This window comes from Enterobacter sp. BIDMC92 (assembly GCF_001030225.1).
Classification (GTDB): domain Bacteria; phylum Pseudomonadota; class Gammaproteobacteria; order Enterobacterales; family Enterobacteriaceae; genus Enterobacter; species Enterobacter sichuanensis.
Genome location: NZ_KQ087598.1, coordinates 3,190,376 through 3,248,046, shown reverse-complemented (window position 1 = coordinate 3,248,046; position 57,671 = coordinate 3,190,376). Strand labels below are relative to the sequence as shown.

General features: G+C 56.1%; 51 protein-coding genes (1 of these 51 cut by a window edge). 30 read left to right on the top strand and 21 right to left on the bottom strand.

Going from position 1 to position 57,671, the window contains the following annotated elements:
• Together SP99_RS15225 and cirA are read left to right on the top strand one after the other, a co-directional pair.
• Positions 1–1,150, top strand: partial view of an amino acid permease gene (locus tag SP99_RS15225; RefSeq protein WP_025756267.1) — the 3' portion only. It extends 320 nt beyond the left edge of the window; the window shows 1,150 of its 1,470 coding nt (coding positions 321–1,470); its start codon lies beyond the left edge, outside the window; its stop codon occupies positions 1,148–1,150.
• 221 nt (positions 1,151–1,371) lie between these two features.
• On the top strand, positions 1,372–3,342 hold the full coding sequence (cirA, locus tag SP99_RS15220; protein WP_047959106.1) for a catecholate siderophore receptor CirA: 1,971 nt from the start codon (positions 1,372–1,374) through the stop codon (positions 3,340–3,342).
• A gap of 103 nt (positions 3,343–3,445) precedes the next feature.
• On the opposite strand, the gene fghA is transcribed toward cirA, so the two are convergent.
• Positions 3,446–4,273, bottom strand: a complete 828-nt coding sequence (fghA, locus tag SP99_RS15215; protein WP_047959105.1) for an S-formylglutathione hydrolase — start codon at positions 4,271–4,273, stop codon at positions 3,446–3,448.
• A 138-nt stretch (positions 4,274–4,411) separates the two neighbouring features.
• Between fghA and SP99_RS15210 the strand changes: the two genes are divergently transcribed.
• The 7 genes from SP99_RS15210 to mglC all read left to right on the top strand — a co-directional run bounded on the left by SP99_RS15210 (position 4,412) and on the right by mglC (position 12,606).
• The gene (locus SP99_RS15210) at positions 4,412–5,560 is read left to right on the top strand and encodes a YbfB/YjiJ family MFS transporter (protein ID WP_047959104.1); all 1,149 of its coding nucleotides are present in this window, start codon (positions 4,412–4,414) and stop codon (positions 5,558–5,560) included.
• Between the two features lie 102 nt (positions 5,561–5,662).
• Positions 5,663–6,331, top strand: a complete 669-nt coding sequence (gene folE / locus SP99_RS15205) for a GTP cyclohydrolase I FolE (RefSeq protein WP_025756263.1) — start codon at positions 5,663–5,665, stop codon at positions 6,329–6,331.
• Positions 6,332–6,350: 19 nt separating this feature from the next.
• Positions 6,351–7,508, top strand: coding sequence for a DUF418 domain-containing protein YeiB (gene yeiB, locus SP99_RS15200; protein WP_047959103.1), 1,158 nt, complete (start codon positions 6,351–6,353; stop codon positions 7,506–7,508).
• 155 nt (positions 7,509–7,663) lie between these two features.
• Positions 7,664–8,686: an HTH-type transcriptional regulator GalS gene (galS, locus tag SP99_RS15195; RefSeq protein WP_047959102.1), complete on the top strand. Its 1,023-nt coding sequence runs from the start codon at positions 7,664–7,666 to the stop codon at positions 8,684–8,686.
• Between the two features lie 295 nt (positions 8,687–8,981).
• On the top strand, positions 8,982–9,980 hold the full coding sequence (gene mglB / locus SP99_RS15190) for a galactose/glucose ABC transporter substrate-binding protein MglB (protein WP_008500923.1): 999 nt from the start codon (positions 8,982–8,984) through the stop codon (positions 9,978–9,980).
• Between the two features lie 79 nt (positions 9,981–10,059).
• Positions 10,060–11,580 (top strand): galactose/methyl galactoside ABC transporter ATP-binding protein MglA, encoded by a 1,521-nt coding sequence (mglA, locus tag SP99_RS15185; protein ID WP_025756261.1) that lies wholly within the window; start codon positions 10,060–10,062, stop codon positions 11,578–11,580.
• 15 nt (positions 11,581–11,595) lie between these two features.
• Complete coding sequence (gene mglC, locus SP99_RS15180) at positions 11,596–12,606, top strand: galactose/methyl galactoside ABC transporter permease MglC (protein WP_045285165.1); 1,011 nt, start codon at positions 11,596–11,598, stop codon at positions 12,604–12,606.
• Positions 12,607–12,655: 49 nt separating this feature from the next.
• Here the strand turns inward: mglC and SP99_RS15175 are convergent, their stop codons facing one another.
• The 5 genes from SP99_RS15175 to SP99_RS15155 form a co-directional block, all read right to left on the bottom strand.
• On the bottom strand, positions 12,656–14,044 hold the full coding sequence (locus SP99_RS15175; protein WP_047959101.1) for a glutamine synthetase family protein: 1,389 nt from the start codon (positions 14,042–14,044) through the stop codon (positions 12,656–12,658).
• 120 nt (positions 14,045–14,164) lie between these two features.
• A complete protein-coding gene (gene sanA / locus SP99_RS15170; protein WP_014884561.1) occupies positions 14,165–14,884 on the bottom strand; it encodes an outer membrane permeability protein SanA in 720 nt (239 codons plus the stop codon).
• A gap of 128 nt (positions 14,885–15,012) precedes the next feature.
• Entirely contained in the window at positions 15,013–15,897 is an 885-nt protein-coding gene (gene cdd / locus SP99_RS15165; protein WP_047959100.1) for a cytidine deaminase, read from the bottom strand.
• Between the two features lie 129 nt (positions 15,898–16,026).
• Positions 16,027–16,722, bottom strand: a complete 696-nt coding sequence (locus tag SP99_RS15160; protein ID WP_025756257.1) for a CidB/LrgB family autolysis modulator — start codon at positions 16,720–16,722, stop codon at positions 16,027–16,029.
• Positions 16,719–17,114 (bottom strand): CidA/LrgA family protein, encoded by a 396-nt coding sequence (locus SP99_RS15155; protein WP_047959099.1) that lies wholly within the window; start codon positions 17,112–17,114, stop codon positions 16,719–16,721. Before SP99_RS15155 ends, SP99_RS15160 begins: the two co-directional genes overlap by 4 nt.
• 167 nt (positions 17,115–17,281) lie before the next feature.
• Between SP99_RS15155 and dusC the strand changes: the two genes are divergently transcribed.
• From dusC to SP99_RS15140, 3 genes are all read left to right on the top strand, one after another.
• The gene (gene dusC, locus SP99_RS15150) at positions 17,282–18,214 is read left to right on the top strand and encodes a tRNA dihydrouridine(16) synthase DusC (RefSeq protein WP_025756256.1); all 933 of its coding nucleotides are present in this window, start codon (positions 17,282–17,284) and stop codon (positions 18,212–18,214) included.
• 128 nt (positions 18,215–18,342) lie between these two features.
• Complete coding sequence (gene mdtQ / locus SP99_RS15145) at positions 18,343–19,761, top strand: multidrug resistance outer membrane protein MdtQ (RefSeq protein WP_047959098.1); 1,419 nt, start codon at positions 18,343–18,345, stop codon at positions 19,759–19,761.
• A gap of 50 nt (positions 19,762–19,811) precedes the next feature.
• Positions 19,812–20,576 carry an SDR family oxidoreductase gene (locus SP99_RS15140; protein WP_080337349.1) on the top strand — a complete coding sequence of 255 codons (765 nt, stop codon included), beginning with the start codon at positions 19,812–19,814 and terminating at the stop codon, positions 20,574–20,576.
• 52 nt (positions 20,577–20,628) lie between these two features.
• Here the strand turns inward: SP99_RS15140 and SP99_RS15135 are convergent, their stop codons facing one another.
• Positions 20,629–21,201 carry a DedA family protein gene (locus SP99_RS15135; RefSeq protein ID WP_047959096.1) on the bottom strand — a complete coding sequence of 191 codons (573 nt, stop codon included), beginning with the start codon at positions 21,199–21,201 and terminating at the stop codon, positions 20,629–20,631.
• Positions 21,202–21,358: 157 nt separating this feature from the next.
• Between SP99_RS15135 and SP99_RS15130 the strand changes: the two genes are divergently transcribed.
• Together SP99_RS15130 and pbpG are read left to right on the top strand one after the other, a co-directional pair.
• On the top strand, positions 21,359–21,946 hold the full coding sequence (locus SP99_RS15130; RefSeq protein WP_013097942.1) for a Yip1 family protein: 588 nt from the start codon (positions 21,359–21,361) through the stop codon (positions 21,944–21,946).
• Between the two features lie 167 nt (positions 21,947–22,113).
• Entirely contained in the window at positions 22,114–23,037 is a 924-nt protein-coding gene (gene pbpG / locus SP99_RS15125) for a D-alanyl-D-alanine endopeptidase (RefSeq protein WP_014884552.1), read from the top strand.
• 95 nt (positions 23,038–23,132) lie between these two features.
• Here pbpG and SP99_RS15120 read toward each other — a convergent pair whose 3' ends face one another.
• Together SP99_RS15120 and dld are read right to left on the bottom strand one after the other, a co-directional pair.
• Positions 23,133–23,687: a GNAT family N-acetyltransferase gene (locus SP99_RS15120; RefSeq protein ID WP_047959095.1), complete on the bottom strand. Its 555-nt coding sequence runs from the start codon at positions 23,685–23,687 to the stop codon at positions 23,133–23,135.
• 112 nt (positions 23,688–23,799) lie between these two features.
• Positions 23,800–25,548, bottom strand: a complete 1,749-nt coding sequence (gene dld, locus SP99_RS15115; RefSeq protein ID WP_047959094.1) for a D-lactate dehydrogenase — start codon at positions 25,546–25,548, stop codon at positions 23,800–23,802.
• A gap of 189 nt (positions 25,549–25,737) precedes the next feature.
• Between dld and bglX the strand changes: the two genes are divergently transcribed.
• The 5 genes from bglX to SP99_RS15090 all read left to right on the top strand — a co-directional run bounded on the left by bglX (position 25,738) and on the right by SP99_RS15090 (position 31,933).
• Entirely contained in the window at positions 25,738–28,035 is a 2,298-nt protein-coding gene (bglX, locus tag SP99_RS15110) for a beta-glucosidase BglX (protein ID WP_047959093.1), read from the top strand.
• Positions 28,036–28,181: 146 nt separating this feature from the next.
• Positions 28,182–29,099 carry a glycine betaine ABC transporter substrate-binding protein OsmF gene (gene osmF / locus SP99_RS15105; protein WP_047959092.1) on the top strand — a complete coding sequence of 306 codons (918 nt, stop codon included), beginning with the start codon at positions 28,182–28,184 and terminating at the stop codon, positions 29,097–29,099.
• Between the two features lie 12 nt (positions 29,100–29,111).
• The gene (locus SP99_RS15100) at positions 29,112–30,269 is read left to right on the top strand and encodes an ABC transporter permease (RefSeq protein ID WP_045285174.1); all 1,158 of its coding nucleotides are present in this window, start codon (positions 29,112–29,114) and stop codon (positions 30,267–30,269) included.
• Positions 30,262–31,212, top strand: a complete 951-nt coding sequence (locus SP99_RS15095; RefSeq protein ID WP_047959091.1) for an ABC transporter ATP-binding protein — start codon at positions 30,262–30,264, stop codon at positions 31,210–31,212. Before SP99_RS15100 ends, SP99_RS15095 begins: the two co-directional genes overlap by 8 nt.
• On the top strand, positions 31,196–31,933 hold the full coding sequence (locus SP99_RS15090) for an ABC transporter permease (RefSeq protein WP_047959090.1): 738 nt from the start codon (positions 31,196–31,198) through the stop codon (positions 31,931–31,933). The genes SP99_RS15095 and SP99_RS15090 overlap by 17 nt, the downstream gene beginning before the upstream one ends.
• Here the strand turns inward: SP99_RS15090 and SP99_RS23890 are convergent.
• Complete coding sequence (locus SP99_RS23890; protein WP_010433613.1) at positions 31,908–32,021, bottom strand: protein YohO; 114 nt, start codon at positions 32,019–32,021, stop codon at positions 31,908–31,910. The two genes, SP99_RS15090 and SP99_RS23890, sit on opposite strands and share 26 nt — an antisense overlap.
• Before the next feature lie 69 nt (positions 32,022–32,090).
• Complete coding sequence (gene mlrA, locus SP99_RS15085) at positions 32,091–32,831, bottom strand: HTH-type transcriptional regulator MlrA (protein WP_047959089.1); 741 nt, start codon at positions 32,829–32,831, stop codon at positions 32,091–32,093.
• Between the two features lie 217 nt (positions 32,832–33,048).
• Here mlrA and SP99_RS15080 point away from each other — a divergent pair, with 217 nt between their 5' ends.
• From SP99_RS15080 to SP99_RS15070, 3 genes are read left to right on the top strand one after another with little or no spacing between them, the layout of a single operon-like run.
• Positions 33,049–34,734, top strand: a complete 1,686-nt coding sequence (locus tag SP99_RS15080) for a sensor histidine kinase (RefSeq protein WP_047959088.1) — start codon at positions 33,049–33,051, stop codon at positions 34,732–34,734.
• Positions 34,728–35,447 (top strand): two-component system response regulator BtsR, encoded by a 720-nt coding sequence (gene btsR, locus SP99_RS15075; protein WP_025760014.1) that lies wholly within the window; start codon positions 34,728–34,730, stop codon positions 35,445–35,447. Before SP99_RS15080 ends, btsR begins: the two co-directional genes overlap by 7 nt.
• A 46-nt stretch (positions 35,448–35,493) precedes the next feature.
• Entirely contained in the window at positions 35,494–35,964 is a 471-nt protein-coding gene (locus SP99_RS15070; protein WP_045285177.1) for a YehS family protein, read from the top strand.
• A gap of 93 nt (positions 35,965–36,057) precedes the next feature.
• On the opposite strand, the gene metG is transcribed toward SP99_RS15070, so the two are convergent.
• Complete coding sequence (gene metG, locus SP99_RS15065) at positions 36,058–38,091, bottom strand: methionine--tRNA ligase (protein ID WP_045285178.1); 2,034 nt, start codon at positions 38,089–38,091, stop codon at positions 36,058–36,060.
• Between the two features lie 137 nt (positions 38,092–38,228).
• Here metG and apbC point away from each other — a divergent pair, with 137 nt between their 5' ends.
• A complete protein-coding gene (gene apbC, locus SP99_RS15060; RefSeq protein WP_025760017.1) occupies positions 38,229–39,338 on the top strand; it encodes an iron-sulfur cluster carrier protein ApbC in 1,110 nt (369 codons plus the stop codon).
• Positions 39,339–39,432: 94 nt separating this feature from the next.
• Here apbC and SP99_RS15055 read toward each other — a convergent pair whose 3' ends face one another.
• Positions 39,433–39,918 carry a GNAT family N-acetyltransferase gene (locus tag SP99_RS15055; RefSeq protein WP_047959087.1) on the bottom strand — a complete coding sequence of 162 codons (486 nt, stop codon included), beginning with the start codon at positions 39,916–39,918 and terminating at the stop codon, positions 39,433–39,435.
• On the bottom strand, positions 39,863–40,195 hold the full coding sequence (locus tag SP99_RS15050) for an RcnB family protein (RefSeq protein WP_025760019.1): 333 nt from the start codon (positions 40,193–40,195) through the stop codon (positions 39,863–39,865). The genes SP99_RS15055 and SP99_RS15050 overlap by 56 nt, the downstream gene beginning before the upstream one ends.
• 444 nt (positions 40,196–40,639) lie before the next feature.
• Between SP99_RS15050 and SP99_RS15045 the strand changes: the two genes are divergently transcribed.
• From SP99_RS15045 to SP99_RS15035, 3 genes are read left to right on the top strand one after another with little or no spacing between them, the layout of a single operon-like run.
• Complete coding sequence (locus tag SP99_RS15045; RefSeq protein WP_047959838.1) at positions 40,640–41,779, top strand: polysaccharide export protein; 1,140 nt, start codon at positions 40,640–40,642, stop codon at positions 41,777–41,779.
• The gene (locus SP99_RS15040) at positions 41,779–42,228 is read left to right on the top strand and encodes an arsenate reductase/protein-tyrosine-phosphatase family protein (protein ID WP_047959086.1); all 450 of its coding nucleotides are present in this window, start codon (positions 41,779–41,781) and stop codon (positions 42,226–42,228) included. The genes SP99_RS15045 and SP99_RS15040 overlap by 1 nt, the downstream gene beginning before the upstream one ends.
• A complete protein-coding gene (locus tag SP99_RS15035) occupies positions 42,228–44,411 on the top strand; it encodes a polysaccharide biosynthesis tyrosine autokinase (protein ID WP_047959085.1) in 2,184 nt (727 codons plus the stop codon). Before SP99_RS15040 ends, SP99_RS15035 begins: the two co-directional genes overlap by 1 nt.
• Here SP99_RS15035 and SP99_RS15030 read toward each other — a convergent pair.
• On the bottom strand, positions 44,408–45,751 hold the full coding sequence (locus tag SP99_RS15030; RefSeq protein WP_047959084.1) for an NCS2 family permease: 1,344 nt from the start codon (positions 45,749–45,751) through the stop codon (positions 44,408–44,410). The genes SP99_RS15035 and SP99_RS15030 overlap by 4 nt on opposite strands.
• A gap of 20 nt (positions 45,752–45,771) precedes the next feature.
• Positions 45,772–47,550 (bottom strand): adenine deaminase, encoded by a 1,779-nt coding sequence (locus SP99_RS15025; protein ID WP_047959083.1) that lies wholly within the window; start codon positions 47,548–47,550, stop codon positions 45,772–45,774.
• A 122-nt stretch (positions 47,551–47,672) separates the two neighbouring features.
• Here SP99_RS15025 and SP99_RS15020 point away from each other — a divergent pair, with 122 nt between their 5' ends.
• Together SP99_RS15020 and SP99_RS15015 are read left to right on the top strand one after the other, a co-directional pair.
• A complete protein-coding gene (locus tag SP99_RS15020) occupies positions 47,673–48,593 on the top strand; it encodes a LysR family transcriptional regulator (RefSeq protein WP_047959082.1) in 921 nt (306 codons plus the stop codon).
• A gap of 70 nt (positions 48,594–48,663) precedes the next feature.
• On the top strand, positions 48,664–49,179 hold the full coding sequence (locus tag SP99_RS15015; protein ID WP_047959081.1) for a protein disulfide oxidoreductase: 516 nt from the start codon (positions 48,664–48,666) through the stop codon (positions 49,177–49,179).
• Positions 49,180–49,215: 36 nt separating this feature from the next.
• On the opposite strand, the gene SP99_RS15010 is transcribed toward SP99_RS15015, so the two are convergent.
• From SP99_RS15010 to SP99_RS15000, 3 genes are all read right to left on the bottom strand, one after another.
• The gene (locus tag SP99_RS15010; protein WP_025759992.1) at positions 49,216–50,682 is read right to left on the bottom strand and encodes a pyridoxal phosphate-dependent decarboxylase family protein; all 1,467 of its coding nucleotides are present in this window, start codon (positions 50,680–50,682) and stop codon (positions 49,216–49,218) included.
• Positions 50,683–50,700: 18 nt separating this feature from the next.
• Entirely contained in the window at positions 50,701–52,077 is a 1,377-nt protein-coding gene (locus SP99_RS15005; protein ID WP_025759990.1) for a diaminobutyrate--2-oxoglutarate transaminase, read from the bottom strand.
• A 320-nt stretch (positions 52,078–52,397) separates the two neighbouring features.
• Positions 52,398–53,405 carry a LacI family DNA-binding transcriptional regulator gene (locus SP99_RS15000; protein ID WP_047959080.1) on the bottom strand — a complete coding sequence of 336 codons (1,008 nt, stop codon included), beginning with the start codon at positions 53,403–53,405 and terminating at the stop codon, positions 52,398–52,400.
• A 238-nt stretch (positions 53,406–53,643) separates the two neighbouring features.
• Here SP99_RS15000 and SP99_RS14995 point away from each other — a divergent pair, with 238 nt between their 5' ends.
• Entirely contained in the window at positions 53,644–54,885 is a 1,242-nt protein-coding gene (locus SP99_RS14995) for an MFS transporter (RefSeq protein ID WP_047959079.1), read from the top strand.
• A 16-nt stretch (positions 54,886–54,901) separates the two neighbouring features.
• Positions 54,902–56,335 carry a glycoside hydrolase family 32 protein gene (locus SP99_RS14990; protein WP_047959078.1) on the top strand — a complete coding sequence of 478 codons (1,434 nt, stop codon included), beginning with the start codon at positions 54,902–54,904 and terminating at the stop codon, positions 56,333–56,335.
• Between the two features lie 101 nt (positions 56,336–56,436).
• Here the strand turns inward: SP99_RS14990 and SP99_RS24725 are convergent, their stop codons facing one another.
• Positions 56,437–56,898: a hypothetical protein gene (locus SP99_RS24725; protein ID WP_094919105.1), complete on the bottom strand. Its 462-nt coding sequence runs from the start codon at positions 56,896–56,898 to the stop codon at positions 56,437–56,439.
• Between the two features lie 68 nt (positions 56,899–56,966).
• Positions 56,967–57,671: YadA-like family protein (locus SP99_RS14980; RefSeq protein WP_053060161.1), on the bottom strand; the 705-nt coding region annotated here is incomplete at its 5' end.

The following is a 57,671-nucleotide window of genomic DNA, read 5'->3' as shown; positions in this document are numbered from 1 at the left end:
GGTCACCATCGCCGTTGACCTCGTCGCTGCACAGTTGGTGATGAACTGGTGGTTCCCGGATACGCCGGGCTGGATCTGGAGCGCACTGTTCCTGACCGTCATCTTCCTGCTGAACTACATCTCCGTGCGCGGTTTCGGCGAAGCAGAATACTGGTTCTCTTTGATCAAAGTGGCAACCGTCATCATCTTTATCGTCGTCGGTGTGGCGATGATCGTTGGTATTTTCAAAGGTGCTGAACCTGCGGGCTGGAGCAACTGGACAACAGGCGATGCGCCGTTTGCCGGTGGTCTTTCGGCAATGATTGGCGTGGCAATGATTGTCGGCTTCTCCTTCCAGGGGACTGAACTGATTGGTATCGCTGCCGGTGAGTCAGAGAACCCGGAAAAAAATATTCCGCGTGCGGTTCGTCAGGTCTTCTGGCGTATCCTGCTGTTCTACGTGTTCGCGATCCTGATTATCAGCCTGATCATTCCATACACCGATCCAAGCCTGCTGCGCAATGACGTCAAAGACATTAGCGTCAGCCCGTTCACGCTGGTCTTCCAGCACGCCGGTCTGCTGTCTGCGGCGGCAGTGATGAACGCCGTGATCCTGACCGCCGTGCTTTCTGCCGGTAACTCCGGGATGTACGCGTCCACCCGTATGCTCTACACCCTGGCCTGCGACGGTAAAGCCCCGCGTATCTTTGCGAAACTGTCCCGCGGCGGTGTTCCACGTAACGCGCTGTACGCAACAACGGTAATCGCCGGTCTGTGCTTCCTGACCTCCATGTTTGGCAACCAGACGGTATACCTGTGGCTGCTGAACACCTCGGGGATGACGGGCTTTATCGCCTGGCTGGGGATTGCCATTAGCCACTACCGTTTCCGCCGTGGCTATGTCAAACAGGGCTATGACATTAACTCGCTGCCGTATCGTTCCGGCTTCTTCCCGCTGGGTCCTATTTTCGCCTTCATTCTGTGTCTGATTATTACGCTGGGACAGAACTATGAAGCGTTCCTGGCGGATACCATTGACTGGGGCGCCGTCACGGCAACCTACATTGGTATTCCGCTGTTCCTCGTCATCTGGTTTGGTTACAAACTGACGAAAGGAACACACTTCGTTCGCTACAGTGAAATGGAATTCCCGGAACGATTTAAACAATAACCGCACTCCCTCTCTTTTAACCCGCTCATTCGAGCGGGTTTTTTTATCCCTGCAGGCTGAAACAAAGATATATTTTTTAACAATTCAATTGATAATAATTATCGTTTGCTTTATCGTTATCAAAAATAAGCGTGTCACCGACCCACCACAGATGTGGGCGGCAAGGAAGACGCTGTGAGTGATGATTTGATGTAGTTGTATTTACCTCATGGAGATATGGAATGTTTAGGTTGAATCCCTTCGTCAGGGGAGGACTTTGTGCGTCCGCAATGTCCCTGGCACTGCCTGTTATCGCAGCAGAATCCGGCGACACAATGGTTGTTACGGCCTCCGCGACCGAGCAAAACCTGAAAGATGCGCCAGCCAGCATCAGCGTGATTACGCAGGAAGATTTGCAGCGCAAACCCGTTAAGAACCTGAAAGATGTGTTACGGGATGTGCCGGGCGTACAACTCACGAGCGAAGGGGACAACCGTAAAGGGGTAAGTATTCGCGGTCTGGACAGCAGCTATACGCTGATCCTGGTCGACGGCAAGCGCGTTAACTCCCGCAACGCGGTGTTCCGCCATAATGATTTCGACCTCAGCTGGGTGCCGGTTGACGCCATCGAACGAATCGAAGTGGTGCGCGGGCCGATGTCCTCGCTTTATGGCTCCGACGCGCTGGGCGGCGTGGTGAACATTATCACCAAAAAAATCGGTCAGAAGTGGACGGGCACCCTGAGCGCCGATTCCACGATTCAGGAACATCGCGACCGTGGAGACACCTACAACGGTCAGTTTTACACCAGCGGTCCGCTGGTGGACGGTCTGCTGGGGCTGAAAGCCTACGGTAGCCTTGCGAAGCGTGAGAAAGACGGCCAGCAGAAATCTTCTACCACGGCGAGCGGTGAAACGCCGCGCATCGAAGGCTTCACGAGCCGCGATGCTAATGTCGAATTCGCCTGGACGCCGTCTGAAAATCACGACTTTACGGCGGGCTATGGTTTCGACCGTCAGGATCGCGACTCGGATTCCTTGGACAAAAACCGCCTTGAGCGTCAGAACTACTCCCTCAGTCACAACGGTCGCTGGGGCATCGGCAACAGTGAGCTGAAGGTATACGGCGAGAAGGTTGACAACAAAAACCCGGGCAACAGTAATCCTATCACCTCCGAGAGCAACGCAGTGGACGGGAAATACGTGCTGCCGCTGGGCGAAATCAATCAGTTCCTGACCTTCGGCGGTGAATGGCGTCACGATAAGCTGAAAGATCCGGTCAACCTGACTGGCGGTTCCAGCAGCAGTACCTCGACAAGCCAGTATGCTCTGTTCCTGGAGGATGAGTGGCGTATCTTTGAACCTCTGGCGCTGACCACCGGTATCCGTATGGATGATCATGACACCTATGGCGATCACTGGAGTCCGCGGGCGTATCTGGTGTATAACGCGACCGATACCGTAACGGTGAAAGGGGGCTGGGCTACCGCGTTTAAAGCGCCGTCACTGCTGCAGCTGAGCCCGGACTGGGTCAGCGGCTCATGCCGTGGTGCCTGTGAGATTGTCGGTAACCCGGACCTGAAACCGGAAACCAGCGAGAGCTTCGAATTCGGTCTCTACTACAGCGGGGAAGAGGGCTGGTTAGAGGGCGTACAGGCCAGCATTACCACCTTCCAGAATAATGTGGATGACCGTATCAGCATTAGCCGTACGGCCAATGTGAAGCAGGCCCAGAGCTACCCTAACTATGTTGGCCTGAATGCGGACGGTGAACCGATTTTCCGCTATTACAACGTTAACAAGGCGCGTATCCGCGGGGTGGAGACGGAGCTGAAATTCCCGCTGGCGGAAGAGTGGAAAGTGACGCTGAATTACACCTATAACGATGGTCGTGATATCAGTAACGGCGGCAACAAACCGCTGTCCGATCTGCCATTCCACACGGCCAACGGTACCGTTGACTGGCAGGCGACCCAGGACTGGTCGTTCTACGTTCAGGGCAACTACACCGGCGAGAAACGCGCGTTGACCAGCAGTGCCCCTACGCCGGGTGGCTATGTCATCTGGAATACCGGTGCGGCGTGGCAGGCAACGAAAAGCGTTAAGCTGCGCGCGGGCGTGCAGAACCTGCTGGATAAAGACCTGAGCCGTGACGATTACAGCTATACAGAAGATGGCCGTCGTTACTTCGTGGGTGTGGATTACAGGTTCTGACCCAGTCAGGTGCCGGGTGGCGGCTGCGCCTTACCGGGCCTACAAAAAAGCACAAGCTTGTAGGCCCGGTAAGCGAAGCGTCACCGGGCAAAAAAGGCCGCACTTACCCGAACAAATGCTCCGCATGGAAGCGGAGATGATCCTCAATAAAGGATGCGATGAAGTAATAGCTGTGATCGTATCCCGGTTGAATACGCAGCGTCAGCGGCCAGTCTTTCTGGCGTGCCGCTTCTGCCAGCACCGCGGGCTGTAGCTGCCCGGCAAGGAACTGATCCGCATCTCCCTGATCGATAAGGATAGGAAGGGCATCTTCCGGTTTGCTGTTCAGCATCAGCGCACAGCTGTCCCATGCCAGCCATTTTTCCGCATCGTCACCCAGATAGTGGGTAAAGGCTTTTTGCCCCCATGGCACCTGGGTGGGGTTCACGATAGGCGCAAATGCCGACACGCTCACGTATTTTCCCGGGTTTTTCAGCGCCATGATCAGCGCCCCGTGACCGCCCATCGAGTGGCCGCTGATCGCGCAGCGCTGGCTGACCGCAAACTGAGACTGCACGAGGGCAGGAAGTTCATCGCGAATGTAATCATACATACGGTAGTGGCGCGCCCAGGGCAGTTCGGTGGCATTCAGATAAAAGCCGGCGCCTTTGCCCAGGTCGTATCCCGTATCGTCGGCCACATCATCGCCACGTGGGCTGGTGTCCGGCATGACCAGCGCAATACCCAGTTCGGCAGCAATACGCTGCGCGCCCGCTTTGGTGGTGAAGTTTTCGTCGTTGCAGGTCAGGCCGGAAAGCCAGAACAGAACCGGCGGGTTTTCCGTCGGGGGCAGGAAAATGCTGAACGTCATCGCACAGTTCAGAACGGTGGAGTCGTGCCGCCAGCGCTGCTGTCGACCTTCAAAACAACGGTGCTCTTCGAGCAGTTCCATGCTGGGCTCCTTAATGAGAATGTGCAGTCATAAAACCCATAATACAGCGTTTTCATTAACCTGTGAGCAACTTTCACTTTCGTCAGACGACGAGATGCTGCATCATAAATTTACTTTTCTTTAACATTTGGAGCGTTCATGGCGCTGCGTATTGCGCTCAGTGGGTTCGTCGTTCTGGTGGTGGCAATGGGAATCGGGCGCTTTGCCTTTACGCCTCAGGTGCCGCTGATGATAGCTGCCGGGCAGCTTACGCTGACCAGCGCGGGTCTGGTGGCGGCGATGAACTATCTGGGCTATCTGGTGGGCGCGTGGGATGCGATGCGCGCCCACCGCTTTGTTGAAATGCGTCTCTGGCTTGGCATCGCGGGGGCGGTGGCGTTGACGCTGCTCTCCGCCGCGGCGGATAACGCCGTTGTACACGGCCTGCTGCGCTTTGTGATTGGCTGTATGAGCGGCTGGTCTATGGTGCTGATTGCTGCCTGGACCAACGAACGCCTGGGCCAGCTTGGCAAACCTGGCCTGAGCGCCGCCGTTTTTGCTGGACCCGGAGCAGGCATTGCCCTGAGCGGGCTGCTCGCCGTCTATATTCAGGCGAAATCCCTTTCGGCTGGTGCGGCATGGCAAATTTACGGCGTGCTGGCGCTGGTGCTGATTGCGCTGGTGGCGCGCTACCTGCCGCGAGCCGGACAACTTCATCGACCCGGCACCGCACCGGAGCCGCTGGTGCTGACGGCAGATTTAAAACGCCTGGTCTGGAGCTACAGCCTGGCCGGGTTTGGGTACATTCTGCCGGCGACCTTTTTATCGCAAATGGCGGCCGTACGTTTTCCCGGCAGCCTGTTTGCCCAGTTTGTCTGGCCGATTTTTGGTCTCGCCGCCGTGGTGGGCATTGCGCTCAGCATTCTGTTACGTCACACCTCAACGGCTAACCGCCGGCTGGCTATCGTGCTGTGGCTCCAGGGGGCCGGCGTGCTGGCGGCCTGGCTGCTGCCCGGAATTGGCGGATTGCTGACGGGCGGGCTACTGGTGGGCGGCGGGTTCCTCTGCGCCGTTCAGCTCTCGCTGCTGTACGGCCGCGAACTGGCTCCGGAGCACACGCGGTATATGGCCGGTTTGCTCACGACCGGGTATGCCATAGGCCAGCTGGTAGGGCCGGTAACCTCAGCGTTATCGACCTGGCTTACCCACCGGCTGGAGCCTGCGCTGGGCCTGGCGGGCGTTGCGCTGTTCGTCGGCGGTGCCCTGGTGTGGAATCGTCACGCTGAAAGGCAACAGCAATTGCAATAATTATCGTCGTGAATACTGGATTATGTGCGCGGCCTCACGCACAATGAGCGCATACTTTTGCCACAACGAGGGCAAAAGACGCCACACCTGCAGGAGAACAAAATGTCATCACTCAGTAAAGAAGCTGCCCTGGTCCATGAAGCCCTGGTTGCGCGCGGTCTTGAAACGCCACTGCGTCCGCCCGTTCAGGATATGGACAATGAAACCCGCAAGCGTCTGATTGCCGGTCATATGACCGATATCATGGAGCTGCTGAATCTCGATCTGAGTGACGACAGTCTGATGGAGACGCCGCACCGCATCGCGAAAATGTACGTCGACGAAATTTTCTCTGGCCTGGATTACGCCAACTTCCCGAAAATTACCGTCATCGAAAATAAGATGAAAGTGGATGAGATGGTGACGGTGCGTGATATCACGCTGACCAGCACCTGCGAACACCATTTCGTCACTATCGACGGTAAAGCGACCGTGGCGTATATCCCTAAAGATACGGTGATTGGCCTGTCGAAGATCAACCGCATCGTGCAGTTCTTTGCGCAGCGTCCACAGGTGCAGGAGCGTCTGACGCAGCAGATCCTGACCGCGCTGCAAACGTTGCTCGGCACCAATAACGTGGCCGTCTCAATCGACGCGGTTCACTACTGCGTGAAAGCGCGCGGCGTGCGTGATGCCACCAGTGCGACCACCACTACCTCGCTGGGTGGGCTGTTTAAATCGAGCCAGAATACCCGCCAGGAGTTCCTGCGCGCCGTTCGTCACCACAACTAAGTCTTACAGGGCAGGGACCATGGAGCGAAACGTCACGCTCGATTTTGTTCGCGGCGTCGCCATTCTCGGTATCCTGCTGCTCAATATCAGCGCCTTCGGTCTGCCGAAGGCGGCCTATCTTAACCCTGCGTGGTATGGCGACATCACGCGCAGTGATGCCTGGACGTGGGCGATCCTCGATCTCTTCGCGCAGGTCAAATTTCTCACGCTCTTTGCCCTGCTGTTTGGCGCAGGCCTGCAGCTCCTCCTCAGACGCGGCACGCGCTGGATCCAGTCGCGTCTGACGCTGCTGGTTATTCTCGGGTTTATCCACGGGCTGTTCTTCTGGGATGGCGATATTCTCCTCGCGTATGGCTTAGTCGGGCTCATCTGCTGGCGTCTCATACGCGATGCGCACAGCGTAAAAAGCCTTTTTAACACCGGCGTAATGCTCTATGTCATGGGGCTGGCAGTGCTGCTGCTGTTGGGGATGATCTCGGGCGAGGCGACAAACCGTTCCTGGATCCCGGATGCCGCAAACCTGCAGTACGAGCAATACTGGAAGCTGAAGGGCGGTACGGAAGCAATAAGCAACCGTGCGGATATGCTGGGCGATAGCCTCCTTGCGCTGGGCGCGCAATACGGCTGGCAGCTGGCGGGAATGATGCTGATGGGCGCGTCACTGATGCGCACCGGCTGGCTGAAAGGCGAATTCAGCCTGCGCCACTATCGCCGCACCGGCATCGGGCTGGTGCTGCTCGGCGTGCTGATTAACCTTCCGGCGGTGATGGCGCAGTGGCACCTTCACTGGGATTACCGCTGGTGCGCTTTCCTGCTCCAGGTGCCGCGTGAGCTGAGCGCACCGTTCCAGACCATCGGCTATGCGGCGCTGATCTATGGCTTCTGGCCGACGTTTTCTCGCCTGTGGATGGTCAGCGCTATCGCCTGCGTGGGGCGCATGGCGTTAAGCAATTACCTCCTGCAAACGCTTATCTGCACCACGCTTTTCTATCGCTTTGGTCTGTTTATGAAATTCGACCGCCTCGAACTGCTGGCGTTTGTTATCCCGGTCTGGGCGGTAAACCTGGCGTTTTCTGTTCTCTGGCTACGCTATTTCCGCCAGGGGCCGCTGGAGTGGGTATGGCGTCAGTTAACCGCACGTGCTTCAGGGATATCATTGAAAAATACATCCAGATAACGATCTGGATCACAATCATTAACAAAACGGATGTAAGCGTTTTCATGAGTGTGAGCTTCTTCACGTAGTCCCCTTTCTCTCACTGCCAAAATAGCCACCTTGCTAAACACAGGGGGTGTCTGTGAGTTGCTGCAATCCTTTGAAGGATGGTGAATATGATCACCATTCGTGACGTCGCCCGTCAGGCGGGCGTTTCTGTGGCTACCGTCTCGCGTGTCCTGAACAACAGCGCGCTGGTCAGCCCTGAAACCCGTGAAACCGTAATGAAAGCCGTGACTCAGCTTGGGTACCGGCCAAATGCCAATGCCCAGGCGCTTGCGACGCAGGTCAGCGACACCATCGGCGTGGTGGTAATGGATGTATCGGACGCCTTTTTTGGTGCGCTGGTGAAAGCGGTCGATGTGGTCGCCCAGCAGCATCAGAAATATGTCCTGATCGGCAATAGCTATCATGAGGCGGAAAAAGAGCGCTATGCCATCGAAGTGTTGATCCGTCAGCGCTGTAACGCCCTGATTGTCCACTCTAAAGCCCTGAGCGACGAAGAGTTAATCGGGTTTATGGATCAGATCCCAGGCATGGTGCTGATCAACCGCATCGTTCCGGGCTATGCCCACCGCTGCGTCGGGCTGGATAACGTCAGCGGCGCGATGATGGCCACCAAAATGCTCATCAACAACGGCCATCAGCGGATCGGTTATCTTGCCTCCAGCCACCAGATTGAAGATGACGAACTGCGGCGCGAGGGGTGGCAGAATGCCCTGAAAGAGCACGGCATTACCCCCTCCGAGAGCTGGGTGGGAACCGGTACGCCGGATATGCAGGGCGGTGAGGCGGCAATGGTTGAGCTGCTGGGCCGCAATCTCCAGCTTTCAGCGGTGTTTGCCTATAACGACAGCATGGCGGCCGGGGCCCTGACGGCGCTGAAAGATAACGGTATTGCGGTGCCACAGCATTTATCACTCATTGGTTTTGACGATATCCCGATTGCCCGTTACACCGACCCGCAGCTGACAACGGTGCGTTACCCGATAGCCTCTATGGCGAAACTGGCGACTGAACTGGCGTTACAGGGGGCGGCAGGGCTGCTGGATCCGGGGGCAACACATTGTTTCATGCCGACTTTAGTACGTCGTCACTCCGTTGCGGCCCGGCAAATTGTGGTTCCGATCACTAACTGATTACATGGGGTGATGTAACCGTTTTCAATCTGTGAGTAAATTCACAGTATCTTAACAAGGCGCTGACTATGATGTCAGCGTTTTAGGGGCTGAAACGCTATGTAACAGTGATTATTCACTTTCACTATAGCCAACGTGCCGCAAACAACGAATAAAACGCATTTCTGGAGCGTTACCGAACACGGAAGATAGAAATTTTATAAGTGAACTTCGGCTGTCAGTAACGTTTTATTAACACCTGCCCGCCGATCGTTATTCACAAGAACTACCCTGCATAAAAAAAACCGGAGATACCATGAATAAGAAGGTGTTGACTCTGTCTGCTGTAATGGCAAGCATGCTTTTTGGTGCAGCAGCGCACGCTGCGGATACCCGTATTGGTGTGACCATCTATAAATACGACGACAACTTCATGTCTGTTGTGCGTAAAGCAATTGAGAAAGATGCTAAAGCAGCGCCAGACGTTCAGCTGCTGATGAATGACTCCCAGAACGACCAGTCCAAACAGAACGACCAGATCGACGTTCTGCTGGCGAAAGGCGTGAAAGCCCTGGCTATCAACCTGGTTGACCCGGCGGCAGCAGGCACGGTGATTGAAAAAGCGCGCGGCCAGAACGTGCCGATCGTCTTCTTCAACAAAGAACCTTCCCGTAAAGCGCTGGACAGCTACGACAAAGCGTATTACGTCGGTACCGACTCCAAAGAGTCCGGCATTATTCAGGGCGATCTGATCGCGAAACACTGGGCGGCAAACCCGAACTGGGACCTGAACAAAGACGGTCAGATTCAGTTCGTGCTGCTGAAAGGCGAACCCGGCCATCCGGATGCTGAAGCGCGTACCACCTACGTTATCAAAGAGCTGAACGACAAAGGTCTGAAAACCCAGCAGCTGGCGTTAGATACCGCGATGTGGGACACCGCTCAGGCGAAAGATAAGATGGACGCGTGGCTGTCCGGCCCTAACGCTAACAAAATTGAAGTGGTTATCGCCAACAACGATGCGATGGCAATGGGCGCGGTAGAAGCGCTGAAAGCCCACAATAAATCCTCCATCCCGGTATTCGGCGTGGATGCGCTGCCAGAAGCGCTGGCGCTGGTTAAATCCGGTGCGATGGCCGGTACCGTGCTGAACGATGCCAACAACCAGGCGAAAGCGACCTTCGATCTGGCGAAAAATCTGGCCGATGGCAAAGGCGCGGCAGATGGCACCAACTGGAAGATTGACAATAAAATCGTTCGCGTACCTTACGTGGGCGTAGACCAGTCCAACCTGGCTGAGTTTATCGGTAAATAAGAGCATTAAATTGTCTTCACTGGGCGCAATTCGTTGCGCCCTTTTATAACGCGATATGCGAGGCCAACAAGGTATAATTATGGTCAGCACAACTACTCCGTCATCCGGTGAATACCTGTTGGAAATGAACGGCATCAACAAGTCATTTCCCGGCGTTAAGGCACTCGATAACGTTAATTTAAAAGTTCGTCCTCACTCTATTCATGCTTTAATGGGGGAGAACGGTGCGGGTAAATCAACATTATTAAAATGCCTTTTTGGGATCTATCAAAAAGATTCTGGCAGCATTCTTTTTCAGGGGAAAGAGATCGATTTCCATTCAGCGAAAGAAGCACTGGAAAACGGTATCTCGATGGTTCACCAGGAATTAAACCTGGTACTGCAGCGTTCAGTTATGGATAACATGTGGTTGGGGCGTTATCCCACCAAAGGTGTTTTTGTCGATCAGGACAAAATGTATCGGGACACCAAAGCGATTTTCGATGAGCTGGATATTGATATCGATCCGCGCGCCCGCGTGGGAACATTATCCGTATCCCAGATGCAGATGATCGAAATTGCTAAAGCCTTCTCCTATGATGCGAAAATCGTCATCATGGACGAACCGACATCGTCACTGACGGAAAAAGAGGTTAATCACCTTTTTACCATTATCCGTAAGCTTAAAGACCGCGGCTGCGGCATTGTGTATATCTCCCACAAAATGGAAGAGATCTTCCAGCTGTGTGATGAGATAACCATTCTGCGCGACGGTCAGTGGATTGCCACGCAGCCGCTCGAAGGGCTGGACATGGACAAGATCATCGCCATGATGGTGGGCCGTTCCCTGAACCAGCGCTTCCCGGATAAAGAAAACAAACCGGGTGAAGTGATCCTCGAAGTCCGCAACCTGACTTCGCTGCGTCAGCCCTCTATCCGCGATGTCTCCTTCGACCTGCACAAGGGTGAAATCCTGGGCATTGCCGGTCTGGTGGGGGCAAAGCGTACCGACATCGTGGAAACCCTGTTTGGCATTCGTGAGAAAGCCGAAGGCACGATTACGCTGCACGGCAAAAAGATTAACAACCACAACGCCAACGAAGCCATTAATAATGGTTTTGCGCTGGTAACGGAAGAGCGTCGTTCGACCGGTATTTATGCGTATCTGGATATTAACTTTAACTCGTTAATTTCTAATATTCGCAATTATAAAAACAAAGTCGGGCTGCTGGATAACTCCCGCATGAAGAGCGATACCCAATGGGTTATTGACTCCATGCGCGTGAAAACGCCAGGGCACCGCACTCAGATCGGTTCGCTTTCGGGCGGTAACCAGCAGAAAGTCATTATCGGCCGCTGGTTATTAACCCAGCCAGAGATTCTGATGCTGGATGAGCCTACCCGCGGTATTGACGTCGGCGCGAAGTTTGAAATTTATCAACTGATTGCCGAGCTGGCGAAAAAGAATAAAGGGATCATTATTATTTCTTCCGAAATGCCGGAATTGTTAGGGATCACAGATCGTATTCTGGTTATGAGCAATGGTCTCGTTGCCGGTATTGTTGACACCAAAACGACAACGCAAAACGAAATTTTGCGTCTTGCGTCTTTGCACCTTTAAGATCAGGGGCTCCTCATGAGTGCGTTAAATAAAAAAAGTTTTCTCACTTACCTGAAAGAAGGCGGTATTTACGTTGTTCTTTTAGTACTGCTGGCCATCATCATTTTCCAGGACCCTACGTTCTTAAGCCTGTTGAACCTGAGTAACATTCTGACCCAGTCCTCCGTGCGAATTATCATTGCGCTGGGCGTAGCGGGCCTGATCGTCACCCAGGGGACAGACCTTTCTGCCGGTCGCCAGGTCGGCCTGGCGGCGGTTATCGCGGCAACCCTGCTGCAGTCGATGGAAAACGCCAACAAGGTCTTCCCGGAAATGGCCACCATGCCCATTTTCGTGGTGATCCTGATTGTCTGCGCCATTGGTGCGGTGATTGGTCTGATCAACGGTATTATCATCGCCTACCTGAACGTGACGCCATTTATCACCACGCTGGGTACGATGATCATCGTTTACGGTATCAACTCCCTGTACTACGACTTTGTCGGTGCGTCTCCTATCTCGGGCTTTGACAGCGGCTTCTCAAGCTTTACGCAAGGGTTTATCGCGCTCGGCAGCTTCCGCCTGTCGTATATCACCTTCTATGCCCTGATTGCGGTGGCCTTCGTCTGGATCCTGTGGAACAAAACGCGCTTTGGTAAAAACATCTTCGCTATCGGGGGTAACCCGGAAGCGGCGAAAGTCTCCGGCGTCAACGTTGCCCTGAACCTGCTCATCATCTATGCCCTGTCCGGGGTGTTCTACGCCTTCGGCGGGATGCTGGAAGCGGGCCGTATCGGCTCTGCAACCAACAACCTTGGCTTCATGTATGAGCTGGATGCGATCGCAGCCTGCGTGGTGGGCGGCGTCTCCTTCAGCGGTGGTGTGGGTACCGTACTCGGCGTGGTGACCGGTGTGATCATCTTCACCGTCATCAACTACGGGCTGACCTATATCGGCGTAAACCCGTACTGGCAGTACATCATCAAGGGCGCCATCATCATCTTCGCGGTCGCGCTGGATTCACTGAAATACGCGCGTAAGAAGTAAGCCTCACTCGTCTCCTCCGGCCCGCTCAACGAGCGGGCTTTTTTATGCCCTACGCCAGATTTGACTCCTCCCGGGTCACAATGCGCTCAAACCAGTCGAGTTCTGAGAGCTTGCAGGCAACCCACTGTTCAGAAAAGGCCTCACCCAGGCTGTCGGTGAGATACTGACAGCGGGCGAAGGTCTCAATCGCTTCCTGCTGAAACAGCGGCAGGTCGGGTTGGTCCTGCTGCGGTTCAGCCAACGCCTCCTCGTCGATATTTTCCAGCCCGTACAGCATGCCGGTCAGGAGGGTTGCAACCACCAGATAGGGATTGGCATCAGCCCCGGCCAGACGGTACTCAATGCGACGGTTGCTGTCATCCGAGCAGGGGATCCGCAGGGCGGCGGTACGGGTGTTATAACCCCAGGAGTGAAAGAGGGGTTCCGTCAGGTTTTTACGCAAACGACGAAACGCGTTGACGCCCGGGGCAAGAATGGCGACGGAGGCGGGCATCAGCGCCAGCTGGCCCGCTATACATAAACGCATCATGCTGTTAAGCGCATTCACCGGTGAGGCAAAGAGGTTGTTACCGCGGCTGTCGTTGAGGCTGAAGTGGACGTGAAAACCGCTGCCCGAGAGCTGGCTGAAAGGCTTGGCCATAAAGTTGGCCTGCAGGCCGTGTTTTTCCGCCACGTATCGGGCCAGGCGGCGCAGCGCCAGCACGTTATCACAGACCTCAACAACGTGATGGCTATGCTTCAGGTTTAATTCGTACTGACCGGGCTCGGCTTCCGCCACGATCCCGGTGAGCGGAATGCGCTGAAGGTGTGCCAGCTGTTCCAGTTCGTCAAACAGCGCCGCGTGCGCGCTCGGGGTATCCATATGAAAGCAGCCCGGATTTTGCGAATCCTGTCGCCCCTGTTCCGTCAGGTAGAACTCGATTTCCGGGGCAATAACCGGGAAGAGCCCATGCTGGTGGAAGCGGGAAAGTACAGTCTGCAGGATCACACGCGGCTCAAGCGGGCAGGGTTTCTCGTCGCTGTCTTTCATCGTCAGCAGGATCTGCGCGTTGTGCTGTGGATCGTGTGGACAGGGACGCAGGGAGCCGGCGACGGGGACGCAAAGGCGGTCGGGTTCATCAGGCAGCGAAGCGGCGATTTGTCCTTTCTGGTCCATCGAATAGACGGAGAGCGGAAAATAACAGCCGTTTTCCAGCGTCAGCATGCTCTCTACCGAGAGGCGTTTGCCGCGCATCGTGCCGTTGATATCATTCAGATAAACGTCAACGTGCTTCGTCTGCGGGTAGCGTTCCAGGTAATCGGCCACTTCCACGGCAATGTTGTGCTGCAGGGCATCAATTTTTTCATCAAGCCAGAGACCGGAATTCAGTGCGCCGGGGAGTGATAAACCGGGAAAGTTAAAATACGGGCGGAGACTTTTCAGGAAAAACGCATTCATTATCGAGTTCATAGTCATTCTTCAATGAAGCCGTAGCGGCAGTGAACTCAGCGTAAAAGAGCCGGCGTAAAGGCGGGATAAAAAGCGTCACGCCCGTCGTAAAGAAAGTATAAAGGCGGGCTATTTTTTCTCTTTTTTCTGCATATCGAGCAGTTGCTCTGGCGTCACCGCCGGGTAACCCTGAGCGTCTTCAGGCACTTCATGCATCGCCGGAATCGGCACCAGCGGGCCTAAGAAGCGCGGTTCGCGTTTGAAAATATAGAGATCTGCCAGGGCGCCAAAGCGGGCGCCAAATTCGCGAACGCGCACGCTCAGCATATCTTTTGGCGATGGCACCGCGTAGCACTGCGCCTGAATACCCATATGCAGGGCGATAAACAGCGCGCGCTCGCAGTGGAAGCGCTGGGTGATGATGATGAAGTCGTTGGTGTCGAAGACTTTACGCGTGCGCACGATGGAGTCGAGGGTGCGGAAACCGGCGTAGTCGAGGACGATATCAGCAGGGTCCACGCCCGCGGCAATCAAATCCTTACGCATCGTCACCGGTTCGTTATAGCTTTGCAGGGCGTTATCCCCGCTTAACAGCAGGTAGTTCACTTTGCCGCTGTTGTAGGCGTTCAGCGCGCCCTGGATGCGGTAACGGTAATACTGGTTGATGACGCCGGTGCGGTAATACTTGGCGGTGCCGAGCACCACGCCCACCTGACGGTAAGGCAGGTCCTGCAGGTCATCAAAGATGTAGGGGGCGGTTTTCCAGCTCATCCAGCGGTCGAGACCGAGCACGATCAACAGCAGTATGCCGACCAGGACAGACAGGCTGTAAAACACGCGCTTTAACATGCAGATGGCTCGTACCGAAGATGAAATTTAACTCAGGCTACTTTACCCGCCTGGTTAGCGCAAGAAACAGCGACTCAACTGAGGGGTTTTTCAGCAAACTGGCGGGCATTTCTGCCCGCCGGAAGGAATCAGGCAAGCAGTACGCGGTCAATCGTCGTACAGCCCAGCGCCTTGAGCGTCGCGGCGGTGGCGTCCCACTGGATCAGCGGCGCATCGGCTCTCTCTGCCAGAATGGCGCGCTGAATGTCAGGATAGTCATAGCCGTTCAGGCTCAGCAGGTTGAGGGCACCCTGCAGTGGCGGCAGCGTTGGGTTAAACGCCGCGTTCTCCGCATAGCTGCCGCTAAAGATGCGCCCATCGCGGCACTGTAGCGCCACCCCGCTCGGGGACTTGCTGTACGGGGTATGGCTCTTGTTGGCAGCGCGAATGGCCGCCTGGGACAGGTCATCGCCGGACAGGGCGAAACCGTGGTCCTGCTCGTCCATCAATAGCGTTTTGATCTCCAGATCTTTCGGGCCAAACGCGTCTGGCAGGTAATCCGCCAGCGTGTGTGGCGCGCGACCCGGCAGGTTGATGCGCAGCTGCAGACCGCTGTTCAGCTCGTTCATGAACTGACGGCAGTGACCGCAAGGGGTGTAGTTCACGGTAATGGCGCTCAGCGCTTTTTCACCGCGCAGCCAGGCGTGGCTGATGGCGCTCTGCTCGGCGTGAACGGTTTGCTGCATGGTTGCGCCCAGGAACTCCATATTGCCGCCGAAGTACCAGGTACCGCTGACCCCGCGTGCAATGGCGCCGACGTTGAAGTGGGAAAGATCGGCCCGCGCGCAGGCGGCGGCCAGGGGCAGCAGTGCGAAAGCCAGCGCGTCTTCGTCCAGTCCCGTTGCCTGTTTCAGCATCGTGACCTGCTCCGCCATCAACAGGGCGGGGAAGTGTGCATCTGCCAGAACGGGAGCCAGGGCTGACTGCAAATTCTCTGCAAGCTGGGCGAAAGCAGCTTGAAAACGTGGGTGCATGGCGTTTGCCTCATAAAGGTTAATGGATCGGTAGTTTACGGAGCCGCCAGGGCTTTATATGTGATCCACTTCTCATTATGTATGCAACTTATGAAATCAAAATGAAATTTGCGCGACGCATCGCAAATTTTAGCCCATCACCGCCAGAATCAGCGGGAAAATGAATGGGGCCAGCAGGGAGGTGATAATCCCGCAGATTACCAGCGCCAGAGAGCTAAACGCCCCTTCCTGATAATCCAGCTCTGCGCAGCGGGCGGTGCCCAGCGCATGCGAGGCGGTACCCATCGACAGTCCCCGGGCGGCCTTCGTATGGATACGCATGGCGTTAAGCAGGGTATGACCAAATACCGCGCCAAGAATGCCAACGAAAATCACGCACATTGCGCTGATGGCCGGAATACCGCCGAGGCTGCCGCCGACCGCCATCGCGATAGGCGTGGTCACCGATTTCGGAAGGATAGACGCCGCAATCTGCGGGGAAGCGCCCATCAACAGCGCCACCGATGTTCCCGTAATCATCGCCACCAGGCTGCCGACAAAACAGATGGTGATGATGGATTTCCAGCGAGCGCGGATCTGGTGCAGCTGTTCATATAAAGGAAACGCCAGCGCGACAACGGCGGGCTGCAGCAGGTCGTTGAGGATTTTGCTGCCAGCAAAGTAGCGTTCGTAAGGTATGCCGGTGAGCAGCAGGAACGGGATAATCACCACCATCGCCACCAGCAGCGGGTTCAGCAAGGGCATTTTGAAACGTGCGGCAAGTTTGCGAGCGGCGAAGAACACCACCAGGGTTAATGGCAGCGACCACCAGATATTGGCTATCATTTTTTTGTTTTCTCCCCGATCACGTTGCGTTCACCATGCACCAGATGCGAACTCCAGCTCACCACCAGGAAAACCACCAGCGTACTGACCGCGCAGGAGACCACAATCGGGCCGAACTGGGCTATAAGCAAATCAAAATACTGCATCACCCCGACGCCGATAGGTACGAAAAGCAGCGCCATATAGCGAATAAGGACAAAGCAGCCGGGGTTGACCCACTTTGCGGGCAGAATTTGCAACGCCAGCAAAACAAAGAGGATCAGCATACCGATAATGCTGCCGGGAATAGTAATTGGCAGCAGCGACGCGATGAAAATCCCGGCATACAGGCAGGCGTAAATCAGGACGAATGCGCGCAGATATTGCCAGATAATGTTCAATGATTTACTCATGGTGAAAGTCCTTGCTGAAACGGATTCATCATACAATTAAACCTGAAAATGTGCCACGGATCACATCATGAAATTTGAGCATACCAGACATTCCGGAATGGAACGTCGTGCTTTCCACATACCCGGAGAGCAGATACTATAGCGCGTCTTTTTTTACAGGTACTGCTATGCGTGTCTTACTGGCCCCAATGGAAGGCGTGCTCGACTCCCTCGTGCGCGAGCTTCTGACCGAGGTGAACGATTACGATCTCTGCGTGACGGAGTTTCTGCGCGTGGTCGATATGTTGTTGCCGGTAAAATCCTTCTTCCGCCTGTGCCCCGAGCTGCACAACAACAGCCGGACCTCTTCCGGCACGCTGGTGCGTATTCAACTGCTCGGTCAGTATCCGGAATGGCTGGCGGAAAACGCCGCCCGTGCGGTTGAACTGGGCTCTTACGGCGTGGATCTCAACTGCGGCTGCCCGTCGAAGCTGGTGAACGGCAGCGGCGGCGGAGCGACGTTGCTGAAAGATCCGGAGCTGATTTACCGCGGCGCGAAAGCAATGCGTGAGGCCGTGCCTTCGCATTTGCCGGTGACGGTTAAGGTGCGCCTGGGGTGGGACAGCGATGCCCGGCAATTTGAAATCGCCGATGCGGTGCAGCAGGCCGGGGCTACCGAGCTGGTGGTGCATGGCCGCACCAAAGAGGATGGCTACAAAGCCGAGCGCATTAACTGGCAGGCGATCGGTGAGATCCGCAAACGTCTCTCCATTCCGGTGATCGCCAACGGCGAAATCTGGGACTACGAGAGCGCGCAGGCCTGTCTGAACGCCACCGGCTGCGATGCGGTGATGATCGGCCGCGGGGCGCTGAATGTGCCCAACCTCAGCCGGGTGGTAAAATATAACGAGCCGCGTATGCCGTGGGCAGATGTCGTCACGCTGCTGCAAAAATATAGCCGTCTGGAAAAGCAGGGCGACACCGGTTTGTATCACGTGGCGCGAATTAAACAGTGGCTGAGTTATTTACGCAAAGAATATGATGAAGCGCTGGGGTTATTTCAGGAGATCCGGACATTACAAACCTCCGCTGATATTGCCCGGGTTATTCAGTCGAAGTAATTAATTCATTTGATGAATAATTTTCTGTTTATGTAAATGTATAACAATTTACGGATTGCCACGCATTACTAAAAAAACAAATAACATCAAGCGTAATTTGCGCCTTTCTTTTTTGAGTCTATGGCGTAATGAAACGTTCTTTTATTTTATCTCTGAGTGCTCCTCTCGCGTTTGTACTGGTTGCCTGTGCGCCGGAACATGCCACGGTTTCCCCTCTCCAGGCCCGGACGGTAACGGCGTCGGTTAATACGGTTTTGCATCATCAGGACTGGCCGAAAAATGAGTGGTGGAAGGCGTATAACGATCCCCAGCTTAACCGTCTTATTGCAAAAGCCTTGAACGATGCGCCGGATATGCAGATTGCCCGCCAGCGTATTACGCTTGCCGAAGCCCAGGCAAAAGCCACGCTGGCTGCCGACGGTCCGCAGATGGATTTTTCAGCGGATGCCGAACGTCAGAAAATGTCCGCCGAAGGGCTGATGGGGCCCTTCGCTATTACTGACCCGGCGGCAGGTACCACCGGGCCGTGGTACACCAATGGCACCTTTGGCCTGACCGCCGGCTGGGATCTCGACCTGTGGGGAAAAAATCGCGCGCAGGTGGAGGCCCGAATAGGCAAAGTCAATGCGCAAAAAGCGGAGCTTGAACAAACCCGTCAGCTGCTGGCCAGCAGCGTGGCGCGGCTCTACTGGGAGTGGCAAACCCAGGCCGCCGCGGAGGATGTACTCGGGCAGATTAAACGCGAACAGGACAATATCATCGGGGCCGACCGCGAGCTGTATCTGCATGGGATTACCTCCTCCGTAGAGGGCGTCGAAACGGATATCAACGCCAGCAAAACCGAAGAGCAGATGGCTGAGGTGAGCGGCAAGATGAAAGCCATAGAGGCGCGTCTGGTCGCGCTGACCAATTCATCCACTTTAACACTTACCCGGCACGCCTTGCCGACGGTGGAGGCCTCGTTACCCTCGACGCTAGGATACGAACTGCTGGCACGCCGTCCGGATCTGCAGGAGGCGCACTGGTACATCGAAGCCTCCATGAGTGAGGTGGAAGCCGCCAGAGCGGCATTTTATCCTGACGTGAACCTGATGGCCTTCTTACAGCAGGATGCCCTCCACCTCAGCGATCTGTTCCGTGCTTCCGCGCAGCAGATGGGCGTGACCGCCGGGCTGACGCTGCCCATTTTCGACAGCGGCAGGCTGAACGCCAGCCTGGATATCGCGCAGGCGCAGAACAATCTCTCGGTGGCGAACTACAACAAAGCGGTGGTGGAGGCGGTTAATCAGGTGGCGCGCACGGCCAGTGAGCTCGAAACGCTGACCGCGAAAAACCGTCATCAGCAGCAGGTGGAAAAAGATGCAGCACGGGTGGTGGCGCTGGCGCAGGCGCGTTTTAGCGCGGGAATGATTGCCGGCTCCCGGGTCAGTGAAGCCAGAATCCCGGCGCTTAAAGAGCATCTCGCCGGATTAATGCTGAAAGGTCAGTATGTTGACGCCACGCTGCAGCTGACCTCGGCCCTGGGCGGTGGCTATCATCATGGCTAAAAAAGGCCATTATCTATACTTACCTCTTTGCTGTTTTTCAGGAGGTGAGTATGACCAGAGTAGCGATTGTTACCGCATCGGATTCCGGGATTGGTAAAACCACGGCGCTGATGCTGGCTGAGCGCGGGTTTGATATTGGCGTCACCTGGCACTCAGATGAAAATGGGGCGCTGGACACCTGCCGTGAAATCGAAGCGCAGGGCCAGCGTGCAGAGGCTATCCATCTTGATTTAAGTACTCTGCCGGAAGGCGCTGAGGCGATAGAAACGCTGATTGCGCGTTTTGGTCGACTGGACGTGCTGGTCAATAATGCCGGGGCGATGGCCAAAGCGCCGTTTCTGGATATGCCGTTTGACGACTGGCGGAAAATTTTCACCGTCGACGTTGACGGCGCGTTTCTCTGCTCGCAGATAGCGGCACGTCAGATGGTGAAGCAGGGGGAAGGGGGGCGGATTGTGAATATCACCTCGGTCCATGAGCACACGCCGCTGCCAGAGGCCAGCGCCTATACCGCAGCAAAACATGCGCTGGGAGGGTTAACGAAGTCCATGGCGCTGGAGCTGGTTAAGCACAACATTCTGGTGAATGCCGTCGCGCCGGGGGCGATTGCCACACCTATGAATGACATGGATGACAGCACGGTGAAAGAAGGTTCATTGCCGGAAATCCCGCTGGCAAGACCGGGGTATACCAAAGAGATCGCAAGCCTGGTGGCGTGGCTGTGCGATGGCGACGCCAGTTATACCACCGGACAATCGTTTATTGTCGACGGAGGATTTATGCTGGCGAATCCGCAGTTTAAGCCGGAGGGGTAGGTTTCCCCTCACCCTAACCCTCTCCCAAAGGGAGAGGGAACTAAAAACGCCCTCACTCCTCCTCCCGCCTCTTTTCCCGATGCTTCAGCCACAGCCTGACCCCAATCACCGCCCCGACCACCAGAATCAACCACGCCCAGTGTTTCAGGTGCTGGTCGAGATTATGCAGCCATGGGCCAATCACTTCGCCCCCCACGTAACCGAGCGTGGTAAAAATCAGCGCCCAGGCAACAGCGCCAACAATATTGAGCGGCAGGAAAATTTTAGGCGGCAGGCGGCTCGCCCCAATCAATATCGGCCCTATGATTCGAAAGCCGTACATAAAGCGGGTGCCAATCACAAACAGGTAAGGGTGGCGCTGGATCAGCCGTTGCGCTCTGCGGATCTTCTTTTGATGCTTAGCAAAACGTTGCAGCAACGCAGGCCCGAAACGCAGTCCCAGAAAATAGAGCAGCTGATCGCCAATCATGCCGCCCAGCGCGACGGCGGCAACCACCAGCGGGAATTTTAGCAGCCCCTGATGTGCGGCGACGCCGCCCAACAGCGTGATGGTTTCACCTTCTGCCACGCTCCCGACCACCAGCGCAGCGTATCCGTATTGTTCAATAAATCCGTTGATATCCATTACGTCAATATCATCTCCCTTAGTATGTCTCGCTTAATCATATACCCCATGAATCAACAGCGGGGAAATCAACGGAAATTTCCCACTGTACATAAAATAATCTAAAGCCTGCATTATACTTAAGGTATCGATGACGGGCCGACAACAAGGGGGCGCTATGAACCATGTCTGGGGACTTTTCTCCCATCCCGATCGTGAAATGCATGTCATTAAAAGTGAGAACGAAACGGTCTCGCATCATTACACGCACCATGTGCTGCTGATGGCTGCGGTGCCGGTAATATGCGCTTTTATTGGAACAACACAAATCGGCTGGAACTTCGGGGACGGCACCGTGGTTCAGCTCTCCTGGTTTACCGGGCTTTATCTGGCCATTCTCTTCTATGGCCTGATGCTGGCGGGTGTGGCGGTGATGGGGCGCGTTATACACTGGATGGCGCGTAACTACCCGCAACGTCCATCGCTGGCGCACTGTATGGTCTTCGCCGGATATGTCGCGACCCCGCTGTTCTTAAGCGGTATTGTTGCGCTCTATCCACTGGTCTGGTTGTGCGCACTGATCGGTACCATTGCCCTCTTTTACACCGGTTATCTGCTGTATCTGGGGGTCCCAACCTTCCTCAATATCAATAAAGAAGAGGGCCTGAGCTTCTCCAGTTCAACGCTCGCCATCGGCGTACTGGTCCTGGAGGCGCTACTGGCGCTGACGGTTATTCTTTGGGGTTATGGATACCGTCTCTTCTGAGTTCACTGCATTGCTGGCGTAAATGCCAGCAATGCAGCATCTGTTCACGATTATCCGCTGGCGACAACGCCCGGCGACCGCTATGATGCCGAAGCCAGCCTGTGTTTCACCGTTGACACAGGCGGTGTACGTCATTACGTGCGTGAATAATTATCAGAAGTCTCACCATGCTGAAATTCCGAGTCTCTTTACTTAGCCTGGCGCTGTTGCTGGGCGCGTCCGCTGCCGTGCCAGCCGTCGCCAAAACGCCCGCGGTGACCACCGCTGCTGCCCAGCCGCAAATTGCCTCCGGCAGCGCGATGATTGTTGATCTCAACACCAATAAGGTGATTTACGCCAGCCATCCGGACCTGGTACGCCCGATCGCCTCGATTACCAAATTAATGACCGCGATGGTGGTGCTTGATGCCCATCTGCCGCTGGACGAAAAGCTGAAAGTGGATATCAGCCACACGCCGGAGATGAAAGGGATCTACTCTCGCGTGCGTCTGAACAGTGAAATCAGCCGGAAAAATATGCTGCTGCTGGCGCTGATGTCGTCTGAAAACCGTGCGGCGGCGAGCCTTGCGCATCACTATCCTGGCGGCTATGACGCGTTTATCCGCGCGATGAACGCCAAGGCCAAAGCGCTGGGAATGAACAATACGCATTATGTTGAACCGACGGGTCTGTCGATCAACAACGTCTCCACGGCGCGCGATCTGACGAAACTGCTGATTGCCAGCAAACAGTACCCGCTGATTGGACAGCTTAGTACCACCCGTGAAGAGATGGCGACCTTTGCAAACCCGGCCTATACGCTGCCGTTCCGCAACACTAACCATCTGGTTTATCGGGATAACTGGAATATTCAGTTAACGAAAACCGGTTTTACCAACGCGGCAGGGCACTGTCTGGTGATGCGCACGGTGTTTAACGGTAAGCCTGTGGCGCTGGTGGTGATGGATGCCTTCGGCAAATATACCCACTTCGCCGACGCGAGCCGTCTGCGCACCTGGATTGAAACGGGGAAAGTACAGCCTGTGCCGGCTGCGGCATTGACGTATAAAAAGCAGAAAGCGGAACAGATGGCGACGGCGCAAAACGACTGAGCCGCCTCTGCGCGCTGATGCCCTCACCCCGACCCTCTCCCACAGGGAGAGGGAGAAAACACTAAAAAACGGTAACCCAGGTTACCGTTTTGCTTTTACTCCGGCAGCGTCCAGTCCCCGTCGTTGAGCGGGCGCTGCATAATCACCGTATCCCGCCAGTCGCCTTTCTTGTATCCCACGCTGCGCAGCTGTCCGACAATCTCGAAGCCATGCTTTTTATGCAGGCGCAATGAGCCGGCATTATTATTGCCGTCTCCCACCACGGCAATCATCTGCCGCCACGGGCCTTGCTCACAGCGTGCGATCAACGCAGACATTAATGCCGAGCCAAAACCGCGTCCGGTGATGCTGGCGTCCACATAAATCGACTCTTCCAGGGTATAGCGGTAAGCGTGTCGCGGCCGGTAAGGGGTGGCGTAGCAATAGCCGACCACAATGCCGCGATACAGCGCGATTAACCACGGTAACCCGTTCTCAGCCACGCTTTTCATGCGATGACGCATTTCATCGATGGTGGGGGGAACTTCTTCAAAGGATGCGCGCCCGTGAAGCACATGCCAGGCATAGATGGCGGCGATGGCATGCACATCATCGGGAAGGGCGTCGCGCACTTCCAGTTCGGTCTCGGATAAAACATCAACAGCCGACATGATGTGCCTGCTCCTCGTGATAGATAGCCGGAGAAACGTTTCTCCGGCGACAGACAGTTACTCTATTACGATTAAGTAGCGCTTAACAATCTCTCAAATTTGGCTGTATGAATTAATCAGACGCTTGCGTTATGCGCTGCTCCGCGTCTGCGCTCTCGTGCCAGTATTTCTTCCGCGTTGTTTTACCGATGCCGGGATTCATGCTGTTTGTAGGGTCATTCTCGCGATAAAACTGCTTAAGTGCGTCCGGAGCTTTATAAAGATGCCCGACGTTGTGTTCCGCAGGATATTGTGCGCCGCGTTCACGCAACAGGGCGAGCATCTGCTCCTTCAGCGCGTGCGCGTCTACTCCTTTTTTGACAATGTAGTCCTGATGGAAGACATAACACATAAAGTGGCCGTAATAGAGTTTATGCACCAGCTTACTGTCAATTTCCGGCGGCAGGTGTTCAAACCACTCGGTGTCATTACGGCGCAGAGCGATATCCAGCGCCAGAATATCTTCCACCTCTTCGGAATGTACCGCCTGATAACGGATGGCGGCGCCTGCGGCGGCAAAACGGTGCAGGAACGCTTTGCTGCCCTCTTCAGGCGTACAGGCAAAGAAATCCCCCTCGGCGGTTTTAAAGAATTCGCTCAGCCAGGACTGCGCTTCGGCAATCCCGTCCCCGGCCATTTTTAACAGCAAATGATGCTCGTACTTATCGCGCCAGGTTTTCATCCGCTCCGGTAAATGTGCCGGGAAAACGTTGCCCAGTTTCTGCATAAAGCGGTCGGTGAAGTGCGGTTTAAACAGGGGCACTTTCTCCAGCATCGCGTCGGTGCGGCCCTTCATGGTGAAGAAGAACGGCATTTTGTCGGTGCCGAGCTTGTCAATCATCAGGAACGTATCTTTGCCGTAACGCTCGGCGATGTCGTAAATGTCCCGGTGCATATACTCGCCCGCCACCGGCAGGTGCGTGAATTCGCCCAGAATGTGGCGGCGGATCGCCGTCAGAACGTCCGGCTGATTGGTCCCGATGTAAAACACCTGCTGCTTTTTCTCGGCCGGGAAGGTGTCGAGACGCACCGCGAACACCGCCAGCTTGCCCGCGCAGCCGGAGGATTCAAACAGGCGATCCGGGTCGGCGTTGTAGCGCGCCGGCGTATCGGCATTGATATCCCGCACGCGGGTCACGTAGTCGTGATCGTGTGCATGACGGCCGTCGTGCTGAACGTCTTCATCCTTCACGCGATCGTCGTCGAGCTTGCTGAGGATCTGCTCCGGCGTGACGCCAAGATCGATACCCAGATGGTTAACCAGCGTCAGCTTGCCGTTTTCATCGATACGGGCAAACAGGGACATCTCGGTATAGGCGGGGCCGCGCTGCACCAGCGAGCCGCCGGAGTTATTGCAGATCCCACCAACCACCGAAGCGCCAATACAGGAGGAGCCGATCACCGAATGTGGTTCGCGGCCCAGCGGCTTAAGCGCTTTTTCGAGGGAGTAGAGCGTCGTGCCGGGGAAGGCGAGCACCTGCTCGCCTTTATCCAGCAGGTGCAGTTTGTCGAGGCGCAGGGTGCTGATGATCACGATGTCACGGTCGTAATCGTTGCCGTTCGGCGTTGAACCTTCAGTCAGGCCGGTGTTCGCCGCCTGCATTAAAATAATCTTGTCGGCGGCGACGCAGGCGCTCAGCACGCGCCACAACTCCAGCAGCGTGCCGGGGAAAACCACCGCCAGCGCCTCGCCCTGGCCGGAGCGGAAGCCCTTGCGGTAGCGGGCAGTTTTCGCCGGGTCGGTAAGCAGGTGAGAGGAGCCAACCAGGCGCGACAGTTCGTTAATAAAAGCCGTGTTATCGTTTGTTCGAACAGAAGACATTTTCCACTCCTTGTGGTGGGGCAAATTTCTCGCTGTAAAGCATAGCGCGATTAACTGTTAAGCGGTCGAGTATTCACGAGAAAAATCAGAGAATAACCCTGCAACGTTCAGAGGGTTTGTGGCACACTGCGCTTTTCGCACGGTATGGCCGAGATCGTCCGGCGGTTATTGATGAGAGAGTAAAACGACATGAAATGGCTATGTTCTGTAGGTGTCGCCGTCAGCCTGGCGCTGCAACCTGCGCTGGCAGAGGATTTGTTTGGTAACCATCCGCTCACGCCTGAAGCCCGGGACGCGTTTGTCACGGAATTGCTCAAGAAAATGACGGTCGATGAAAAGATCGGCCAGCTGCGTCTGATCAGCGTCGGTCCGGATAACCCAAAAGAGGCGATCCGCGAGATGATCAAAGACGGGCAGGTTGGCGCCATCTTTAATACCGTCACCCGTCAGGATATCCGCAAGATGCAGGATCAGGTGATGGATCTCAGCCGCCTGAAAATTCCACTGTTCTTCGCCTATGACGTGGTACACGGCCAGCGTACCGTCTTTCCCATCAGCCTTGGCTTAGCCTCCTCGTTTAACCTCGACGCGGTGAAAACCGTGGGGCGCGTATCGGCTTATGAAGCCGCGGACGACGGCCTGAACATGACCTGGGCACCGATGGTGGATGTCTCGCGCGATCCGCGCTGGGGTCGCGGCTCGGAAGGCTTCGGTGAAGATACGTATTTAACTGCCACAATGGGCAAAACCATGGTGGAAGCGATGCAGGGCAAGAGTCCGGCGGATCGCTATTCGGTGATGACCAGCGTCAAGCACTTCGCGGCCTATGGCGCAGTGGAAGGCGGTAAAGAGTACAACACCGTCGACATGAGCCCGCAGCGCCTGTTTAACGACTACATGCCGCCGTACAAGGCAGGGCTCGATGCGGGGAGCGGCGCGGTGATGGTGGCGCTGAACTCACTCAACGGCACGCCAGCGACGTCTGATTCCTGGCTACTGAAAGACGTGCTGCGCGACCAGTGGGGCTTCAAGGGCATCACGGTGTCTGACCACGGCGCGATTAAGGAGCTTATCAAACACGGCACCGCCTCCGACCCGGAAGATGCGGTGCGCGTGGCGCTCAAGTCCGGTATCAACATGAGCATGAGTGACGAGTACTACAGCAAATACCTGCCGGGTCTGGTGAAGAGCGGCAAAGTCACGATGGCGGAGCTGGACGATGCCACGCGTCACGTGCTGAATGTGAAATACGATATGGGGCTGTTTAACGATCCTTACAGTCACCTCGGGCCGAAAGATTCTGATCCTGTGGACACTAACGCCGAAAGCCGTCTGCACCGCAAAGAAGCGCGTGACGTGGCGCGCGAAAGCCTGGTGCTGCTGAAAAATCGCCTCGACACGCTGCCGCTGAAAAAATCCGGCACCATTGCCGTGGTAGGCCCGCTGGCCGACAGCAAGCGCGACGTCATGGGCAGCTGGTCTGCCGCGGGCGTGGCCGACCAGTCCGTGACCGTGCTGACCGGGATTAAGAGCGCCGTGGGTGATAACGCGAAAGTGCTGTATGCCAAAGGCGCCAACGTCACCAACGATAAAGACATCGTGACCTTCCTCAACCAGTATGAGGAAGCGGTGAAGGTCGATCCGCGCACGCCGAAGGAGATGATTGACGAGGCGGTGAATACCGCGAAGCAGTCTGACGTTGTTGTTGCGGTCGTGGGCGAAGCGCAGGGGATGGCGCATGAAGCCTCCAGCCGAACGGACATCACCATCCCGCAGAGCCAGCGCGATCTGATCGCCGCCCTGAAAGCCACCGGCAAGCCGCTGGTGCTGGTGCTGATGAATGGTCGTCCGCTGGCGCTGGTGAAAGAGGACCAGCAGGCTGACGCCATTCTGGAAACCTGGTTCGCTGGTACCGAAGGCGGTAACGCCATCGCCGACGTGCTGTTTGGCGATTACAACCCGTCGGGCAAGCTGCCGATGTCCTTCCCGCGCTCTGTCGGGCAGATCCCGGTTTACTACAGCCACCTGAACACCGGTCGTCCTTACAATGCTGACAAACCGAACAAGTACACCTCCCGTTACTTCGACGAAGCTAACGGCCCGCTGTATCCGTTTGGTTACGGTCTGAGCTACACCACCTTCAAGGTCTCTGACGTGAAAATGTCGGCGCCAACCCTGAAGCGTGACGGCAAGGTCACCGCCAGCGTTGACGTGACCAACACCGGCAAGCGCGAAGGGGCGACGGTGATCCAGATGTACGTTCAGGATGTCACGGCCTCCATGAGCCGTCCGGTGAAACAGCTGCGCGGCTTCGAGAAGGTCACTCTGAAACCTGGCGAAACCAAAACCATCAGCTTCCCGATTGACGTGGACGCGCTGAAGTTCTGGAACCAGCAGATGAAATACGATGCGGAACCGGGCAAGTTTAATGTCTTTATCGGCGTGGATTCCGCCCGCGTAAACCAGGGCGAATTCGAGCTGCTGTAACCTTTCCTGCCTTTGCATCCCCCGACTTCCGGGGGATGCGTCTTACCTTATGCTAAAAAGGCATTTTGCCGGGTAAATCCGCCGTTTTAAGCTACGCTTTTCTCTCAAGCCTCTGAAAAAGGCGATAAAAAAATGAGGACAGCGGAATGACGATTAAAACGGGGATGGTAGCTTCTGTGGCGCTACTCGCAGCGCTAAGCCTGCCGCTACAGGCGGCGGAGCCGGTAAAAGTGGGCTCAAAGATCGATACCGAAGGCGCGCTGCTTGGCAATATTATTCTGCAGGTGCTGGAAAGACACGGCGTGAAAACTGTCAATAAAGTCCAGCTCGGCACCACGCCCGTCGTACGCGGCGCGATTACCTCCGGCGAACTGGATATCTACCCGGAATACACCGGCAACGGGGCATTCTTCTTCAAAGATGAAAACGATCCGGCATGGAAAAACGCCAGCGCCGGGTATGAAAAAGTCAAAAAACTTGACGCGGAACAGAACAAACTGGTCTGGCTGACGCCGGCCCCGGCCAACAATACCTGGACTATCGCCGTGCGTAAGGACGTGGCGGAGAAAGGTAAACTGACCACGCTTGCGGATCTCAGCCGCTACCTGAAAGAGAAGGGCGACTTTAAGCTGGCGGCGTCCGCGGAGTTTATCGAGCGGCCTGACGCGCTACCGGCGTTTGAAAAAGCCTATAACTTCAAGCTTGACCAGGCGCAGCTGCTCTCGCTGGCGGGCGGCGATACCGCGGTGACCATCAAAGCTGCGGCGCAGCAAACCTCCGGCGTTAACGCCGCAATGGCTTACGGCACCGACGGCCCGGTCGCGGCGCTCGGCCTGCAAACCCTGACCGATCCAAAAGGCGTTCAGCCGATTTACGCCCCAACTCCGGTGGTGCGCGAGGCGGTGCTGAAAGCGTACCCGGACATTGCAGAATGGCTCAAACCGGTCTTCGAAAAGCTGGATGAAAAAACGCTGCAGCAGCTGAATGCCAGCATTGCCGTCGAGGGGCTGGATGCCAAAAAAGTGGCCGCCGACTTCCTGAAACAACAAGGGCTTGTGAAGTAACGGGAAAGGGCTGTGCCGATAAAATGTCATAACCGCGTACTGCTGCTGTTGGCCTGCGTGGCCATCGCGGCAGTCGCACTACCGTTTGTGAATGTTGCCCCTAACCGCCTGATGTCGGGAGAAGGAAAAGCGCTCTGGCAAATCTGGTCGTTCACGCCGTGGTGTCTGGCGTCGGCGCTCGGCGCGTGGGTGATCCTTTCTCTCTGGCAGGGGCGCACGGCGCAGTGGCTGACGCTGCTCCTCGCTGAAGGGCTGTTTATCATCCTGTTCTGGGGAGCCGGGCTGGCGGCAACGCATATGACGTCGGCGGAAAGTCCGCTGGCGAGAACCACGGTGGGCAGCGGCCTCTGGCTCTGGCTGGCGCTGTGTCTGCTGGCCTGCAGCGACGCCATTCGTCGACTCATCGCAAGTAGCGTCTGGCGCTGGGTACTTAATGCGCAGATATGGTGTATTCCCTTATTTCTGCTTTTCAGCGGTGAGCTGAACAACCTTTCGCTGTTAAAAGAGTACGCTAACCGACAGGAGGTGTTTGATGATGCCCTGGCGCAACATCTGACCCTTCTTTTCGGCACGCTCTTTCCGGCGCTCCTGCTCGGGATACCCCTGGGCATGTGGTGCTATCGCCATCCTTCACGTCAGGGCGGTATTTTTGCCGTGCTTAACGTTATCCAGACCATCCCTTCCGTCGCGCTGTTTGGTCTGCTGATTGCCCCGCTGGCCGGGCTGGTGAAGTCGTTTCCCGCGCTGGGAACGCTGGGCATCGCCGGAACGGGGTTAACGCCTGCCCTGATTGCGCTGGTGCTGTATGCGCTGTTGCCACTGGTGCGCGGTGTGGTCGCGGGCTTAAGCCAGGTCGCCCCGGATGTGCTGGAAAGCGCCCATGCGATGGGGATGAGCGCGCGGCAGTGTTTCTGGAAGATCCAGCTGCCGCTGGCGCTGCCCCTGCTGCTGCGCAGTCTGCGGGTGGTGGCGGTACAAACCGTTGGTATGGCGGTCATCGCGGCGCTGATTGGCGCGGGGGGATTTGGTGCGCTGGTCTTCCAGGGGCTGCTGAGCAGTGCTCTGGATCTGGTGCTGTTGGGTGTGGTACCCACGATTGCGCTGGCGGTTGTTGTCGACGCCCTGTTTGCCTTATGGCTCGCGCTGCTCGGGAGAAGAGCCAATGATTGAATTTCTTGATGTCAGTAAAACCTTTGCCGGCCGCCCGGCCGCGAGCCATCTGAACCTGAATTTTGCCGAGGGGGCGTTTTCGGTGCTGATTGGCACCTCCGGGTCGGGAAAATCCACCACGCTGAAGATGATCAACCGGCTGGTTGAGCATGACAGCGGGATGATCCGCTTTGCCGGGGAAGAGATCCGCAGCCTGCCGGTGCTGGAGCTGCGTCGCCGGATGGGATACGCCATTCAGTCTATCGGCCTGTTTCCGCACTGGACGGTGGCGCAGAACATTGCCACCGTACTACAGCTGGAGAAATGGTCGCGGGCTAACATCGCCGACCGGGTTGATGAACTGATGGCGCTGCTGGGGCTGGAGTCCGCGCTGCGTGACCGCTATCCGCATCAGTTATCCGGGGGCCAGCAGCAGCGCGTGGGCGTGGCGCGCGCGCTGGCGGCCAATCCGCAGGTACTGCTGATGGATGAACCCTTTGGCGCGCTGGACCCGGTGACGCGCGGGGCGCTGCAGGCAGAGATGACCCGCATTCACCGCATTCTCGGACGCACGATCGTGCTCGTGACGCACGACATTGATGAAGCCCTGCGTCTGGCTGACCATCTGGTGCTGATGGATCATGGCGAGGTGGTGCAGCAGGGCCCGCCGCTTGAGCTATTAACATGGCCGAAGAACGATTTTGTGCGCGAATTTTTTGGCCGCAGCGAGTTGGGTGTCAGGCTGCTCTCCCTGCGGACGGTCAGTGACTATATGCGTCGGGAAGAGATGCCGGTGAGCGGCGAGCCATTACAGGAGCAGATGAGCCTGCGGGATGCCCTCTCCGCGTTTGTCGCGCGCCAGTGCGAGGTATTACCCGTTTCGGATGCACGGGGGGCGCCATGCGGTACCTTACATTTTCGCGATCTGCTGGCAGGGGAGGTGGCGCGTGAAGGCTCTGCGTGATCCGCTTCTCTGGCTGGTAGCGCTTTTTGTCGCCTTACTGTTTCTGATGCCCCACAGCGCGGCGCTGTTTAGTACGCTGTTCCCCGGGCTGCCGCGGCCGGTGTATCAGCAGGAGAGCTTTGTTAATCTCGCCCTGGCGCATCTCTGGCTGGTGGCGCTCTCAAGCGCCATTGCGGTGGTGCTGGGCACCGGTGCCGGTATCGCGGTGACACGGCCTGCGGGTCGGGAGTTTCGTCCGCTGGTGGAGACCATTGCGGCCATAGGACAGACGTTTCCCCCGGTGGCGGTGCTGGCGATAGCGGTCCCGGTGATGGGCTTTGGGCAGCAGCCTGCCATCATTGCGCTGATTCTGTATGGCGTATTGCCGGTGTTGCAGGGCACGCTGGCGGGCCTCGCGGCAGTACCTGCGTCCGTACTGAGCGTGGCGGAAGGAATGGGGATGAGTCGCGGCCAGCGGCTGCGTAAGGTTGAGCTGCCGCTTGCGGCACCGGTTATCATTGCCGGGATCCGCACGTCGGTGATCGTTAACATCGGGACGGCGACCATCGCGTCTACGGTCGGTGCCAGTACGTTGGGAACGCCGATTATTATCGGCTTAAGCGGGTTTAATACGGCCTATATTGTGCAGGGGGCGGTGCTGGTCGCGCTGGCGGCAATCGTCGTCGATCGCATTTTTGAGCGACTGGCGCAGTACCTCAGCCGACACCGCCACGAACGATAAACGAGTACCCTGCCAGCATCACGCCGCCGATACCGCTTACAGCCATCAGGACAAAAAGGGTAATAACGGCCAGTTTGGTTGCCTTCATCATCTGCTCCTGTTGTTAACGGAACAATTATACGGTGAAGCGCTGCTGTTAATGAACCATTAAATGCCGTTATGGCTCATCCGGGCCAAGGGAATAAACCGGGTAACCACTCTCGCGCCATTGTGTCAGCAGCTGTTGCTGGGTGGCGGACGGCACTTCGCCACACCAGACCAGCAGGGTATGACCGTCGAAAAACTCAGGTCTGAGCTGCGCCAGAGAGTGCGCCAGGACATCCACGCGCCAGCCCTTCTGGGTCGCAATCCACGCTTCCAGCCACAGGCGGGTGGTGTCGTGTACGTTCCAGCCGACCACCAGCGCATCTTTTCCGGCTTTGTTCTTCGCTGAGGCAAGGCAAACGGCAATGTAGTTGATCAGCACGCCGTCGAGCATACTGAGCAGTGCCTGCAAAGTAGACTGCTGGCACTGCAGGCGTCGACGCAGTGGAATAAACAGATGGGTGATCAGCGTCTGCGCCGGATAATCGCGACCCTGCTCTTTTATCCATCCGCGCAGACGCTGCAGGTTGCCTGCCTGCAGGAGCCGCAACAGGGTTTCCTGTTGTTCGCGCCAGCGGTGTTGCGTGTCAGGGTCGTCGTGGCTGAGGAGGGACTTCACTTTCCCGACCTGCACCCCGTTGTCGATCCAGCTTTTGATCTCACGGATACGGTCGATATCGGCATCATTGAAAAGGCGGTGCCCACCGTCCGTTCTCTGCGGTTTGAGTAATCCATACCGTCGCTGCCACGCCCGTAGGGTAACGGGATTGATATCACAAAGGAGTGCCACTTCACCTATCGTGTAAAGCGCCATATTCGCCCCCTGGCTTACGCGTCCCCAGCTTAACTGTAGACCCAGTTTGCCGAACCAGGAAGAGTTGATTGATTTTTGAACAAACAATGCGAAGCATGCGCGATATTCAGAAAAAGGTGTGATAACGGACACGATTTTGCGCTTTTTTGGGATGCTTCAAAGAAAGTTGAGCCGTACCCGTGTATGTTACGCGTTTTTAGCGTGTGCGGTTTTGAGTATGTACGAGTTTAATCTGGTGCTGCTGTTGCTTCAGCAGATGTGCGTGTTTCTTGTCATTGCATGGCTGATGAGTAAAACGCGCCTGTTTATCCCGCTGATGCAAGTCACCGTACGCCTGCCGCACAAATTCCTCTGCTATGTCGTATTTTCCATATTCTGCATTATGGGGACCTGGTTTGGTCTCCATATCGAAGATTCTATTGCCAATACGCGCGCTATCGGCGCGGTGATGGGCGGGCTGCTGGGCGGTCCGGTCGTCGGGGGGCTCGTTGGTTTAACCGGGGGGCTGCATCGTTATTCCATGGGCGGGATGACGGCCCTGAGCTGTATGATCTCGACGATCGTGGAAGGGCTGCTCGGCGGCCTGGTCCACAGCTACATGATTAAACGCGGCCGGCCGGATAAAGTCTTTAGCCCCCTGACCGCCGGGGCGATCACCTTTGTGGCTGAAATGGCGCAGATGGCGATCATTCTGCTGATTGCCCGTCCCTTCGACGATGCGCTGCACCTGGTCGGCAGTATTGCCGCCCCGATGATGGTCACCAACACCGTGGGCGCGGCGCTGTTTATGCGTATTCTCCTCGACAAGCGCGCCATGTTTGAGAAGTACACCTCAGCCTTTTCCGCCACGGCGCTCAAGGTTGCTGCCTCGACCGAAGGTATCCTGCGCCAGGGGTTTAACGAAGAGAACAGCATGAAGGTGGCGCTGGTGCTCTACAAGGAGCTGGACATCGGCGCGGTGGCCATAACCGACCGCGAGCGGCTGCTGGCCTTTACCGGCACCGGGGACGATCACCATCTGCCGGGTAAACCCATCTCCTCAGCCTATACGTTGCGCGCCATTGAGACCGGCGAGGTGGTGTATGCCGACGGTAACGAAGTGCCTTACCGCTGTTCGCTGCATCCGCAGTGCAAGCTCGGTTCCACCCTGGTCATTCCGCTGCGCGGCGAAAATCAGCGGGTGATGGGCACCATCAAGCTGTATGAGGCGAAAAACCGTCTGTTCAGCTCGATCAACCGCACGCTGGGGGAGGGGATCGCCCAGCTGCTGTCAGCGCAAATCCTCGCCGGGCAATATGAACGGCAGAAGGCTCTGCTGACCCAGTCAGAAATTAAACTGCTGCATGCCCAGGTCAATCCGCATTTCCTGTTTAATGCGCTCAACACCCTCAAAGCGGTGATCCGCCGCGACAGCGATCAGGCCGCGCAGCTGGTACAGTTTCTGTCGACCTTTTTCCGCAAAAACCTGAAACGGCCGTCGGAGATCGTCACCCTCGCCGATGAGATTGAGCATGTGAATGCGTACCTCCAGATCGAGCAGGCGCGTTTCCAGTCGCGCCTGCAGGTGTCGCTCTCCGTTCCGGACGAGCTGGCGTACCAGCATCTCCCGGCGTTTACCCTGCAGCCTATCGTGGAAAACGCCATTAAACACGGTACGTCTCAGCTTTTGGGAACAGGGCAGATAACCATCGCCGCCAGCCGGTTCAATCACCATCTGGTGCTGGACATTGAAGATAATGCCGGGCTTTATCAGCCTTCCGCCTCCGGCGGTTTAGGGATGAGCCTGGTGGATAAACGCCTGCGCGCCCATTTTGGCGATGACTGCGGCATTACCGTCGCCTGCGAGCCTGACCGATTTACCCGTATTACCTTACGACTGCCGCTGGAGGAAAACGCATGTTAAGAGTGCTGATTGTGGATGACGAGCCGCTGGCACGGGAAAACCTGCGCGTTCTGCTGCAGGAGCAGCCGGATATAGAGATTGTGGGAGAGTGTGCCAACGCCATTGAGGCCATTGGCGCGGTGCACAAGCTGCGCCCGGATGTGCTGTTCCTCGATATTCAGATGCCCCGCATCAGCGGACTGGAGATGGTCGGCATGCTCGACCCGGAGCATCGTCCCTACATCGTGTTTCTCACGGCGTTCGATGAATATGCCGTCAAAGCCTTTGAGGAGCACGCGTTTGATTATCTACTCAAGCCAATTGAAGAGAAGCGTCTGGAAAAAACGCTCACGCGCTTACGCCAGGAGCGCACCGCGCAGGATGTCACCGTGCTGCCGGAAAACCAGCAGCCGCTAAAGTTTATCCCCTGCACCGGACACAGCCGGATTTATCTTTTGCAGATGGATGATGTGGCGTTTGTCAGCAGCCGCCTGAGCGGCGTATTTGTCACCAGCGCAGAAGGGAACGAAGGGTTCACCGAACTGACGCTGCGCACGCTGGAGAGCCGCACGCCGCTGATACGCTGCCATCGTCAGTATCTGGTCAATATGGCGCACCTGAAAGAGATCCGGCTGGAAGATAACGGCCAGGCCGAGTTGGTCCTGCGCGCCGGGCAAACCGTTCCGGTCAGCCGCCGCTACCTGAAGAGTTTGAAAGAGGCGATTGGGCTGTAAAACTGCTACACTGCGCGCCATTGCATCATCGACATTCGAAGGCTCTATGCTAAGTAACGATATTCTTCGTAGCCTGCGCTACACCCTGAAAGCGAACAATAACGACATGGTGCGCATTCTTGCGCTGTCGGACATGGAATCCACCTCTGCCGGTTTCGACACCTGGATGACCAAAGAAGACGAAGAGGGGTTTGTGCGCTGCCCTGACATTATTCTGTCGGGTTTCCTGAATGGTCTAATCTACGATAAGCGTGGCAAAGATGACTCTGCGCCAGAGCTGGCGCTGGAGCGTCGGGTGAATAACAATACGGTACTCAAAAAACTGCGCATCGCATTCTCGCTGAAAACGGATGATATTGTGGCGATCATGACGGAGCAAAAATTCCGCGTCTCCGTGCCGGAAGTGACCGCCATGATGCGCGCCCCGGACCATAAAAATTACCGCGAGTGCGGCGACCAGTTTCTGCGTAATTTCCTGCGCGGGCTGACTCAGAGGGTGCATAACCCGAAGGCGTGATTGCGCAATGGGTGCGGCCTGATGCCCTCACCCCGGCCCTCTCCCACAGGGAGAGGGAGAACAAAAAAGCCGGATAATAATCCGGCTTTTTTGTTATTTCACCTGCTGACCCGGCTTCGCGCCTTCGTCAGGGCTTAACAGGAAGATATCTTTCCCGCCAGGGCCTGCGGCCATCACCATCCCCTCAGAGATGCCGAAGCGCATTTTACGTGGTGCCAGGTTGGCGACCATCACGGTCTGACGGCCAATCAGCACCTGCGGATCCGGGTAAGCTGAACGGATGCCGGAGAAGACGTTGCGCTTCTCACCGCCCAGATCCAGCGTCAGGCGCAGCAGTTTGTCAGAGCCTTCCACAAATTCCGCGTTCTCAATCAGCGCCACGCGCAGGTCGACTTTGGCGAAATCATCAAAAGTGATGGTGTCCTGAATCGGATCGTCTGCCAGCGGGCCGGTCACCGGTGCCGCAGCCGCCTTCACCTCTTCCTTAGAGGCTTCCACCAGCGCTTCAACCTGTTTCATCTCAATGCGGTTGTACAGCGCTTTGAAGGTGTTCACCTTGTGGCCGAGCAGCGGCTGCTGGATAGCATCCCAGCTCAGTTCGGTGTTCAGGAACGCTTCTGCACGGGCTGCCAGCTGCGGCAGTACCGGCTTCAGCCAGGTCATCAGCACGCGGAACATATTCAGGCCCATGGTGCAGATGGCCTGCAGATCGGCATCACGGCCTTCCTGTTTCGCGACCACCCACGGAGCCTGCTCGTCCACATAGCGGTTGGCAACATCGGCCAGCGCCATGATTTCACGAATCGCTTTACCGAATTCACGGCTTTCCCAGGCTTCGCCAATCGCAGCGGCGGCATCGGTGAAGGTTTTATACAGCTCAGGATCGGCCAGTTCGGCAGAAAGCACGCCGTCAAAACGTTTGGCGATAAATCCTGCGTTACGGGACGCCAGGTTCACCACCTTGTTAACGATGTCCGCGTTCACGCGCTGCACGAAATCTTCCAGGTTAAGGTCGATATCGTCGATGCGCGAAGAGAGCTTCGCGGTGTAGTAATAGCGCAGGCTGTCCGCGTCGAAGTGGTTCAGCCAGGTGCTGGCTTTAATGAATGTCCCGCGGGACTTGGACATCTTCGCGCCGTTGACGGTTACGTAGCCATGCACGAACAGGTTGGTTGGCTTGCGGAAGTTGCTGCCTTCCAGCATGGCCGGCCAGAACAGGCTGTGGAAGTAAACGATGTCTTTGCCGATGAAGTGGTACAACTCGGCCGTGGAATCTTTCTTCCAGTATTCGTCGAAGCTGACGGTGTCGCCACGCTTGTCGCACAGGTTCTTGAAGGAACCCATGTAGCCGATTGGCGCATCCAGCCAGACGTAGAAATACTTGCCCGGTGCGTTCGGGATTTCAAAGCCGAAGTATGGCGCATCACGGGAGATATCCCACTGCTGCAGACCGGATTCGAACCACTCCTGCATCTTGTTCGCCACCTGCTCCTGCAGCGCGCCGCTGCGGGTCCACGCCTGCAGCATTTCGCTGAAGGACGGCAGATCGAAGAAGAAGTGCTCGGAGTCACGCATTACAGGCGTGGCGCCTGAAACCACCGATTTTGGCTCGATAAGCTCGGTCGGGCTGTAGGTCGCGCCGCACACTTCGCAGTTATCGCCGTACTGGTCCGGGGATTTACATTTCGGGCAGGTGCCTTTGACGAAACGGTCCGGCAGGAACATGCCTTTTTCCGGATCGTACAGCTGAGAGATGGTGCGGTTTTTAATAAAACCGTTCTCTTTCAGACGGGTGTAGATAAGCTCCGACAGCTCGCGGTTCTCGTCGCTGTGCGTGGAGTGATAGTTGTCATAGCTGATGTCAAAGCCAGCAAAATCAGTTTGATGCTCCTGACTCATTTCGGCAATCATCTGCTCCGGGGAAATCCCCAGCTGCTGCGCTTTCAGCATGATCGGCGTGCCGTGGGCATCGTCCGCACAGATGAAGTTAACCTCGTGGCCGCGCATTCGCTGGTAACGGACCCAGACATCAGCCTGGATATGCTCCAGCATGTGGCCGAGGTGGATTGAGCCGTTGGCGTACGGCAGTGCGCACGTTACCAGAATTTTCTTCGCGACTTGAGTCATAGTAGGCATTACTTCTTTCAACTGTGAAAAGGGTTTTTGATATTACCAAAAGGGGCATTATTAAGTAAGCACAAACCACGGCCTTTCAGGTAAACTTGTTCATCTAAGGTCTTATTCACAAGAACAAAGGAGTCGGGATGAGTTCTCAATCCCAGGCCAAATCACCGGAAGCCTTACGAGCAATGGTCGCCGGGACGCTGGCTAACTTTCAGCATCCAACCCTGAAGCACAATCTGACTACGCTGAAAGCGTTACATCACGTTGCCTGGCTGGACGACACGCTGCACATTGAACTGCAGATGCCCTTCGTCTGGACCAGCGCCTTTGACGCGCTGAAAGAGCAAACCAGCGCTGAACTGCTGCGCATTACCGGCGCGAAAGCCATCGACTGGAAGCTGAGCCACAGCATCGCCACCCTCAAGCGGGTGAAAAACCAGCCGGGCGTTAACGGTGTGAAAAACATCATTGCGGTCAGCTCGGGTAAGGGCGGGGTGGGTAAATCCTCCACGGCTGTCAACCTGGCGCTGGCGCTGGCGGCAGAAGGGGCGAAGGTCGGTATTCTGGATGCCGATATCTACGGCCCGTCCATTCCCAATATGCTGGGCGCAGAGAATCAGCGTCCAACCTCGCCGGACGGCACCCACATGGCGCCAATTATGGCGCACGGTCTGGCCACGAACTCCATCGGTTATCTGGTCACCGACGACAACGCCATGGTCTGGCGTGGCCCAATGGCCAGCAAAGCGTTGATGCAGATGCTGCAGGAGACGATGTGGCCGGATCTGGATTATCTGGTGCTGGATATGCCGCCGGGTACCGGTGATATTCAGCTGACGCTGGCGCAAAACATCCCGGTCACGGGCGCGGTTGTCGTGACGACTCCGCAGGATATCGCGCTGATCGACGCCAAAAAAGGCATCGTGATGTTTGAAAAAGTGGAGGTGCCGGTGCTCGGTATTGTCGAGAACATGAGCATGCACATCTGCAGCAACTGCGGTCACCACGAGCCTATCTTCGGGACCGGTGGGGCAGAAAAACTGGCCGCGAAGTATCACACCCAGCTGCTGGGGCAGATGCCGCTGCACATTACCCTGCGTGAAGATCTGGACAGCGGGAAACCGACGGTCGTCAGCCGTCCGGACAGTGAGTTTGCAGAGATGTATCGTCAACTGGCGGGGCGCGTGGCCGCGCAGCTCTACTGGCAGGGGGAAGTCATCCCTGGCGACATCGCGTTCCGCGCGGTGTAAATCCTCAGCGCGAATGGCCGGGTGGCGCTTCGCTTACCCGGCCTACAAATGGCACCATTACGTAGGTCGGGTAAGGCGAAGCCGCCACCCGACGTTAACGCAAACGGTAATGCATCAGGTAGTACTCTCCCTCCGGAGAATCCCCCGTTGCCTCAATGTGCCAGCCGTGCCGCTGGTAGAACGCGATAGCCCGCGTATTCTTCACCAGACATTTCAGTGACCCCGTACTGGTGAACGTCTTCTGCACATGTTCCAGGAGCACGTGCCCGACCCCAAGACCTTGATACTGCGGGTCAACAAACAGGTTGTGCAGAAAATTATCGTTCGTCCACACTGACGCAAAACCCAGACGATGGCCGTTCTGAGTGGCAACCCAGATCGCTTCGTCACGCGTTGCTGCGTCAAAATCTTCGAGCTGCCAGTCAGTACTGTCCAGCCATGGCCAGGCTTCACGCCGGGCGTGGAGGAAGAGGGTACGCAGGAAAGGGCGGTCGCTTTCCTGCCAGCGACGAATCAGGATCGTATCAGCGATGATAGAAGATATCTCCGTTGTAGGCTTTGTAGATTTTACCGTCTGCATCGCCAATCAGGACGTAGTTTTCACCCATATAGGTCCAGTGGGTACCCGCATCCGGTGCCGGAAGGTTACGCAGTTGATACTGTTTGATGGTGTATTCCGGGGTTTGATACTGCGCGGGCGCCGTGTCGCCAATTTTAAACTTCGTGAAATCAGCAATGAACTCCTGTTCTTCATAAGCTTTGATGCCGCCAGACGCCGACGCGGTTTGCGGGGCTGCTGACGCTGCACTTGCAAGAGACATTACTACACCCAGAAGCAGCCATGTACGCTTAGCCATTTTTTCTCCAGTTATACCGTTACTGATACTCTCAGCCTGCTGAGAGCCTATTTTAAGTATCCCCGCAGGGGCTGTTAGAAAAAAAATGTAACAAAAGTGGACGATTTTGTGTAGCGCCAAAGGTTAATAACATTACTTTTGTGAATGTTATTTGGTGGAATTAATTCAGTGAAATAATATTTATTTTAACGAAATCTGAAAAGGTGAGTTTGCCATAAGAATGTGAGTCACAAGGCATGCTTTTTATTTGAAGGCGTTTTAAACTCATGAAAGGCAACCGGTTTAATTATCAGTCTTACGTTATTCTGGTGTTTCTTTCCTCTATTTTATGATGTTTATTTCTACATTTAATTATTTGAAAACAGTGCGTTATGATATTGGGTGATTCTTAAAGGGATTGCCTGTTACGCGTTTGGCGCGATCATCAGTGATATTTTAATTTTAATGAAAAACACAATAGCATTCTCTGTAATATTTCTGGCAATAAGTCAGTTGACCGGCTGCATATTTTCTCCCGGGCAAACATTACGTTCATCCGGGAAAAATATTATGGCGTCGGATGAAGAGGGTAATTATTTAGATAAGCGCGTGGATCTTTATCCTCTTACCCCTTCACTGATTGAGAAATTGCGGCCTGCTGTCGCGAAATCTCAGCCAAATCCTAAGCTGGATGAGCAGGTCAGGAAGTGGGAGTACCGCATCGGCGCCGGGGATATTTTAACCGTGACCGTCTGGGATCACCCGGAACTGACAACACCAGCCGGGCAGTATCGCAGTGCCAGTGACACCGGTAACTGGGTGAATGCGGATGGCACGCTCTTTTATCCCTATGTCGGAAAACTGCCGGTGGCAGGCAAAACGGTCTCTGAAGTGAGGGAGGAGATCGCCGCCCGCCTGAATAGCGTGATCGAAAGCCCGCAGGTGGACGTCAGCGTGGCTGCCTTCCGTTCACAAAAAGCCTACGTCACCGGAGAAGTGGTCAAATCTGGTCAGCAGCCCATCACCAATATCCCCCTGACGGTGATGGATGCCGTCAACGCAGCGGGGGGACTCTCTGCCGACGCTGACTGGCGCAATGTGGTGCTCACTCACGAGGGAAAGGATTCTCCTCTCTCCTTGTATGCGCTGATGCAGCATGGTGACCTGACGCAAAATAAGCTGCTCTATCCGGGCGATATCCTGTTTGTTCCGCGTAACGACGCCCTGAAAGTGTTTGTGATGGGCGAAGTTGTCAGGCAGAGCACGCTTAAGATGGACAGAAGCGGCATGACCCTGGCGGAAGCGCTGAGCAATGCGGGGGGATTGAATCAGGACATGGCCGATGCGACGGGCATTTTTGTCATTCGTTCCATGGCTAAAGGCAATGACGCGAGAAAAATAGCCCGTATTTACCAGCTTAATGCGCAGGATGCCTCTGCGATGGTGCTGGGGACCGAATTCCAGCTTGAACCCTACGATATTGTCTATGTCACCACGGCGCCGCTGTCACGCTGGAACCGCGTGATCGCTCAGCTTGTGCCGACCATCTCAGGTGTGCATGACCTGACCGAAACGGTCCGCTACCTCAGGTCGTGGCCGCAATAATGTTTGATTCCATCTTAGTGGTCTGCACGGGCAATATTTGCCGTTCACCGATTGGCGAGCGGCTGTTACGCCAGCAGCTACCGGGAAAACGGATCACCTCGGCAGGCATATTCGGCCTTGAGGGAAGCCCGGCGGATCTCAGCGCTCAGGACGTGGCCTGGCGTCATGGGATCTCACTGGAGGGGCATCGCGCACGTAAGCTGACCCAACAGCTGATGCGGGAGTCGGATCTTATTCTGGTGATGGAACCCGCCCATCTGCGTTTTATCTCTGCTATGGCCCCGGAACTGCGCGGCAAATCGCTGCTCTTTGGGCAATGGCTGGAGCAGCAGGAGATCCCCGATCCCTATCGCAAGAGTCGTGAAGCATTTGACTATGTTTTCGGGCTGTTAGGAAAAGCCAGTCAGGAATGGGCTCATCGGTTGAGTCAAAAAGGAATGAAGCATTAATGTCGTCTTATACAACAGACAGTTACGGTGCAGCGGCACCCGAAAATCAGGAAATTGATCTCCTTCGTCTCCTCAGCGAGATGCTCGATCATCGTGTACTTATTCTCTCAGTGACCTTCGTGTTCACCGTCCTGGCGGGGCTATACGCCTTTCTGGCGACGCCTGTTTATCGCGCAGATGCCTTAATCCAGGTGGAAGGAAAACAGGATAACAGCCTGCTCAAAAATTTAAGACAGTTCAGTAATGCGCTCTCTCCCGATGTTGAACCCGAAATTCTGCTGCTTAAATCGCGCATGATCCTCGGGGCCACCGTTGATGAATTAGGCTTAACGCAGAACGTGGCACAGCGGGGACGTCTCTGGGCGCGGTTGCAGGGTCATAAACCCGCCACGCTAACCCTGGGCTGGCTGCAACTTTCACCTGTCGAAGGAAAGCCACGCACACTTCTCCTCACGGTGCTGGAAAAGGGCGCATATCGGCTGGAGGGCGACAACTTTTCTGCTGAAGGCAGAGAGGGAAAAGCGCTGGAAAAAGCGGGAGTATCCCTGCTGGTGGTTAACCTTGATGCCCCACCGGGCACGCAATTCACGCTACAGAGCAGCACCCGTCTGGAGGCCATTAATGCCCTGAGTACCCAGTTTTCCGTGGTTGAATCGGCAAAACAGAGCGGGGTGCTGACGCTGACGCTCACCGGCAGCGATCCGGAGCGGATTGCCCATGTGCTTGACCGGATTGCCAACAACTATCTGCAGCAAAATATTAACCGCCAGGAAGCGCAGGATTCCCGCAGCCTTGCGTTTTTGCAGCAGCAATTACCAAAAATCCGAAGCGAACTGGATCAGGCCGAAGAGCGGCTGAACCAATATCGCAAACAGCGTGATTCGGTCGATCTCTCTCTGGAAGCGAAATCGGTGCTCGAACAGATTGTGAATATCGAAAACCAGCTCAACGAGCTGACGTTTCGTGAGGCAGAGATCTCTCAGCTGTTTAAGAAAGAGCATCCGAACTACCGCGCATTGCGTGAAAAACGTCACATTCTTGAGCAGGAGAAGATCCACCTGAATCAGCGTGTTGCCGCCATGCCCTCCACTCAGCAGGACATTTTGCGCCTCAGCCGGGATGTGGAGTCAGGCCGCACCATCTACCTGCAGCTGCTTACCCGTCAGCAGGAACTGAATATTTCACGCTCCAGCGCCATCGGGAACGTGCGAATTATCGACAGCGCGGTGACGCAACCCGATCCCATTAAACCGAAAAAGACGCTGATTATGGTGTCGGGCACGCTGTTGGGGCTGATGTGCTCTGTGGGCCTTGTTTTGCTTCGTATTGCATTCAGACGCGGTATCAATACCTCTGAGCAACTGGAAGGGTTCGGCGTCCAGGTGATGGCGACCTTACCGCGTTCGATGTGGTTGTGGAAAAAAACGAATCTGCGCCGCAAACGTGTATTGGGTTCGCGCTGGAGGCACAGGATTAACGATGTGCCTTTTCTGCCGGTTGACCGGCCCGCCGATATTTTTGTCGAGGCCGTGCGGGGGCTGCGTACCAGCCTGCATTTCACGTTGCAGGATGCCGCTAACCGCATCGTCATGATTTCAGGACCCACCCAGGACTGCGGAAAAACGCTGGTCAGCACCTCGCTGGCCGCGATTGAGGCGCAGGCAGGGCTCAGGGTGTTATTTATCGATGCGGATATGCGCGAGGGATACGTCCACAACGTATTTGGTTTGAAAAACCACACCGGACTTTCCTGCGTACTCGAAGAACAGTGCGCCTGTCAGGAGGCGATTCAGCACTATGAGCAAGGCAATATTGATGTGCTGACCTGCGGGCCGGTTCCATCACACCCCTCCGAACTGCTGATGAGCGAACGCTTCAGGGCGGTAATGGCCTGGGCGAATGAACAGTATGACCTGGTGATCCTCGACACACCGCCGGTACTGGCCGTGACCGACGCCGCAGTGGCCGTTCGGGTGGCGGGCACCTCGCTGCTGGTTGCCCGCTTTGGCAAGACCCGCCTGAAAGAGATGGAGAACAGCATCAAGCGTCTGCAACAAACGGGCGCGCGCATCGGCGGTACCGTGCTGAACGACGTGATTAAATCGGCCACGCAGTATTACCGTGCGGGCTATGACCATTATGAGTATGGCCAAAGCCCGGCCCGGCGACAGCGCAAGGATTAATGCTTCACCAGCGTGGCAAAATAATAGACCAGCGGGATGGCGAGGATCCAAAGTCCGACAGGGATGTCTCGCCATTTTCCCGCAATCGCTTTAATGACAATGTAAAACAGCAATCCCCCTGCAATACCTGTCCCGAAGCTGTTGGCGATGAGCGTAATCATTACCATCATCAGTACCGGCAGCCCGTCGGTGAAATTCGCCAGATCCACCTTACGTAGTCCGCTGAACATGTTCAGACCGATCAGGATCAGGGCAGGCGCAGTGGCTTCTTTCGGGATCATCAGCGCAACCGGGGTAAACAGCAGCATCAGCAGAAACATGAACGCGGCGGCCAGCGCTGTGATGCCGGTTTTCCCACCCGCTTCCGCGGCCGCAGAGGATTCAATCAGCGCCGTGGCGGCAGGGATGCCGACCCACGGACCTAACGCCGCGGCAATAGAGTCCACCATAAACGGGCGATTGATATTGACCATATTACCCTCTTCATCCAGCAGCCCGGCTTCTCCTCCCACCGCCAGCGTGGTACCCATGGTGGAGAAAAACTCCGAGGCGAAGAAGACGAACAGGAAGGGCAGGAAGGCAATATTCAGGGCACCCAGCATGTCGATATGGCCCAGCACCGGCGTGAGCGAATGGGGCATATCGATGAAGCTTGCCGGAAGCCGCGTGACCCCCATCGGGATGCCCACGAGGGTGGCGAACAAAATGGCCCACAAGATAGCACCCGGAATACGGCGCGCCTGCAGGGCAATGGCCAGGAACAGGCCGGCGAGCGCCACCAGCGCACCGGGTGAGAGAAAATCCCCCAGCATTAGCGCATTTGTTTTGGCGTTGGCCAGCACCAGCCCGGCATTGCGAAAGCCTAATACCGCGACAAACAGGCCGATTGAGGCCGTCAGCCCGAGTTTGATGGACTGCGGTACGGAGCGGGTGACCACTTCACGCAGGCCAAAGCGGGTAAGCAGAAAGAACAAAATCCCCGACCAGCAGGCAATGCCAAGACCGATTTCCCAGCCGATGCCTTCACTTCCCGCCAGCGTCACGCCAACCAGCACCGAGCCACCAATGCCCGGCCCGACAATAAACGGCAGGTTAGCGTAAAAGGCCATCAGCAGCGTTCCGGCCACAAACACTAAAATGGTGCCGGTCGTCGCCGCGCCTTTATCCATCCCGCCCACGGCCAGCAGGCCCGGGATGACCACCAGCAAATAGGCGGCGGCGAGAAAACCGGTGAGACCCGCCAGACACTCGGTACGCACGGTACTGCCACGCGTATGCAGTGCAAAACGACGTTCAAGCCAGCTCCCTGGTGCTGGCGAATTAACGGTGTTGTCGGCCATTATCCGGCTCTCCTTCGATATTATTGTGTGGTGTCCGGGGTTTCCCGGTAAGAAATCAGCGGATTAACAATCTGGCGTGTGCTGCCATCGGTCAGTCCAAGATCGGTCAGATGCGGCCCGGCGTTACACGCAAGGCAGGTTCCTTCAATGGCTTTAAAGACCCGGTACGGCGGCTCCCAGTCGGCAATCTGGCTGCTGCGTTCACGCAGCGTGCGAAACTGACGGGCTAGCTCAGCCGGGGGAAGTTCCGACAGCATGCCCGCGATCGGCATCGCAACATGCGCGATGACGCTACCGTTTTGGACCAGCGCCATCCCACCGCCGCTCTCGATCAGCGTGTTGGCGGCCAGCGCCATGTCATGGGGATCGCGCCCCAGCACCACCAGATTATGTGAATCGTGGGAGTAAGTGGTGGCGATGGCTCCCCGCAGCTCTCCCCAGCCTTCCAGCAGAGCGATTTGCGGCGTTGCCGCATGGCGCGCGTGGCGGTGCTGAACCCAGATCAGGCTAAAGCCTGCCGGTATTTCAACGCGTCCGTCACGCACCCGGGCGTCAGTTTCGCCCCAGCGGGTAAAACGTGCGCCGCTGATATGGCGCAGGCGCGCCACACCGTGGTTCGCGTTGTCGATGTGCAGGTAAAAGTCACTGGCGGCCAGGGGCGACAGGCGCACGGTATCTCGCGGTAGCGCCAGCGGTGTATCGACGATCGGCTCAATCATCGCGCCGTCACGGGCAATGCACTTCCCGGCGACATACACCCGGCGAGCCGTCAGTTTTTCCAGAGAGTCGAACACCACCAGGTCTGCGCGTCTTCCGGCGGCAATCAGTCCGAGATCGTTGCGCTGAAGACGCAGGGAGGCGTTCAGAGTGGCAAACCGCAACGCGTCCGTCGCCGGAAGACCATGTTCAATCAGCAGGTTGAGCAGGGCGATAATACCGCCTTTTTCCAGCAACACGTCAGGGGGAACGTCATCGGTGCAGACCGTGATTTGCGACGAGAGGTGCGGCAGCGTTTTCAGGGCGCTGACAATCTCGGGCAGCAGGTAGGGATGCGAGCCGCGGATCTCCAGCGTCAGCCCGGCGCGCAATTTTTCCAGCGCATCGTCGGCGGAGGTGAGCTCATGGTCAGAGGTGACGCCCGCCGCCAGATATGCCTGTAAATCGGCGCCGCTGAGACCGCGCGCATGGCCTTCAATCAGCTTTCCGCTTTCCAGGCCGGCCTGCAGGATCTCCAGCATACGCTGGCTGCCGTTCAGCACCCCGTGCATGTCCATCACCTCCGCCACGCCGCGCACTTCCGGCCAGCCGAGCAGGGTATTCATCTCTTCGCCCGCAAAATCTGCGCCGGACATCTCCAGCCCCGGCGTTGAAGGCACGCTCGAGGGCGCTGCGACCATCACCTGCAGCGGCAGGCTGCGGCTGGCTGCAATCGCAAAGCGGACGCCCTCAATGCCGAGCACGTTCGCCAGCTCGTGCGGATCCCAGAAGACAGCTGTGGTGCCCTGCGCCAGCACGATCTCCGCGTAGCGTGCGGGCAGCAGATGCGAGCTTTCAAGGTGCACGTGCGTATCCATGAGACCCGGAGAGAGGAACTGGTTATTCAGGTCGTGCGTTTCAAGCGCATCACTGCGGCTGCCGCGCGGATGGACGCTGGCGATAAGCGAGCCGACGATCCCCACATCCGCCTCGCGGATCTCACCGGTTGCCATATCGACAATGCGGGTATGGGTAAGCAGCAGGTCAAAGAGCGTTTCGCCTCGTGCGGCCTGAACGGCGCGGCGTCGGGTTTCGGCAGTCATGCAATTAACAGTTCCAGCATTGAAATATTGACGTTACTCTATGCACCCGGCAAACGTTTGCCCAGCTGATAAAATTTATCGCCCGATAACCCCGGGTTATTCTGTGACGGGTGTAATGGAGAATGATGACGGAACCCTGGCAGCGCTTGCCTGCGCTCTCCCTTCGGCAGCTACAGTATTTTGTCACGCTGGCGCAGCTGCGTCATTTTACGGATACCGCCAGTAAACTGGCCATTAGCCAGCCTGCGCTCAGCAGCGCCCTGCGGCAAATCGAAACGGTACTCGGCGGCAAACTGGTCAATCGTACCGCGTCGGCGGTTACGCTGACCGAGTTAGGTCACGCCATTTTGCCCCACGCCCAGCGGGTGCTCAGCGTAGCGCAGCTGGCGTTTGATGATATGCAGCAGATTGTGCAGGCCGGCGGTGACGGCACGGTGCGTATCGGTCTGGTGCCTTCCGTCAGCTCGCTGCTGTTTCCGCTGCTGCCGCAGACGCTTGCGCATGCCTTTCCACGCCTTCGGGTGGAGTTTCACGATCAAACCAATGACGCGCTGGTGGCGCAACTGCTGAAAGGGCAGATTGATTTCGGTATCGGGGCGCTGGACAGCTCGGTTCCCGACCAGCTTAACGTATTCCCGCTGCAGGAAGATCCGTTTGTGGCGGTATTCCATTGCGACGATCCGCTGGGTGCGTCGGCACATGTGCCCTGGAAACAGCTGGTGGGGCGGGATATTGCCGTCTTCTCCAAAGGCAACATCCAGCGGCTGGTCAGTGCGCTTGCCGAAAGTCATCGTCTTTCGCTGCAGACGCGTTATCAGGTGGACTATATTGAGACGCTCTACGGTCTGGTACGCTCGAAGCTGGCCGTGGCGATCCTGCCGCAGCTTTATACCACCCATTTGCAGGATTCGCAGCTTAAGGTGGTTCACCTTCAGCAGCCGGCACTGTCCCGCACGGTGGCGCTGATGCGTGCCCCGCAGGCACTTCCTCCGCTCATTGAATCCTGCTTTACGCTGATGGTCGACACCCTACGAACGAAGTAACGCGACACTTCTTTACAGCGTGACGGCGTACAGCCCGCTAAGATGACCTCTGTTAAATCAAGAGGTCACAATGGATAACCGTAAATTGAGTCGACTGCGCCGCTGGGCGCGGGAAGGGATCATACTTGTTGTGCTGACGCTGGCCGTGGTGTGGGGCGTGGATCAGTATCGAAAACCGACCTTACCCGCCACGTTTAGCGCAACCCCGATGCAGAGCATCGACGGGAAAACGCACGATATCGCGGCGCTCAGCCACGAGCGCCCGCTGCTGATTTACGTCTGGGCCACCTGGTGCAGCATCTGCCGTTACACGACGCCTGCGGTGAATCAGCTGGCAGAAGAGGGCGGGAACGTGGTGAGTATCGCCATGCGCTCCGGTGATAACGCAAAGCTTGCACGCTGGGTTGACAAGAAAAAGCTGGAAATGCCGGTGATAAATGATGAAAACGGTGCGCTGTCGCAGGAATGGCAGGTGAGCGTGACGCCGACGCTGGTCATTGTATCGAAGGGGAACGTCGTCAGTACCACGACGGGCTGGACGAGCTACTGGGGATTAAAAATCAGAATGTGGTGGGCAGGGATATAAAAATAAACCCCTCTTCCGCAGAAGAGGGGCGGGGTATTACTTCGCCAGAACTTCCTGCGCGGTGCGCTCAACCAGCGACAGCAGGATTTTGATATCCTCCAGCGTCACAGTTGGGTTCAGCAGCGTCAGCTTCAGGCAGGTCACGCCGTTATGCTCGGTCACGCCGACGTTTGCACGGCCGGATTCCAGCAGCGCATCACCAATTTTCTGGTTCAACAGGGCGATACCTGCGTCATCGGCCTGCACCTGGCCACGGAAGCGGAACAGCACGCTTGCCAGTTGAGGCTGCATTACCAGTTCCAGAGCAGGCTGCTCTTTCACGTAAGCCGCAACCTGCTGTGCCAGCGTTACGCCGTGATCGATGATCGCCGCGTACTGCTCCTGCCCCAGCGCTTCCAGGCTCATCCACAGCTTCAGCGCGTCGAAACGACGGGTGGTCTGCAGCGATTTGGACACCAGGTTAGGCACGCCGGCTTCTTCGTCGAACTCAGAGTTCAGGTAAGCCGCCTGATAGCGCATCAGCTCATAGTGGCGCGCTTCTTTCAGCAGGAATGCACCGCAGCTGATGGTCTGGAAGAACTGTTTGTGGAAGTCCAGAGTAACGGAATCCACCAGTTCAATGCCGTCCAGGTAGTGACGATACTGCTCAGACATCAGCAGCGCGCCGCCCCAGGCCGCATCAACGTGTACCCAGATGTTCTGCTTCGCCGCCAGCTCGGCAATGGCACGCAGCGGGTCAATTGCACCGGCATCGGTGGTACCTGCTGTCGCGACAATCGCCAGAATCTGTTCGCCGTTCGCGTTGCACTGTTCAATTTTCGCCGCCAGATCGGTCAGATCCATACGGGAGAATTCATCCGTTTTCACCTGCACCACGGACTGGTAACCCAGACCCATCAGCGCCATGTTTTTCTGCACGGAGAAGTGCGCGTTTTCGGAGCACAGCACGCGGATTTTACGCAGATCGCCTGTTAAACCGTCCTGCTGAACGGAGTGACCCTGACGCGCGAAGAACGCATCACGGGCCAGCATCAGGCCCATCAGGTTGCTCTGGGTGCCGCCGCTGGTGAAGACACCGGCGTCGCCAGCCTGATAACCCACGCGGGTACGCAGCCATTCGATCAGTTTGATCTCGATGATGGTTGCGGACGGGCTTTGATCCCAGGAGTCCATGCTCTGGTTGGTGGCGTTGATCAGCACTTCCGCCGCCTGGCTAACGACCAGGCTTGGGCAGTGCAGGTGCGCCACGCACTGCGGGTGATGAACGGACAGGCTGTCTTTCAGGAAGAACTCCACGGCGCGTTCAATCGCCGCTTCGTTGCCCAGCCCTTTCGGGTTGAAATCCAGTTTAATGCGGTCGCGCAGTTCCGCGACCGTTTTGCCCTGATACATCTCAGGCTGCTTCAGCCACTGCATCACAGCCTGAGTGCTTTGTTCAATCGCCTGCTGGTAAGCTTCAATGCTCTGCGCAGAGGAGAACAAAATTGGGTTTGAATCAGACATCGTAATCAACAACTCCGGTTACGCCGGGCGAACGCCCGCAGCAAGCAGGGCCTGCTCGAATTTATCCAGGAAGACTTTCAGCTCTTCATCGCTGATCAGCAGAGATGGCAGCAGACGCAGAACGATACCGTTACGACCGCCACGCTCCAGAATCAGACCGGCTTCGAAGCACTTCTTCTGAATCAGTGCAGACAGCTCGCCGTCGCCCGGGAAGCAACCCATGTGGTCAGCGGCTTCGTGTGGCTTAACGATCTCGATACCGATCATCATGCCCAGACCGCGAACGTGACCGATAACCGGATAACGTTTCGCCATCTCTTTCAGCTGGCCTTTCAGCCATTCGCCCTGTGCAGCCACTTTGCCTGCGATGTTCTGGTCTTTCAGGATTTTCAGCGTCGTCAGACCGGTTGCCATCGCCAGCTGGTTGCCGCGGAAGGTACCGGTGTGGTGACCTGGGGCCCATGCATCGAACTGCTTTTTGATACCGAGCACGGCCAGCGGCAGACCGCCACCAACAGCTTTAGACATCACGATGATGTCTGGCTCAATGCCAGCGTGTTCGAAGGCGAAGAATTTACCGGTACGGGCAAAGCCCGCCTGAACTTCGTCGAGGATCAGCAGAATGCCGTGTTCCTGAGTCACTTTACGGATGCGCTGCAGCCACTCAGCCGGCGCCGGGTTCACGCCGCCTTCGCCCTGAACCGCTTCCAGGATAACGGCAGCAGGTTTACGCACGCCGCTTTCAACGTCGTTGATCAGGTTTTCGAAGTAGTAAGTCAGCGCTTTCACGCCCGCTTCACCACCGATACCCAGCGGGCAGCGGTACTCGTGCGGGTAAGGCATGAACTGCACTTCTGGCATCATACCGTCTACCGCTTCTTTCGGAGACAGGTTGCCGGTCACGGACAGCGCGCCATGGGTCATGCCGTGGTAACCACCAGAGAAGCTGATGATACCGCTACGGCCGGTCACTTTTTTCGCCAGCTTCAGCGCTGCTTCCACAGCGTCAGCACCGGATGGACCGGTGAATTGCAGGCAGTACTCTTTGCCCTGACCAGGCAGCAGAGAGAGCAGGTATTCGGAAAACGCGTCTTTCAGAGGCGTAGTCAGATCCAGAGTATGTAACGGCAAGCCGCTGGTAATGACATTTTGGATGCTTTTCAGCACATCAGGGTGGTTATGGCCAAGCGCAAGGGTGCCTGCGCCTGCTAAACAGTCAAGGTATTCTTTATTGTCTGCATCGGTTACCCACACGCCTTCTGCTTTAGTGATGGCTAAAGGTAGTTTGCGCGGATAACTCCTGACGTTAGATTCAAACTCGGCCTGACGGGCCAGATAGGTTTCGTTGCTTTTGTGGGCATCTACGGTGTCAATACGGACTTTATCCGTCATCATATCACTCCTACAACCGCCGCTTCGTTATGAGCCACGATTGAATAAAAAGTTAAAAAAAGATGGGGGCCTGAAAAAAACGCCGCCAATATAGAGCCTTTTGCCACGGGGCTCAATGGTTAATTTGTTTACTGTTTTGTGACACGGCGCACAGGGGGAGGAATATCCCCGTTTTCAGGCGGAAAATTGCAGTTTATGGCAAATAAAAACAACCGGTTACGTACTTAACGTTCTGGCGGCAAAATCATAAAAAAGAGTGTGACAAATCGTGCCATCCGCGAACTTAACACGCTTATTTCGGCAACAGGGACAAAAAGCGGTGGTCATGATGGATGCGCAACGGAATTCCGCATCAAAAATGGACTTTCAACACGCAGGGTTTCCCGGTGGGTTTCACCGTTAATAATATGCAGGGCACTCAGGCGACCAATTTCATAATGCGGCAGCTGAACGGTTGAAAGCGGGGGGAGAAAGAGCTCTCCAATGCCCACCATATTGTCATAGCCGATAACCGCGATATCTTCAGGGATGCGAAGCCCTTGCGCCAGCAGGGTCTGGTACACCATCAATGCGATACGATCGTTACCGCAGATAACGGAGTCGAACAGGGGAATGCCATTCTGAATGCGCGCCAGCAGCACTGACGGAATGTCACGATAGTGCTCGTCCCCCGACGCCATGTAGCTATGTTCCAGGCCGTCCGGGTCGAGCCCCGCTTCACGACACGCACGTTCCAGCCCCTGACGGCGCCGGGTTGTGGCCAGATGGTCCGCGGGTAAATGCAGGCACAGAGGCCGTCGGTAGCCCTCGGCAAGCAACGCCTGAACGGCGGCGTACTGCCCCTGTTCATCATCAGGGATATAGCTGGCGACCTGTTCATCGACACTTTCGCAGTTGGCCAGCACACAGGGAAGGGTAAGCAGTTTTGCAGGGAGAGGAACCTGACGTAACCCCATTGTGGTGTAAATAATCCCGTCCGGGCGGTGGGAGAGCAGCAGATCGACGATCGTATCCGGGTTGTCATCGGTAAACATATTCATGACGAAGCTGTTCCAGCCGTGCATCCGGGCCGTCTCTTCAATGGAAAGTGTAATCTCCACCGAGAAAGGCGTCGTCACCGTATCGAGCGCCAGCACGCCGATGGTTTTCGGCGAGGCATGCGCGCCGCGTATTTTCTTGGCGGAAAGATCGGGTACGTAGCTGGTCTGCTCGATAGCCTGCTGTACGCGCGCCAGCGTTTCCGGCTTAAGGCGCTCCGGGTTGTTAAGCGCGCGTGAGACGGTCATCAGCGATACGTTAGCCAGCTTTGCGACGTCCTTAAGGGATGCCATTTTCTTACTCCGTTAATGCTCTGTGTGAAAGGGTATACAACTAAGTCGCTGATGTAAAAGGAAGGGTGATGCACAGGCCAGGCCATGCTGACCTCAGTGATGAATATTTGATCGCGATCTCATTCCTTTGATGTTAACGTTAACTTTCGTGATTAACATCTTAAATTCCAGCCAAAGTGCATGAGAAAGGATAAATGTTAACGTTACCATTGTGTCATTACTCCAACATGAGAATGTCATGATGAAAACGCATCACTCTCACAGCTACCCTTTATTAAGCGCATTACTGTTTTTCTTTTTTGTCACGTGGTCATCCTCCGGCTCGCTGCTTTCCATCTGGCTCCACCAGGAGGTGGGGCTAAAGGCAGGCGATACGGGAGTCATCTATGCCGTGCTTTCTGTCTCCGCGCTATGCGCGCAAATCTGCTACGGCTTCATTCAGGACAAACTCGGCCTGCGCAAAAACCTGCTCTGGTTTCTGACCAGCCTGCTCATTCTTTCTGGTCCTGCCTTCCTGCTGTTTGGTTATCTGCTGCAGATTAACGTTTTACTCGGCAGTATTTTTGGCGGGATTTATATCGGCCTGACGTTTAACGGCGGGATAGGGGTACTGGAGTCCTATACCGAGCGAGTGGCCCGCCAGAGCCAGTTTGAGTTCGGCAAGGCGAGGATGTGGGGATCGCTTGGCTGGGCGGTGGCAACCTTTTTTGCGGGGCTCCTGTTTAACCTTAACCCGAAGCTGAACTTCGCTGTCGCGAGCTGCGCAGGGCTGGCGTTTTTTGTTTTGCTGGCGCGACTCAGGGTCTCTTCCGCCCCACACGCCATGCAGGAAGCGGTATCCGGCGGTAAGGTCACCCTGGAAGATGCATTGCGCCTGCTGACGCTGCCGCGATTCTGGGCACTGGTGTTTTTCGTTATCGGCACCTGTATTTATGGCGTTTACGACCAGCAGTTCCCGGTCTATTTCTCCTCCCAGTTCCCGACGTTACAGGAAGGAAACGCCATGTACGGCTATCTCAACTCCTTCCAGGTTTTCCTTGAGGCGGCGGGCATGTTCTGCGCGCCATGGCTGGTGAATCGCCTTGGCGCGAAGAATGGTCTGATTTTCGCCGGAATGGTGATGGCAATGCGTATGGTGGCGTCGGGGATGGTTGAGGGGCCGGTACTTATCTCCATTACTAAGCTATTGCACGCAGTTGAACTGCCCGTTTTGCTGGTCTCTATCTTTAAATACAACAGTTTACACTTTGATAAGCGGCTCTCTTCCACCCTTTATCTGGTGGGCTTTGCCTGTACAAGCTCGGTGATTGCCTCGGTCCTGTCGCCGCTGGCGGGCTACAGCTATGAGAAATACGGCTTTGCTCAGTCCTATCTCATTATGGGGCTGTTAGTTTTCAGCACCACGTTTATCTCCATTTTCCTGTTGCGCTCGGGTAAGTCCTCTTCTGACCCGCTCATGCCGCAACCTTCCACCATCTGACCGAAAGAGTAGAGAAATGACGTATTCCATTACGAAAGCAGAGCTGGAACTTCAGTCCAGACGCGAAGAGCTTAACCTGCGCTGGTATCCGCGTTACCACCTCGCTGCGCGCGCTGGCTGGATGAACGACCCAAATGGCCTGGTCTGGTTTGACGGCTGGTATCACGCTTTTTATCAGCATCATCCCTATTCGACCCAATGGGGCCCGATGCACTGGGGCCATGCGCGCAGCAAAGATTTAGTTCACTGGGAACATCTTCCCGTTGCGCTGGCGCCGGAAGGGCCTGAAGACAAGGATGGCTGTTTTTCCGGTTCGGCGGTGGTGGATGGCGATACGCTGGCGCTGATTTACACCGGACATAAATTCCACGGCGATCCGGATGACGAGGCGAATCTCTACCAGGTGCAGTGCCTGGCGACCAGCCGTGACGGCATTCATTTTGACCGGCAGGGAATGATCGTTGATACGCCGCCTGGCCTGCATCATTTCCGCGACCCAAAAGTGTGGCGTGAAGGAGAGAGCTGGTACATGGTTGTTGGCGCGCGCGACGGCGAGACGGGTCAGGTGCGCGTATATCGTTCCATCGATCTGCGCGAGTGGCAGGATATGGGCGTGCTTGCGGTGGCTGAAAAAGAGATGGGCTATATGTGGGAATGCCCGGACTTTTTCACCCTCAACGGTAAACGCGTGCTGATGTTTTCACCTCAGGGGGTGGCTGCCGAAGGATTCGAAAATCGCAATCTTTTCCAGAGCGGCTATCTGGTGGGCGACTGGCAGCCCGGGCAGCCTTTTGTGCGTGAAGGTGAGTTTGTGGAGATGGATCGCGGGCATGACTTCTATGCGCCACAAAGTTTCCTGACGCCTGATGGGCGCCGCATCGTTATCGGCTGGCTGGATATGTGGGAATCTCCGCTGCCGGAACAGGAGGATGGCTGGGCAGGCATGCTCTCGTTACCGCACGAACTGACGCTGGGCGCGGATAATCGTCTGCAAATGCGGCCGGCCAGAGAGGTCGAAAGCCTCCGGGGAGCGTGGTTCCCCTGGCCGGTGAGTACGCTGACCAATCAGCAGATAGCGCTGGTGGAACGCTGCGACGCGCTGGAGGTCAATCTGCAATGGGATTGCGCAAACAGCACTGCGGAACACTACGGCATTCGTCTTGGTGCCGGGCTACGCGTCTATGTCGATGCACAGATGCAGCGCCTGGTGCTGGAGCGACACTATCCGAAGTATGGCCTGTGTGGCACACGTAGCGTCGCGCTCAATCTGAATAATACGCTTAATCTGCGCCTGTTCTTTGACAGATCTTCCGTTGAAGTGTTTGTTAATGAGGGAGAAGCGTGCCTCAGCAGCCGTATTTATCCTGATGAAGATTGCCGTGATCTGGCGCTGTTTGCCTGGACGGGGGGAGCATCACTCATCCATGGCGGGGCCTGGCAACTGGAGTAAACACTGACCTGGTGGCGACGGGCATCAGGTCAGCTTAATTTAAAATACTGCCCCATCTTGATGGGGCGACTTAAATATAGATTCTTAAATGATGATTATTTTTAATCTTTAGAGAGTTGAGCGTTCATGACTTTCTCATTTTCTACCACCAATTGAAGATAGTAGCCGCCTTTGCTCCACGTACCATTGTTTGGTTTCCAGCCTTTAGAGAGAAGGTATTCTGCAGCATCAGAGATTGGCTGGTTCATAACGTGATCTGCTTCACTGGTAAGTTGTTTAACGCTGCTGCTCTGTTTAGCTGGCTTCACATTACATTCACCGTTCGCGTCCTGCAATTGTGTACAGCCTTTTGGCAGGTGCTTGTGTGCTGATTGTGCAAGTTGAGCCGCGTTTTCAAGTGCCTGTTTTTCAGCCGCAGCGTTAATTGCTGTCGTGCGGTTTTGCTCCGCGACATAACATGCGTCTTTACTGACACCTTGCGCTTCACACTCAGCCATACGTTGAGCGGGTGAAGAACATGCAGCAAGAGACATTACGGCAGCTACCATCATTAACTTTTTCATTATTATTACCTCATAAATTACAGTTATAAAGCGCCTTCAACAGAAGGCGCTGAATGAAAAACTATTATTTAAAATCCGATGCCGACACCGACACCCATTGCGAAATCATTATTCGTTGAATCACTCATACCCGCTTTCACAACCGCGCGACCCGCATGGAAGGAAGCACCGACACTGACCGCTTCCTCCCCTCTAAATTCACCGGCACCCGCAGAGAACATTACAGCCTGATCTTTTTCAACCTGGGGCATGGAAGCAATTGCAACAGCAGAGGCTACGCCACCACGCGCTTCTTTTTTATTACCATCAACTTCATCTTTCAGGTTTTTGAATTGAGAGTTAATGCTCGCTTGTTGCTGAGTAAAGAACTGTTTAGCCGCTTTCAGATCTTTAGCTTGTGCCGTCGATTGCACGCTGAGCGCCTTTAGCGTTTGAGTGTTAATATTCACTTGTTTCGATGTTTTCGTATCTACTTCCTTTTTCGTGATGATGTCTGTTACGCCGTTTTTACCTGGGCGACCATCGCGACCATTAATTACCAGATTATGCTGACCGTCTAAGTGTGTTGGCTGAACAGATTTCAGTGCAGTTGCAGATCCATCAATAGACGTTTTTATTGGATCAACCGCGATTTGTATAACGGGCGTTTTCTGCGGCGGCAGAGCCGGTTTCGGAGCCTGGCCGGGCTCAATGTGCTGCCCGTCGAGGTGCGTGGCTAACAATACAGGCTGCGGCGCAACAGGGGTTTTCTGCGGCGGCAGAGCCGGTTTCGG

Excerpts from the sequence above, each read along its gene's own strand:
- cirA (WP_047959106.1), top strand. The coding sequence starts at position 1,372 with ATGTTTAGGTTGAATCCCTTCGTCAGGGGAGGACTTTGTGCGTCCGCA.
- fghA (WP_047959105.1), bottom strand. The coding sequence starts at position 4,273 with ATGGAACTGCTCGAAGAGCACCGTTGTTTTGAAGGTCGACAGCAGCGC.
- SP99_RS15210 (WP_047959104.1), top strand. The coding sequence starts at position 4,412 with ATGGCGCTGCGTATTGCGCTCAGTGGGTTCGTCGTTCTGGTGGTGGCA.
- folE (WP_025756263.1), top strand. The coding sequence starts at position 5,663 with ATGTCATCACTCAGTAAAGAAGCTGCCCTGGTCCATGAAGCCCTGGTT.
- yeiB (WP_047959103.1), top strand. The coding sequence starts at position 6,351 with ATGGAGCGAAACGTCACGCTCGATTTTGTTCGCGGCGTCGCCATTCTC.
- galS (WP_047959102.1), top strand. The coding sequence starts at position 7,664 with ATGATCACCATTCGTGACGTCGCCCGTCAGGCGGGCGTTTCTGTGGCT.
- mglB (WP_008500923.1), top strand. The coding sequence starts at position 8,982 with ATGAATAAGAAGGTGTTGACTCTGTCTGCTGTAATGGCAAGCATGCTT.
- mglA (WP_025756261.1), top strand. The coding sequence starts at position 10,060 with ATGGTCAGCACAACTACTCCGTCATCCGGTGAATACCTGTTGGAAATG.
- mglC (WP_045285165.1), top strand. The coding sequence starts at position 11,596 with ATGAGTGCGTTAAATAAAAAAAGTTTTCTCACTTACCTGAAAGAAGGC.
- SP99_RS15175 (WP_047959101.1), bottom strand. The coding sequence starts at position 14,044 with ATGAATGCGTTTTTCCTGAAAAGTCTCCGCCCGTATTTTAACTTTCCC.
- sanA (WP_014884561.1), bottom strand. The coding sequence starts at position 14,884 with ATGTTAAAGCGCGTGTTTTACAGCCTGTCTGTCCTGGTCGGCATACTG.
- cdd (WP_047959100.1), bottom strand. The coding sequence starts at position 15,897 with ATGCACCCACGTTTTCAAGCTGCTTTCGCCCAGCTTGCAGAGAATTTG.
- SP99_RS15160 (WP_025756257.1), bottom strand. The coding sequence starts at position 16,722 with ATGATAGCCAATATCTGGTGGTCGCTGCCATTAACCCTGGTGGTGTTC.
- SP99_RS15155 (WP_047959099.1), bottom strand. The coding sequence starts at position 17,114 with ATGAGTAAATCATTGAACATTATCTGGCAATATCTGCGCGCATTCGTC.
- dusC (WP_025756256.1), top strand. The coding sequence starts at position 17,282 with ATGCGTGTCTTACTGGCCCCAATGGAAGGCGTGCTCGACTCCCTCGTG.
- mdtQ (WP_047959098.1), top strand. The coding sequence starts at position 18,343 with ATGAAACGTTCTTTTATTTTATCTCTGAGTGCTCCTCTCGCGTTTGTA.
- SP99_RS15140 (WP_080337349.1), top strand. The coding sequence starts at position 19,812 with ATGACCAGAGTAGCGATTGTTACCGCATCGGATTCCGGGATTGGTAAA.
- SP99_RS15135 (WP_047959096.1), bottom strand. The coding sequence starts at position 21,201 with ATGGATATCAACGGATTTATTGAACAATACGGATACGCTGCGCTGGTG.
- SP99_RS15130 (WP_013097942.1), top strand. The coding sequence starts at position 21,359 with ATGAACCATGTCTGGGGACTTTTCTCCCATCCCGATCGTGAAATGCAT.
- pbpG (WP_014884552.1), top strand. The coding sequence starts at position 22,114 with ATGCTGAAATTCCGAGTCTCTTTACTTAGCCTGGCGCTGTTGCTGGGC.
- SP99_RS15120 (WP_047959095.1), bottom strand. The coding sequence starts at position 23,687 with ATGTCGGCTGTTGATGTTTTATCCGAGACCGAACTGGAAGTGCGCGAC.
- dld (WP_047959094.1), bottom strand. The coding sequence starts at position 25,548 with ATGTCTTCTGTTCGAACAAACGATAACACGGCTTTTATTAACGAACTG.
- bglX (WP_047959093.1), top strand. The coding sequence starts at position 25,738 with ATGAAATGGCTATGTTCTGTAGGTGTCGCCGTCAGCCTGGCGCTGCAA.
- osmF (WP_047959092.1), top strand. The coding sequence starts at position 28,182 with ATGACGATTAAAACGGGGATGGTAGCTTCTGTGGCGCTACTCGCAGCG.
- SP99_RS15095 (WP_047959091.1), top strand. The coding sequence starts at position 30,262 with ATGATTGAATTTCTTGATGTCAGTAAAACCTTTGCCGGCCGCCCGGCC.
- SP99_RS23890 (WP_010433613.1), bottom strand. The coding sequence starts at position 32,021 with ATGAAGGCAACCAAACTGGCCGTTATTACCCTTTTTGTCCTGATGGCT.
- mlrA (WP_047959089.1), bottom strand. The coding sequence starts at position 32,831 with ATGGCGCTTTACACGATAGGTGAAGTGGCACTCCTTTGTGATATCAAT.
- SP99_RS15080 (WP_047959088.1), top strand. The coding sequence starts at position 33,049 with ATGTACGAGTTTAATCTGGTGCTGCTGTTGCTTCAGCAGATGTGCGTG.
- btsR (WP_025760014.1), top strand. The coding sequence starts at position 34,728 with ATGTTAAGAGTGCTGATTGTGGATGACGAGCCGCTGGCACGGGAAAAC.
- SP99_RS15070 (WP_045285177.1), top strand. The coding sequence starts at position 35,494 with ATGCTAAGTAACGATATTCTTCGTAGCCTGCGCTACACCCTGAAAGCG.
- metG (WP_045285178.1), bottom strand. The coding sequence starts at position 38,091 with ATGACTCAAGTCGCGAAGAAAATTCTGGTAACGTGCGCACTGCCGTAC.
- apbC (WP_025760017.1), top strand. The coding sequence starts at position 38,229 with ATGAGTTCTCAATCCCAGGCCAAATCACCGGAAGCCTTACGAGCAATG.
- SP99_RS15055 (WP_047959087.1), bottom strand. The coding sequence starts at position 39,918 with ATGCAGACGGTAAAATCTACAAAGCCTACAACGGAGATATCTTCTATC.
- SP99_RS15050 (WP_025760019.1), bottom strand. The coding sequence starts at position 40,195 with ATGGCTAAGCGTACATGGCTGCTTCTGGGTGTAGTAATGTCTCTTGCA.
- SP99_RS15045 (WP_047959838.1), top strand. The coding sequence starts at position 40,640 with ATGAAAAACACAATAGCATTCTCTGTAATATTTCTGGCAATAAGTCAG.
- SP99_RS15040 (WP_047959086.1), top strand. The coding sequence starts at position 41,779 with ATGTTTGATTCCATCTTAGTGGTCTGCACGGGCAATATTTGCCGTTCA.
- SP99_RS15035 (WP_047959085.1), top strand. The coding sequence starts at position 42,228 with ATGTCGTCTTATACAACAGACAGTTACGGTGCAGCGGCACCCGAAAAT.
- SP99_RS15030 (WP_047959084.1), bottom strand. The coding sequence starts at position 45,751 with ATGGCCGACAACACCGTTAATTCGCCAGCACCAGGGAGCTGGCTTGAA.
- SP99_RS15025 (WP_047959083.1), bottom strand. The coding sequence starts at position 47,550 with ATGACTGCCGAAACCCGACGCCGCGCCGTTCAGGCCGCACGAGGCGAA.
- SP99_RS15020 (WP_047959082.1), top strand. The coding sequence starts at position 47,673 with ATGATGACGGAACCCTGGCAGCGCTTGCCTGCGCTCTCCCTTCGGCAG.
- SP99_RS15015 (WP_047959081.1), top strand. The coding sequence starts at position 48,664 with ATGGATAACCGTAAATTGAGTCGACTGCGCCGCTGGGCGCGGGAAGGG.
- SP99_RS15010 (WP_025759992.1), bottom strand. The coding sequence starts at position 50,682 with ATGTCTGATTCAAACCCAATTTTGTTCTCCTCTGCGCAGAGCATTGAA.
- SP99_RS15005 (WP_025759990.1), bottom strand. The coding sequence starts at position 52,077 with ATGATGACGGATAAAGTCCGTATTGACACCGTAGATGCCCACAAAAGC.
- SP99_RS15000 (WP_047959080.1), bottom strand. The coding sequence starts at position 53,405 with ATGGCATCCCTTAAGGACGTCGCAAAGCTGGCTAACGTATCGCTGATG.
- SP99_RS14995 (WP_047959079.1), top strand. The coding sequence starts at position 53,644 with ATGATGAAAACGCATCACTCTCACAGCTACCCTTTATTAAGCGCATTA.
- SP99_RS14990 (WP_047959078.1), top strand. The coding sequence starts at position 54,902 with ATGACGTATTCCATTACGAAAGCAGAGCTGGAACTTCAGTCCAGACGC.
- SP99_RS24725 (WP_094919105.1), bottom strand. The coding sequence starts at position 56,898 with ATGAAAAAGTTAATGATGGTAGCTGCCGTAATGTCTCTTGCTGCATGT.